Below are 41,115 nucleotides of genomic sequence, written 5' to 3'. Positions count from 1 at the left end.
ACGCCACCCCGGCATACCCGCCGCCCCCCAGCGCACCGACACCAAGAGCGTCCCCCCCCACCCCCCCGCCCGCCCCCCCCCGGCGCCGGGAGCCGGTGTCAGCTGGGACGCGCCTTCGCGGTGCGCCGCAGGACCAGACTGATCACGATCGTCACCGCCATCGAGGCCGCCCCGGCCCAGGCGGCCGCGGTGTATCCGGACTCGGCGGGGAACGTCGCCCTGGAGGCGGTGTGGGCGGCGAGCACCAGACCGCCGAGCGCGCTGCCGATGGAGAAGCCCACGCTGCGCACGACCTGGTTGAAGCTCATCGCGCTGGAGGTCTCCTCGGGCGGCGTGACGGCGAGGATCGCGGCCGGCATGGCGGCGGAGAAGACGCCGACGCCCAGGCCCAGCAGCCCCATCACGGCGAAGGCCAGCCACAACTGGCCGCGGGCCAGAGCGAACACGACCAGCGCGGCCAGCACCATGGCGCCCCCGACGGCCAGCACCGTGGCGGCGTCGAGCCGCTTGCGCAGCGGTGGGGCCAGCTTGCCGCCGGCGAAGCCCAGTGCCGAGAACGGCACGAGGACCAGGCCCGCGACGAAGACGTCGACTCCGAAGCCGTAGCCGACCGCCGCGGGGGTCTGCACATAGCGGGTGACCAGCGTCAGTAGCAGGTACATGCCGACGCCGCCGAGGAGCATGGTCACGTTGGCGCCCGCCACCGCGGGGTGCCGGAGCAGTGTCAGGTCCACCAGCGGGGTGGCGGAGCGGCGTTCGTGGCGCACCCACACCGCCAGCAGCACGACCGCGGCCGCCAGCAGGACCCCGGCCAGTGCCGGGTGCTTCGTCCACAGGGTGGTCTGGCTGATCGCCAGCAGCAGGACCAGCAGACCGGCACCCAGCAGCGTCGCCCCGGGCACGTCGACCGCCATCGTCCGGCCCGGCGGCGGCTGCGGCACCGCCCACCAGGCCGCCGCCAGCGCGATCACGGTGATCAGCAGACCGAGCCCGTACGCCGCCCGCAGCCCGGAGAGGTCCGTGAGGAGACCGGCGAGCGGGTAGCCGACACCGATGCCGACGGTGGACGCCACCGACAGCAGCGCGATGGTCGGCGCGGAGCGCCGCTCCGGCAGGTGGTCGCGGGCCACGCCCATCATCAGCGCGGTCAGGCCGAGACCCGCGCCCTGCGCCACCCGGCCGGCCAGCAGCCAGCCGAACGACGGCGGCACGGTGGTCAGCAGGCTGCCGAGCACCACGGTGACGAGGGTGGCGAGGATGACCTGGCGGCGGCGCGGCCCGGTACCGAGGCGCCCGAGGACCGGGGTGGCGATGGCGCCGACCAGCAGCGGGGCGGTGAGGGTCCACTGCGCCGCGGCCAGCGAGACGTCGAACTTCCCGGCCACCGCGGTGATCAGTGGCGCCCCGAGGCTGCCCACCACCGCGACCACCAGGGCGATGAACATCAGCGCGGGCACCAGCGTGCGCCCGGAGACCTCCGGCTTGGACTCGGTTGCGGTGTCGGTCATCGGTTCGCCTCGCTCGTCAGGTGCTCGAACAGCCCTGTCTGGATACGGGTGGTGGCCTGCGCGGCCCAGTCCGCTTCGAGGTCCGCCAGCCCCAGCGCGGCGCTGGTGTTGAGCAGCATCCCGTAGGCCATGAAGGTCTTGATCTGTACGGCGTCCAGGCCGGTGCGGTCGCTGACGGTCCGCCAGAGCTCGCCGAAGCACTCCCGCACGGCCGCACGCAGCTCCGGGTCGCCGCACGCGGCGAACGCCTGCAGCTGGAGCAGCAGCAGGGTGCGGTCGGACAGGCTGTCGTGGTAACGCTGCCCCATCGCGGCCAGCGCCTGAAGGCCCTTGGCCGATCCGGCGGCCTCGGCGAGGCCGTCGGCCATGGCGGCGAAGGCGCGGCGGACGACTTCGAGGAACAACTGCTTCTTCGTGCCGAAGAGCCGGAAGACGTAGGCGTGGGTGATGCCCGCCCTGCGGGCGATCACCTCGGCGGACACCCCGTGCAGCCCGTGTGCGGCGAACTCCTCCGCGGCGATCTTCAGGACCTGCTCGCGACGGTCCACGCCCGCAAGCCGTCTGGCCCGCTCCATGATCGAGGCCACTCCCCCCGGTAGATACTAGTAAGTCACTTGTAACTTAACAGAACGGCAAGGGAGTTGCTCACCGGGCGGCGGCCCGTACGGCCTGCTCGACCGCCGCGACGAGACCGAGCACGGCCGGGTCGGCGAAGGGCACGACCTGGGTGAACAGCACGGCCGCGCCGGGGCCTTCGGTGCCGCCGTCCACCCAGTAGTAGGAGTTGGCTCCCCCGGCCCAGGCCAGCGTGCCGACCGGGCGTCCCTGCGGCGTCGGCGCCTCGTTGCGCATGCCGAGCAGTGACCAGGTGACCGGTGTGCCGGGGAGCAGCTCGATGTCGTGGGACACGGCCGGGGCGACGGAGACCATCCGCCGCACCGGGCCGGACTGGCTGCGCCGTGCCTCGGCGAGGGTGTCCGCCGCGAGGATCCTCGTGCCGTCCAGGGTGCCGCCGGCCGCGATCATGCGCAGGAACGTCAGATAGTCGCGCGGGCTGCCGTAGAGCCCGCCCCCGGCGGAGACCAGCTCGGGCTCCTGCGGCAGCTCGAAGGGGGCCGCCACCGGTCCCCCGGGCGTGCGGGCGTACAGCCCGGCGAGCCGGCCTCGGTCGGCGATGCGGAAGGCGGTGTCGGTCATGCCGAGCGGGCCGCATATGTGCTCGCGCAGACGGGTCTCCAGGTCGGTGCCGGTGATCCGGGCGATGGCCAGGCCCACCCAGTCGAGCCCCATGCCGTAGCAGAAGTCGGTGCCCGGGTCGTGGACCAGCGGCGAGTCCACCAGCGTGGACAGCCGGCCCTCCCGGGTCGAGGGGATGGCGTTGGCCTCGTGGTAGCGCGCGAGGTCCGGGCACAGGAACGGGTAGCCGAAACCGCCGGTGTGCGACAGCAGCCGCCGCAGTGTGACCGCCGACCGGGCCGGGCGCAGCCGGGGCACGTCACCGTCGTAGCCCTCCAGCACCTGGGGTGCGGCGAGTTCGGGCAGCACGTCCGCCAGCGGGTCGTCGAGGGCGATCGCGCCCTGCTCGACCAGTTGCAGCGCCGCGACGGCCACGACCGACTTGGTCATGGAGGCGATCCAGGCAATGGTGTCCTCGGCCCAGGGCGCGACGCCGTCACGGGTGCCGGCCCCGCCGGAGTAGACGACTCCGTCGCGGTCGGCGGTCATGACGTAGACGCCCGGGGCGACGCCGCGTTCGACGGCCTCGGCCAGCAGGGTGTCGATCCGTGCGGTGTCGACGGCTTTCGCCGGTGTGGTCACAGGAGTGCTCCGATGTACGGCCGTGACGCGGCTCACCAGGCCACGGGCAGGCTGTGGAGTCCGAAGATGGTCATGCTGTGGCGGCAGTCCAGGTCCGCCGGTGACTCGTGCACCAGCCGGAGCCCGGGCAGCCGCCGCAACACGGTGGCCAGGGCGACCTGGAGTTCCAGGCGGGCGAGCGGCTGCCCGATGCACTGGTGGACGCCGAAGCCGAAGGCGACGTGCCCGCGCGCGTTGCGCTCGACGTCCAGCCGGCCCGGGTCCGGGTAGACCCGTGGATCGTGGTTGGCGGCGGCGAGCGAGAGCAGCACCGCGTCCCCGGCCGGGACGGTGGTGCCCCCGATCTCGATGTCCTCGACCGCGACCCGGGGCAGGCCGTTGTGCGCGACGCTGTGCAGGCGCAGCAGTTCCTCCACGGCACCGGGGATGCGCTCGGGCCGCTCCCGCAGCAGTCCCAGCTGTTCGGGGTGGCGCAGCAGGTCGAGCAGGGACAGGGCCGTCATGTTGGCGGTGGTCTCGTGGCCCGCGACGAGCAGCAGCAGGCCGGTGTTGATGACCTCCCGGCGCGTCAGCCGGCCCGCGGCCTCCTGGTGTGTGACCAGACGGCTGATCAGGTCGTCGGTGGGATGGTCGGCCTTCTCCTCCACGAGCCGTGCGAGGTAGTCCGTCAGCTGCTCGCGGCTGGTACGGATCTCCTCGGCCGTGGACTCGCGGTTGAACGCCACGGCGCTGCACCGCTGGAAGAAGTCGTGGTCGGCGTAGGGCACACCGAGCAGCCGGCAGATGACCAGGGAGGGCAGCGGCAGCGCGAAAGCGGTGACGAAGTCGGCCGGGGAGCCCGCCGCGATCATCTCGTCCAGCAGCCGGTCCACGGTCTCCTGGATGCCCGGGCGCATCGACTCCACGTGCTTGACCCGGAACTCCGGGGTGAGCATCCGGCGGTGCCGGTCGTGCTCGGGCGGATCCATGCGGATGAAGCTCCGGAGCATTTCGCGGGTGGCGACCTGTCCCTTGGAGAAGAACGGGTAGGAGGGGTGCCGCACGTCGGCGCTGAGCCGCGGATCGCGCAGCGCCTGACGCACGTCCTCGTGCCGGGTCACCAGCCAGGCGGTCCGGCCGTCCCAGAGCGTCACCCTGCTCACGGGCCGACGCTCGCGGAGGTCGCCCAGCAGCGGCGGCGGGTCGAGCGGGCGGTCGGCGGCCCGGGGTATCGGGTAGGACGGGGCCAGGTCCTCGGTCTCTGCCACGGAAGGAACCTCCTGCGCGCCTGGGGGACTTACAGGTCGAGCTTCAGATCGGGAAGCAGTTCCCCGGCGTTCGCGACGTCGGGGCCGGTGCGGGGGCCGGGGGTGAAGCGAGCGGGCATCTTCACGTAGCCGTTGATCTGCCCGACGGTCGGATAGCGTTCGGCCGCGCCCTCGACCAGCCGGTAGTCGGGCATGCGCCGGAGCACCTCGGTGAGCACCACCTCGAAGTCCGTCTGCGCGATGTGGCGTCCGATGCACCGGTGCATGCCGATGCCGAACGCCGCGTGCTTGCGCGTGTCCCGGTCGAAGTCGATGGTCAGCGGGTCGGGGAACACGTCGGGGTCGAGGTTGGCGGCCGCCCAGGAGATGAGGACCCGTTCGCCGCGGGAGACCGGGAAACCGTCGATCTCGTCGTCGCGCATGACGGTACGGCCGACACAGACCACCGGGGTGAAGTAGCGCAGGAACTCCTCGCACGCCTTGGGCACGGTCTCCGGCTCCTCGATCAGCCGGCGGCGGTCGGCGTGGTTCCGGTCGAGGTAGTCGAAGGCCGAGGCGAACAGCGCGGTGGTGGTGTCCATGCCGCCGGCGATCATGGCGCTGCACACCGCGATGATGTCGGCGTCGCCGATCTTCTCCCCGTCGATCTCCATCTGTGTCAGGAAGCTGATGAGGTCCCCCTTCGGCTCCGCCCGGCGCCGGGGAATCGCCTCCTGAACCTCTTTGAGGAGCATCCCGAAACCGATTTCGACCTGCTTGTACTCCGGGGTGCCGGACGGGGTGTACGCCAGCGAGTGCACCGCCTCGGCGTACAGGCGCCAGTTGTCCATCGGCAGTCCCACCATGTCCAGGGTGAGCAGCGCGGGGACGGCACTGGCCAGGTCGAGGACCAGGTCGGTCTCGCCCTTCTCGATGAACTGGTCGACGCACCAGGTGGCGTAGGCCTGGATGCGGGGGCGCAGTTGCCGGGCGACCGTGGGAGAGAAGAAGCGGTTCAGGGCGCGGCGCCAGTCCAGGAACTCGGGCGGGTCCATCTCCAGCGGCAGCGCGCGGAAGGTGGTGGCCGGGATGATCGTCCCCTGGGGACGGCCGGGCGTGTTCGGCAGTTCGTGGGCGGAGGAGAAGACCTCCGTCCGCCTGGCCACGTCCGCGACCTGCTCGTACCCCGAGACGACGTAGAAGCCGCCGTGGTGCGAACTGTGGGCCACCGGGCAGCGCTTGATCAGTTCGGAGTTGGCGGCCCAGGGGTCACGTCCGTATTCCTCCGAGTGGTGGTCGAAGTCGATCTCCGGCGCTTCTCGCCGTGTCATGGTGTGCTCCTGTCAGCTCGGTGGTGACGGGACCCGGTGTGTCAGGTCCCGGTGCGTGTCAGGGCGAAGCCCTGGTAACCGCCCGCCGCGACCTCGGCGCACGTCTGCGCATAGGCTGGGAAGCCGACGAATGGCATGAACACACGTTTCTTTCCGGGGATGTTCGCGCCCAGGTACCAGGAGTCGCACGAGGGGAACAGGGTCCGGCCGGCGACCTCGTTGACACGCAGCCCCCAGGCCTCCTCCGCCTCCGGGGTGGCCTCGATCGCGGCGATGCCGTGGTCGGCCAGGTACTTCAGGCAGTCACCGATCCACGTCGCGTGCTGATGGATCGCCACCAGCATGTTCGTCAGCACCGACGGGCTGCCGGGGCCCGTCATCGTGAACAGGTTCGGGAAGCCGGGGACGCCGAGGCCCAGGTAGGTCCGCGGACCGTCCGCCCACACGTCCTTCAGCGGCAGCGCGTCACGCCCGCGGATGTCGATGCCGAGCAGCGCGCCCGTCATGGCGTCGAACCCGGTGGCGAAGACGATCGTGTCGAGTCCGTGGGTGCCGGCCGCGGTGCGCATGCCGTCCGGGGTGATCTCCTCGATCGGGGCCGAGGCCACGTCAACGAGACGCACGTGGGGCCGGTTGAAGGTTTCGTAGTAACCGGTGCCCACGCACACGCGCTTGCAGCCGACGGGCTGCTTCGGCGAGAGCAGTTCCGCGACGCCGGGGTCCTTGACGATCCGGCGGATCTTCCCGCGGATGAAGTCGGCGACCAGCTCGTTGGCGGCCGCGTCGGACATCAGGTCGCCGAAGGAGCGCAGCAGCAGTGGCCCGCCGAGTCCCCAGAAGTACTCGAAGGCGGCCTCGCGTTCGGCGGCGGAGACGAGGAAGACCGAGGACGGGTTGGTCGGGTACCGCGACAGGCCGGCCGTCGCCATCGCGTTGTTGCGCGCCCGGAATCCCGCGTAGTCGGCCTTGACGGCGGCCTGCAGCCCGGGATCGAGCGGCTGGTCGCGCGCGGGCAGCGTGTACGCCGCCGTGCGCTGGAAGACGTACAGCTCCTTCGCCTCCTCGGCGATGGCCGGGATCACCTGGACACCGGACGAGCCCGTGCCGACCACGCCGACGCGCTTGCCGGACAGCTCGACCGGCTCGTGCGGCCAGCGGGCGGTGTGCAGGATCTCGCCGGAGAACGTCTCCCTGCCGGGGATGTCCGGCATGTTGACCGAGGACAGGCACCCCGCCGCCAGGACGACGAAGCGGGCCACCACCTCGTCACCGGCCTCGGTGCGCACCGTCCACCGGCAGGCCGGCTCGTCGTACGTCAACGCCGCGACGGGGGTGTCGTACTGGATGTCGCGGTCCAGGTCGAAGCGTTCCACGACGTGGTCGACGTAGCGCAGGATCTCGGGCTGGGAGGCGTAGCGCCGGGTCCACTCCCACTCCTGCTGCAGCTCCTCGGAGAACTGGTAGGAGTATTCGAGGCTCTCCACGTCGCAGCGGGCGCCCGGATAGCGGTTCCAGTACCAGGTGCCGCCCGGCCCGGCGCCGGCCTCGAAGACCCGTACGCTGAGGCCGGCTTCGCGGGCCTGGTGCAGCATCTGCAGGCCCGCCAGGCCGGCGCCCACGACGACCACGTCGAAGCTGACCGTCATGTCAGTGCTCCACCGGGAGGGCGGCGGCAGGGACTTCCCGGTGCCGCCCGGCGCCGGACCGCTCCCAGCGGGTGGCCGCGAGGCTGGCGGTGCAGATCCAGAGAAGGACCAGGAAGAACGGTCCGTACGTGATCAGACCGCCCGGCTCGAGGGGGCCGTCGGGGAAGATGAGCGGCACGCAGCCCAGCACCTGGAGCGCCAGGGCGACCATGCCCAGCGGCTTCAGCCAGGCAGGCCAGCCCGCCGACGGCCGCATGCTCCACGACCCGGCCGTGACCATGACCGCCGCGGGCAGGACGTTGAACATGAAGCCCAGGACGTAGGCGTCCGAGAACGCCCGTAACAGGGCGTGTGTCCCGGGGTCCTCGGCCCACACCGAGAAGATCTGGAAGAGCCCGAGGAACACGGTCGCGAAGGTGGCCCACGCGGTGCCCGCGGCGAGCATGATGACCGGCAGCGGGCTGTGCGGCACCTCGCGGCGTAGCCGGGTGTACGCGTAGCCGAGGAACCACAGCGCCGCGAGCAGGGCCAGCCCCGCCATGAACTGGTAGACGTAGCCACGGGTGGCGTGGGTCGCGTAGAACGTCACGATCTCGTCCTCGGACGAACCGAAGGCGGGGATCGGCGGCAGGACCGGGATCGTGGCGAGGAGAACCAGCAGACTCACGATTCCGGTCGCCGCGTGCGGCGCGTGGGACGGTTGTTTGACCACAGGGGATCCCTCCGGTGTGCGCTGTGGTGCCGGCTCCCGTCGGCGGCGGCGACGTGCGTCGGTTCCGCCGACGGGAGCCGGTGGGAGGCCGGCGTCGGACTACTGAGCCGTTCCGAGGTCGAGCCGGTCGAGGATGCGGGTGGCGAGGGCGGCGAGGCTGGAGTCCTGCCGCATCTGCTTGGGGGTGATGCGCACGTCGAATTCCCTGCTGATGCGCGTGCTCAGCTGGAGCGCCATGAGGGAGTCGAGGCCGTAGTCGGTCAGGGACAGGTCCGGGTCCAGGCCGGCCGGGTTGACCCGGAGGATCTCGGCCGCCCGGTCGGTGAGGTGCCGCTCCAGGAAGATCTGCCGGCCGGCGGGGTCGGTGAGGCGCAGCTCGGCCAGGACGGCCTGCTGGGCGGAGTCCGTGACGGCTTCCGCCGTGCCGGCGGCGGGGATGGCCGCGAAGAACGGTGAGCCCGTCTTCTGCGCGAACATCTTCTGCCAGCCCCCGTCGAGGATGGCCAGATAACCGGCGCGGGCCCGGTCGTGGCGCAGCAGGGTGTCGCAGGCGGTGATGCCTTCGTCGGGGGCGATCATGGCGTGGCCGCTCTCGGCGAAGAAGGTGCCGCGCCCGACCTCGTCCCAGGCTCCCCAGTTGACGCTGAGGGCCGGCAGTCCGTGGCCGCGCCGCCAGACGGTGAGGCCGTCGAGGAGCGCGTTGGCGGCGGCGTACGAGGCCTGACCGGGGAAGCCGAGGAGGCCGGAGGCGGAGGAGAAGCCGAACCACCAGTCGAGCGGGAGGTCCCGGCAAGCCTGCTCCAGCCGCAGGGCGCCGCGTGCCTTGGGCGCCCACACGCGCTCGATCTGGTTCTCGTCGAGGCTCGCGATCGCGGCGTCGGCGATCACCGCGGCACCGTGGACCACCCCGCGCAGCGGCACACCGTCCGCGGTGGCGGCCCGGACGAGGTCGTCCGCGGTGCCGGCGACGGCGATGTCCCCGAGGACGACCTCGACGCCGGTGCCGGCGGCGCGCAGCTCCTGGATGACCGTCTCGGCGTCCTGGGAAGGCGCCGAACGGCCGTTGAGGACGATGCGGCCCGCGCCCGCCCCGGAGAGCCAGCGGGCGAGGAGCAGACCCAGTCCGCCGAGTCCGCCGGTGACGATGTAGGCGCCGTCGCCGCGGACGACGGGTACCTGGTCCGGCCGGACGACGGCCTGGCCCTCACCGTCCCGCGGGAGCGCGAGGACGACCTTGCCGATGTGGTCGCCGGCGGCCAGCGTGCGGAAGGCCGTGGCGGCGTCGTCGAGCGGGTGGACGGTGTGCGGCGGGGCCTGCAGCGCGCCGGTGGCGAGGAGGTCGTGGACCTCGCGCAGGACGCCGCCGAGGTAGTCGTGGTCGAGCACCCCGAGGTCGATGCTGTGCAGCGAGATGTTGCGGCGGAAGGGGTAGAGCCCGATGCGCGAGTCGGCGTAGATGTCCTTCTTGCCGAGTTCGACGAAACGGCCGCCGATGCGCAGCAGGTCCAGGCCGGCCCGCTGGGCGGCGCCGGTGAGCGAGTTGAGCACGACGTCGACGCCCTCGCCGCCGCTGAGCTCGCGGATCTCGTCGGCGAAGCGGGTGGAGCGGGAGTCGAAGACGTGCTTGACGCCGAGGTCGCGCAGATGCCGTCGCTTGGCCTCCGTTCCGGCGGTGGCGAAGATCTCGGCCCCGAAGTGCCTGGCGATGGAGATCGCGGCGAGGCCCACACCGCCGGTGGCGGAGTGGATCAGTATGCGTTCCCCGGCGCCGATCCGGCACAGCCGGTGCAGGGCGTACCAGGTGGTGGCGTACACGCTGGGCCGCGCGGCCGCCTCCTCGAAGGTGACGTCGTCGGGGATCGCCACCGCCTTGACGGCGGGGACGACGGCGAAGGAGTGGAACGCTCCGGGGTGCAGCGCGGCGACCCGGTCGCCGACCCGGTGCGAGGTGACGTCGTCACCGACGGCGGTCACGGTTCCGGCGCAGTCGAACCCGAAGGGCATGGGCTCGCCGTCGATGGTCTTGTACAGGCCCATCGCGTTGAGCACGTCGGCGTAGTTCAGGCCGAACGCCTCGGCCCTGATCTCGATCTCCCCGGGGCCCGGCCGGCGTCGTCCCGTGTCGACGAGTTCGAAGCTGCCCAGGTCGCCCGCGTGCCGAACCGCCAGGGCGTAGCCGTCGTGTCCGTGGCGGATCCGCCGTGTCCTGCGGTCGTCCTCGTGCAGCGGCGCCACCTTGAGCCGGGCGACGTACAGGTCGCCGCCGCGCAGGGCGATCTCGTCGGCGTCCGTGCCGGCGCACAGCGTGGCGGCCAGCTGTCCGCCCGTGGTGTCGGTGTCGATGTCGACGCAGACCACGTCGAGTTCGGGGTGCTCGTGCCCGATCACCCGGCACAGGCCACGCAGCGGGGTCTGTTCCAGGTTCGTTCCGTCGCCGTCGTGCACCGGCTGGGCGTCGCGGGTGACCACCCACAGCCGGGGCGCGCTGGTCTCGGTGCGCTCGGCCAGCAGGCGCACCAGCCGGACCAGCCGGCCCACGCGGCGTTCGGCCCGGTCGACCGCGGCCTCGTCGGCCACGCCGGTGGCGGGCGGGCACAGCAGCACCAGGCCGTGCAGCGGTTCTCCGGACGGCCGGCCGTCCAGCGCGGCCGCGAGGTCCTGATCGTTCTCCGGGCTCGTGCCGACGGCCAGGTGGGCACTGCCGGTGTTGGTGGCCAGGGTCGCGGTGAGTTCGCCGACGAAGGCCTCGGGACCCGCGTCGTCCTCCGTCACCACCAGCCAGCGCCCGGCGGGCTGCTGCGGGGCGGACTCGACGCGCTCCCAGTCGAGGGCCAGCAGCCGTTCGGCGAGCCGGCGGTCCTGGGTGGCCAGGCGCACCCGCTCGATCTCGGCGAGCACGTGGCCGTCCTCGTCGAGGAGCGTCACATCGCCCACGGCGAGGCGCTCGTCGAGGTGACGCAGCCGGGCCAGGCAGTAGCGTCCGTGGTGCGGATCGCCGTACACGCGCACGGCGCCCGCCCCGACCGGGAACGCGTCGCGGAGCAGGGCCGGATGAGCGGCCAGCGCCTGCAGCAGGCCGTCGATCAGCACCGGGTGCATGCCGTAGGAGTTCAGGTGTGCGCGGACCCCGGCGGGGATCCGGAGCTCGGCGAGGACCGACTGGTCGACGCCGGTGTCCTCGGACAGGTGCAGGGCGGTGAGGGCGGCGAACAACTCGTCGTGGTTGACGCCCGCGGCCTGGAACTTGGCGTAGGCGTCGCGCGGTTCGAGGGTCCCGGGGTGGCGTTCGAGGAGTTCGGCCAGGTCGCGGCGGTCCGGCCGGGTCAGGGTCGTACGGCGCAGCGAACCGGTGGCGAGGCTGGTCGGTTCGTCGCCGTCGCGGCGGGTCAGGGCCTCGAAGCGGACCAGGCCCTCGGCGACGGGGCGTACCCGCGTGGACAGCACGGTGTCCTCGTCCACGGGCAGCATCTCGTGGATGGTCAGATCGGTCACCTCGACCGTCTCCGCGCCGTCCGGCTCGGTGCCGAAGACGGTGCGTGCGGCGCTCAGGGCCATCTCGCAGTACGCGGCCCCCGGCATCACCGGCTGGCCATGGACCCGGTGGTCGCCCAGCCAGCGCAGCTCGCGGCCGCCGACGCGGGCCTGCCAGTGGTGCTCGTCGTCGCTGTACACGGGCTGCAGGTGCGCGCCGAGCAGCGGGTGGACGGCCACGCTCGACGCCCCCGGCCGCTGTACGGCCGTGGCGAGCACCCCGAGGTCACGCCCCGCCCACACCGGCAGGGGGACGTCGGCCAGGTGCCCGGTGGGGTACTCGCGTTCCCAGTCGACGGGGACACCGGTGCAGTGCAGGCCGGCCAGCTGGGGCAGGAGCCCTTGCCGGGCGTCCTGGTCCCGGCGGAGGGTGGGTACGGTGACCGCGTCCCGGCCGATGGCGTGGGCGGTCTCGGTGACGGCGTGGGTGAGCAGCGGGTGCGGGGAGACCTCGATGAAGACCCGGTGTCCGTCGGTCACGGCCGCGTTGACGGCGTCGGCGAACCGTACGGGCCGGCGGAGGTTGCTCACCCAGTAGTCCGCGTCGAACGCGGCGGGTTCCCTCGGGTCCAGGACGGTGCCGTAGAACGGGACGGTCGGCGTCCTGGGGGCCAGGTCGGCCAGCCGGGTGCCCAGGTCCTCCAGGATCGGGTCGACGTGCGGGGAGTGCGAGGCGTAGTCCACGGCGATCTGACGGGTGTGCAGGTCACGGGCGTCCCACCCGGCGATGAGCCGGCCGATCCGGTCGGGGTCGCCCGCCACGACCGTGGAGCCCGCCGAGGCCACCACCGCGACGCTGACGTCCTCGATGCCCGCGGCGGCCAGCTCGGCCTCGACCTGCTCGTGCGGGAGCTCGACCGTGGCCATGGCGCCGCCGCCGGCGATCCGGGTGATCAGCGAGGACCGACGGCAGATCACCTTCGCCCCGTCCTCGTAGGACAGCGCGCCGGCAACGACCGCCGCGGCCACTTCGCCGAGGGAGTGCCCGATCACGGCGGCGGGCTCGACACCGCGCGCCCGCCAGGCCGCGGCGAGCGCCACCTGCGTCGCGAAGATGGTGGGCTGGACCCGCTCGATCCCGGTGACGGTGGTGTCGCCGACCAGTTCGGCGCGGACGGAGAAGCCCGCCTCCCGGGCGATGAGCGGCTCGAGTTCGTCGATCGCGGCGGCGAAGGCGGGTTCGCTGTCCAGCAGGTCCCGGCCCATGCCGGCCCACTGGGAGCCCTGTCCGGAGAACAGCCACACCGTGTCGCCGCCGTGGACGCCCACCGAGCCCGACACGATGCCCTCGCCGGCCTGGGACGTGGCGGCCAGCTTGAGCCGGTCGACGAGCTCGTCACGCGTGGAGGCCAGGACGACGAGCCGTTCCTTGCGGTGGTCGCGGCCCCGGGCGAGGGTGTAGCCCACATCGCTCAGCGGCACCGACGCGCCCTCGCCGGACAGCCACTGGTCGACCCGCTCGGCGGTCTCCGCCAGGGACTCCGGGGTGCTCGCCGACAGCACGTACGGCCGTACCCGCTCGTCGTCCAGGGGCTCGGCCCGGGACGCCGCCACGGCGGGCGTCGCGGCAGCCGGGGAACGGCCCGTGGTGTCGGGCGCCTGCTCGACGACGACGTGGACGTTGGTGCCGCTGAAGCCGTAGGAGGAGACCGCGGCCAGTCGCGGCCCGCCGCTCACCGGCCACTCCTGCAGCCCGGTCGGCACGAACAGCCGTGTCCCCTCGGGGGAGATGTCCGGGTTCCACTCGTTGAAGTGCAGGTTCGGCGGTATGTGGCCGTGGCGCAGTGCCATCACGGTCTTGATGAGTCCGGCCACGCCGGAGACCGACTCGGTGTGGCCGATGTTCGTCTTCACCGAGCCGACCGCGCACGGCTGGTCACCGGCGCCGTAGACGGCGGCGAGCGCCTTGAACTCCACCGGATCGCCGGTCGGCGTGCCGGGGCCGTGCGCCTCCACCAGCCCCACCTGGGCGGGGTCCACGCCGGCCGTGCGCAGTGCGCGGCGCTGCACGGCTTCCTGCGCCGTCGCCGAGGGGACGACGATGTTGTCGGAGCGGCCGTCCTGGTTGGCCGCCGAGCCGCGGATGACGGCGAGGACCCGGTGGCCGTCACGTATCGCGTCCTCCAGCCGCTGCAGGGCGACGACCGCGCAGCCCTCGCTGCGCACGAACCCGTCGGCGGCGGCGTCGAACGCGGCGCACCGGCCGTTGGGCGACAGCATGGACCACTGGGAGAACAGCACCCCGACCTCGGGCCCGATCATCAGCATCGCCGCACCGGCCAGGGCCAGGTCGGACTCGCCGGTGCGCAGGCTCTGGCAGGCCAGGTGGACCGAGAGGAGGCCGGAGGAGCACGCGGTGTCCACGGCCACGGAGGGGCCGTGCACGCCGAGCAGGTACGACACCCGGCCCGCGCCGACGGAGTGCGCGTTGCCCGTCATCACGTACGGGTTCTCGATCAGCGCGTCGTCCATCGTGCGCAGCAGGTAGTCGTGGTGGGCGAGGCCCAGGAACACGCCCGTCTGCGACCCCGCCAGGGACGCCGGGGGTATCCCGGCGTGTTCCAGCGCCTCCCAGGACATCTCGACCAGCAGGCGGTGCTGCGGGTCCATCGCCTCTGCCTCGTACGGCGTGATGCCGAAGCTGCCCGTGTCGAAGCCGCCGATCCGGTCGAGGAAGCCGCCCCAGCGGGACACGGACTTGCCCTGCACCCCGGGCTGCGGGTCGTAGAACTCGTCGGCGTTCCACCGCTCCGGCGGAACCTCCTGGACCGCGTTGCCACCGCGTTCGAGCAGGCGCCACAGGGCGTCGGGGGAGTCGACTCCGCCGGCGAACCGGCAGCCTATGCCCACGATGGCGATCGCGTCGGCGGCGGGCAGACGTTCGGTGTTCTGGCTAGACACGGGAAAGACCGCCTCCTTCGTTGGCGACCGCGGTGACGGTCATCGGCAGACTGTTGGGGCGCGGCATGGCCGCCGCCACGCGACGCACGGAATGGCCGGGAGCGGGGGCGAGCCGCCAGCGGCCGAGGATGGTCGCCAGCGCGATCACCGCCTCGGCCTGGGCGTAACCCTCACCGATGCAGCGGCGGTTGCCGGCTCCGAAGGGGATGAAGGCGTCACGCGGAGGCTGGCTGTCCCGGTCCCCCAGCCACCGCTCGGGGTCGAACCGGTCCGGCTCCGGGAACGGGCGGTCGTCACGGTGGAGGTCCAGCTGGCTGAACATCACGTCGGCACCCGCGGGCAGCCGGACCCCGCCGAGGACGACCGGTTGCGTCGCGCGCCGGAACAGCATCAGCAGCGAATACCGCCGCAACGCCTCGTTCACCACGGCATGGGTGTAGGGAAGGGCGGGAAGGTCGTCGTATCCAGCCGGCCGGCCGTCGAGGACCTCCTGCAGCTCGGCCCGCAGCCGCTGTTCGACGGCGGGGTTCCGGGCGAGTTCGTGGCACGTCCACGCCATGGTCGCGGCCGTCGTCTCGGTTCCGGCCATCATGATCGAGACGAGTTCGTCCCGGATGAGCTCGTCGCTCATCCCCTCCCCCGTCTCCGGGTCGCGTGCCGCGCGCAGGTGGGACAGCAGGTTGCTGCCCTCCACACCATCGGGGTGGTCGCTCTGCACCACCGCGTCGACGGCCGACCGGAGCCGTCCCGCCGCGGCCAGGAAACGCTTGTCGAAACCACTCACCCGGCACAGCCAGGAGGGGAGCACCGTCCTGGCGACCATGCCGCGGGTGAAGACCGGCAGCGAGCGGAGGATGTCCGTCACCACGGACCGGGGCAGCTGACCGGAGAACATCGACCGGACCAGCGTCGTCAGCGTCAGCTCGACCATGACCTCGTCGACGGCGACGCGCTGACCGGGGCGCCAGGAATCCGCCAGTTTCTGCGCCTCGCTGCTCATCGTTTCGGAGTAGGCCCTGATCATGTCCTTGTGGAACAGGGGCTGGATGATGCGCCGCTGACGGCGGTGCAGTTCGCGTCCGGATGCCAGCAGTCCATTGCCGCTCAACGGGTGGACGGCCTCGTACACCATTCCCTTGTCGAAGTAACGCGCATTCTCGACCAGGACGCTGTGTGCGAGCCGCGCCGTGGTGAGAACGTAAATCGGGCGCCGGCCAATGTGGATGAGGACGATTTCCCCGCGACGGCGAAGTGACTCGAAGAACGTGAACGGATCCCGCATGAGTGGCCACACGTGTCCCACCATGGGCAGTCGGCCCGGTGCGAGAGGGGCGGGCCGGGGAGGGCTTTCCTGCTCTTGCCCCTTCCTGCTGACAGGACACGTCGGCGCCGGCTTCGCCGGCAATTCGTTGCTCATTCGTACCCCTCCGGCCGGATCAGGCCTTCGTTAGCCGTGACGCCGGTCCAGGTCGGTTCGGAGAACTGGACGTCGCCTTGCTGACTTTCAGGGCTCTCGAGAGTGTCGCCTCGCGCGGCATGCTGAAGAATCACGGCCGAACTCGCCGTGATCGCGCCCCATCAGGGGACCGAAGCAACTCGATGCACGGCAGCACTGGTGACTCATTGAGCGCGCTCTCCGGTCAACGTCGGTGTGCCGTCGGCCTCATTCATGAAATCTCCCTCGGGCTGCCTCGGCACCTACCGTAGGAACTCGTACGACACGGAGTGCGGGTGTGACAGCTAGATGCCATCCCACCGATGGCCGTGGAGGGGATGCGTGACGTCGCCGGGAATTCCCGACAGCGGAGTCCCCAAGATCAGATCACGTACGCTCGGGACATGGTTGAGCATCGAATGGTTGATGTGAACGGCATTCGGCTGCACATCGCCGAACAGGGCAACGGCCCGCTGGTGGTACTCCTGCACGGCTTCCCGGAATCCTGGCACTCCTGGCACCGTCAGTTCGGCCCGTTGGCCGAGGCCGGCTTCCGAGTGGTGGCACCCGACCAGCGGGGGTACGGGCGCAGTGACCGTCCCGGCTCCGTCGACGCGTACAGCATCCTCCATCTGGTCGGTGACGTCGTCGGGCTGATCCAGGCGCTGGGCGAGGAGAAGGCGTACGTCGTCGGGCACGACTGGGGGGCACCGGTCGCCTGGCACACCGCCCTGCTGCGGCCGGACATGGTGCTCGGGGTGGCCGGCCTGAGCGTGCCGCCGCCGTTCCGGGGGACCCGGCCTCCGCTGGCCGTCATGGACGAGATGTTCGGCGGCCGCTTCTACTGGAACTACTTCAACCGTCCCGGTGTCGCCGACGCCGAGTTCGCCCGGGACACGCGCACCGCGCTGCGGAAGTTCTTCTACTGGGCCTCCGGCGACGCTCCCCATGCCGGCGACGTCACGCAGCCGCTGGTCGACCCCGACCGCGGCTGGCTCGCGGACATGCCGGACCCCGGCGTGCTGCCGGAGTGGTTCAGCGAGGACGACCTCGACGCGCTGACCGAGAGTTTCTCCGAGGGCTTCACCGGGGCGCTCAACTGGTACCGCAACCTCGACCGCAACTGGGAACTGACCGCCCCGTGGCACGGCGCCGTGGTCAGCCGGCCCGCGCTGTACGTCTACGGCGACCGCGACGCCGTTCCCGCCTTCCCCGGCACCCCCGAACTCATCGAGAAGCTCCCCGACCTGATGCCCGGTCTGCGACGCAAACCCCTCAAACTCCCGGGCTGCGGCCACTGGACCCAACAGGAACGCCCGAACGAGGTGAACACGGCCCTGACCGACTTCCTGAACTCCTGCACATGACCCCGCCCCCGGACCCGACAGCCCCTTGCCCCGCACCCAACGGCTCCCTGACCCGGCCACCCGCACCCACGGCTCCACGACCTCAGCCACCCGCACCCACGGCTCCATGACCCCAGCCACCAAACCAGGCCCTCGATCCCGGCCCACCGAACCCACGGGCCCATGCCCCCGACCACCGAACCGACGCCTCCTTGCCCCGGCCACCCAGCCCCATGGCTCCATGGCCCCCAGCCGCCAAACCGGGCCCTGACCCCGACCCACCGAACCCACGGGCCCATGACCCCGGCCACCCACCCAACGGCTCCTTGTCCCGAGCCACCAAACCGGGCCCTGATCCCGACCCACCGAGCCCACGGCCCCATGGCCCCGGCCACCCACCCCACGGCTCCATGACCCCAGCCACCCAACCAAGCCCTCGATCCCAGCCCACCGAACCCACGGGCCCGTGACCCCAGCCACCCAACCAAGCCCTCGATCCCAGCCCACCGAATCCACGGGCCCGTGACCCCAGCCACCAAACCAGGCCCTGATCCCGGCCCACCGAACCGACGGGTCCATGACCCCGGCCACCCACCCAACGGCTCCACGACCCCAGCCACCAAACCAAGCCCCCGATCCCCCAGCCCACCGAACCCACGGGCCCATGACCCCGACCACCGAACCCATGGGTCCCTGACCCCGACCACCGACCCGACGGCTCCTTGACCCGGCCACCCACCCGACAGGGACCCACGGAACGGCGGGCGGCTGAGGAGCACCACCGGCCCCCGCACCGCGGGGTCCTCGGTCCGGCCGCCCGGACAGTCCCACGGCCCCGTCGCCTAGCCGGACGAGCCGGCCAGGGCACGGGCCGGCCCCGAGCCCGGCCCACCGGGCGGGGGCGAGTCTCGGCCCCGGCCCGTGGGACAACCACCGGGGCCCGGCCCTGAGCCCAGGCCGCCCGGCCCCGCGCGGACCTGTCTCCGAGCCCGACCGGCCAAACGGCGGGGTCTCCCGGGCCCGCCCCATGGCACAACCGCACGAACCCGCGCCAGAGCCGACAGCCCGCGTCCTCGACACCACCGAGCTGCGCGAACCACTCAAGTCCGCCTGACCCGGCGGGGCCCGGCGGTCCCGGCCGCCGGAGGCGCGAGGCAGGCGGTTTCCGGGTGGCCGGGCGATGCTGGTGAGCGAGTACCCCTGCGAGCAGGCCAGGAGGCCCGGCCAGGTGACAGCCGTCAATCCGATGAACAGCGCCTCGGTGCTGGCCGCCTTCGGCGCGATCGGCGTCCTGGTGGTGGTCTTCGCCGAGTCCGGCCTGCTGGTCGTCGGCTTCTTCCTGCCCGGTGACACCCTGCTGTTCCCGGCCGGCGTGCTGTGTGCCGGCAGTGCGCACCAGACGCCACGGCTGGCGTTGTGGCAGGTGCTGCTGTGCGCGGCCGTCGGCGCGGTGGTCGGCGCACAGGTCGGGTATCTGATCGGCCGGCACGGCGGTCGCGCGCTGCTGGCCCGCACCTCCAGTCACCGGGTGAAGGAGGCGGCCGCCCGGGCCGAGAAGCTGCTCGCCCGGTACGGCCACGGGAAGGCGCTGGTCATCGGCCGGTTCGTGCCGTTGCTGCGGACGGTCCTGCACCCCGTCGCCGGCGTGCTCGGGGTGCCCGTGCGGACGTTCACGCTCTGGCAGACCGTGGGCGGGATCCTGTGGTCGCAGGCGCTCGTCCTCGCCGGCTACAGCCTGGGGGCGTCCGTCCCGCACGTCGACGACTACCTGCTGCCCCTCGTCGCCGTGGTCGTCGTCCTGTCGACGCTGCCCCTGCTGATCGAGGCCCGACGCGCCCGCCGCCGGCGGCGCTCCACCGACTAGAGGCGTGGCGCGGGCGGGTCCTGCCTCCCCCAGTACCCGAAGGGCCCGCCGGCAGGAGGCGCCCACCCCCGCGCGGTGCCTTCCGCCGCTACAGGTCGGCCGCCCGGTACGTGGGCCGCCCCGCCACCACGGTGAGGACGACCGGCACCCCCCCCCCCGCGTCCGCGTCGGCCACCGTCGGCGGATCGTCCGCCGGGTGCCGCGGCTCGGCGGACCGCCCGCGGCCGGACCGTCGCCGGACACCCGCGCCCGGCCGCCGTCCCCGTCGTCGAAGCGGTACGGGCAGGGTAACGACGCCTTCTGGACGGGCCTGCGACGAACCATGAGACTGGGCCGGTCCGATGCCCGCGCGCGCCAGCACTTCAGGACGGTGACCCATGGATGAGGAAGTCCCCCGCGTCGAACTCACCCCCGACGCCGCGGACCTCGTGCGGCGGCTGCACGCCGAGCACGGTCCGCTGATGTTCCACCAGTCCGGAGGCTGCTGCGACGGCAGCGCGCCCATGTGCTATCCGGACGGCGAGTTCCGCACCGGCGACTCGGACGTGCTGCTGGCGGAGCTGACGGTGGACGGTGTGGCCGAACCCGTCACCTTCTGGATGTCCCGGAGCCAGTACGAGGCGTGGAGCCACACCCGGCTGATCGTGGACGTGGTACCCGGACGGGGCAGCGGCTTTTCGCTGGAGGCACCCGAGGGGGTGCGTTTTCTCACTCGTTCTCGCGTAGTCGACGCCTAGTCGGCCCGGCGGTCGCCCCGCTCTGGTCCACTGCCCCTTACAACGCGTACGACAGCCCGTACCACAGGGACAGTTGACGAGACATCAGGGGGCACGGTGACCAGACGTCACAGGCGTTCGGCAGCGGGCAGAACGGCTCTCACGGTTGTCACGGCATTCGGTGTACTGGCCGGTGCGGCCCTCGCGGGGGCCGCACCGGCCGCTGCCGTACCGGCGAGCAGGCGGATCGCGCCGGGTGTCACCTACCAGCAGTTCGACGTGGCGGCGGCCGCGGGCCCGGCGCACGCCCACCTGGTCACGGTCGACCTGGGCAACCCGCACGTCCGCGTGGACCTGCTGTACCCGGGCGCGGTGGCGGCCCGGGCCACCGTGTCCGGGATGGCGAACTCGGCCGGCGCGATCGCGGGGGTCAACGGCGACTTCTTCCACATCAGCGAGACCCAGCATCCGGGCGTGGAGGCCACCGGCGCCAGCGTCGGACCCGCGATCGCGGACGGACAGGTGCTCAAGGCGGCGGTACCGGCAGGCCAGCGGTTCGGGCCGGCGCTGCCGCCGGGGACCGGCACGCGGGACGTCTTCGGTGTGGGCGCCGACCGGCGGGCCCGCCTGGACCGTCTCTCCCTCGCCGGCACCGTGAAGACGCCGGAGGGCACGTTCCCGCTGAAGGGGCTCAACCAGTACGCGCTCGCGGAGAACTCCGTCGGCGCCTTCACCTCGCGGTGGGGCAGCGCCTCCCGGACGCGTGCCGTGTGCGGCACCGACACCCAGCGGTCCGGGCCGTGCAGCACCGACACCTACGAGGTGAAGGTCCGCGGCGGCCGGGTGGTCTCCGCCTCCGACACGCCGGGCAAGGGCGCGATCCCGGCGGGCACCACGGTCCTGGTGGGCCGTGAGGAGGGCGCGCGGCGCCTGCGCAAGCTCTCCGTCGGGGACGCGGTGCGCGTGACGCACAGGCTGGTGGCGGCCTCGTCCGGGGTGCCGTACGCGTTCGCGATCGGCGGCTTCCCGGTCCTCGAGGGCGGCGAGGAGCTGTCCGGTCTCGACGACGTGACCTCGACCGTGCGCACGGCCGTGGGTTTCACCGGCAACGGACGCCGGCTGCTGATCATGGCGTTGGACGGGGGTGCCGCCTACCGGACCGGCATGACGGTCAGGGAAGAGGCCGAGACCATGCGCTCGTTGGGCGTGTCCGACGCGTTCAACCTCGACGGCGGCGGCTCGACGGAGCTGGTCACCCGTGGCGCCGGTGCGGGCGCCGTGACCGTCCGCAACCATCCGAGCGGCGGCGCCGAGCGCCCGGTCGCGAACGGCATCGGGGTGTTCCCGGCCGGCTGAGCTCAGGGACGCATCGTGCTCACCAGGTCGGCGGTCGCGACGAGCCCGCTGTGAATGGTGGGCGCCACGCTCGTGCCGGCCAGGAAGAAGCCGAGCAGGACACACACCATGGCATGGGAGATCTTCAGCGCGCAGTTGCGAATGAAGATCACGGCCAGGATCAGGAGCAACAGCACCGCAGAGATGGGAATGACCACCGGGAAACCTCCTCCGCCACGCCCCCTTGAGTGGCGTTCGGCCGTAAGTGTGGCGTAGCGGAGGGTTTGTCCGGGCGGCTGACGTGTCCCCCAAACGTGTGGTGTTACGCGCCGGGGCGGCCGTCGAGGAAGGCCTCCAGGCCGGCCAGGTCGTCGGTGTTGAGGTAGTCGACGCCGGCGGCGAGCAGTTCCGTCCACAGGGCGTCGCGGGTGGGGCCCGCGGCGTCCGGGGTGGCCCAGAACCGCACCTGCTGCCCGCGCGCGTGTGCCGCGGCGGTGATGCTCCGCAGCTTCTGCCGCTCGGTGTCGGGGAACGCGCCCGTACCCGACCAGCTGAAGTTCTCCGTCCAGTTGTCGCTGATCAGTGAGATGAAGGTGGGGGGTGCGGCGCCGCCGAGGTCGGTGAGCCGGCCGTCGTAGAAGGCGCGTCGCTCCTCCTGTGCCTCCATGGGGACACGGGCGGCTCGGTCGCCGGAGATGACGGCGGTGACGGGCCCGGGGTGCACCCGGCCGTGCGCGTACCGGGTGAACAGGTGCGGATGGCGGCGCAGATGGCGGTTGAGTTCGAGGTACGTCGAGGAGCCCTCGGTCTTGATGTCGATCAGGAGGTGCAGCGGACGGTGCCACCCCCGGTACACCGAGCCGTGGTTGGCCCGGACCCGGGCGGCGAGCGGGTCGAGGTAGAGCGACTCGAGGGTGCGGGCCGGGTCCAGCTCGGAGCTGTCGTGCCCGATGAGCAGCTGGTCGCCGACGAGGAAGATGTCGGCCTCGACGCTGTTGAAGCGGTGGTCGAGCGCGTCGAACAGCGGCCGGGGATGCTCGTAGTCGTTGTGGGCGTGGGCGTTCCACAGCGGGTGCGGACCGCGCCGGGAACCGCCCGCCCGGGCCTGCGAGGCGGGCAGGGCGACCGCGCCGGCGAGGGCGGCGCCGAGGGTGGTGAGGGCTCTGCGACGGGTGGTGAGGGGCATGCGCGTACTCCCTTGAGGTGCCGGAGAGGACCTCAAGGGAGTATGCGTTCGGTCTACGGCCAACCGCCCCCGGGCTCAGGGGAGTTCTCCCTCTGTTCACTTGTGGCCACCGGTGTCAGGGCCCCTGGAGATCCACCAGTCCGGCCAGCGCCTCGCGGTGGGCGCCCGCCGTGCCGTAGGCGATCGAGTCCGCCTTGGCCCGCTTGAGGTGCAGGTGGATCGGATGCTCCCAGGTCATACCGATCCCGGCGTGCAGTTGCAGCGCCTCCTCGGCGGCGTGCACGGCGACGGGGGCGGCGTAGGCCTGGGCCACGGCCACGCTCACGTCGGTGTCGTCGCCGGAGGCCAGCGCATCGGCCGAGGCCCGCGCGGCGGCCCGCAGGTTGACGACCTCCAGCCACAGCTGCGCGAGGCGGTGCTTGAGCGCCTGGAAACCGCCGACCGGCCGGTTGAACTGCTTGCGCTCCTTCAGGTAACGGACCGTCTCGGTCAACGCCTGTTCGGAGACACCGAGTTGTTCGGAGGCCAGCAGTCCGGCGGCGGCGCGCAGGGCGCGTCGCACCGCGGGCCCGGCCTCACCGAGGCGGCGGCCGGAGGCACCCGCCAGCCGCACCGTCGCCAGCGGCCGGGTCAGGTCCAGGGAGACCTGCGGGGTGACCGTCACGGCGTCGGCGGTGACGGCGTACAGACCGCCGTCGTCGGCCGGGACGAGCAGGACGTCGGCCGCGACGGCGTCCGCGATGCCGGTCACCTCGCCGTGCAGGGCGCCGTTTTCCAGCCGTACGGCCTGGAAGGCGGCACCCGGCGCCGTGTGCAGGCCGACCGCGAGGGCGCCGATGGTGCGCCCTGAGGCCAGTCGCTCCAGCAGTTCCTCGTCGCCGCAGGCCAGCAGGGCCTCGGTGGCCACCACCGCGCTGGTGAGATACGGCACGGGAGCGACCGCCCGCCCCAGTTCCTCCAGGACCACGGCGACTTCGCGGTGCGAGGCGCCCTGGCCGCCCTGGGCCTCGGGCACCAGGAGGCCGGCCAGGCCCATGCCGTCGGCGAGCAGCTTCCACAGGGCGAGGTCGTGCGGGGCGTCCGACTCGGTGCGTGCGATGACGTCGGCGGGCGCGCAGTGGTCGGTGAGCACGTCCCGTACGGCGGCCCGCAGCGCCTCTTCCTCCTCCGAGTACAGCAGGTCGAGCTGTGTGCTCATCGGGCCAGGTCCTTCCATGCGACGTCCTTGTCGGTGCGCGGCTCGGCGGGCAGACCGAGGACGCGCTCGGCGACGATGTTCAGCAGGACCTCGCTGGTCCCGCCCTCGATGCTGTTGCCCTTGGCACGCAGGTAGCGGTAGCCGGCGTCACGGCCGGTGAAGTCCACCAGTTCGGGGCGGCGCATGGTCCAGTCGTCGTACAACAGACCCTCCTCGCCCCGGAGTTCGACCTCCAGGCCGCTGATCTCCTGGTTGAGGCGGGCGAAGGCGAGCTTCATCCCGGCGCCCTCGGGGCCGGGCTGGCCGGCGACGAGCTGCTGGCGCAGCCGCTCGGCGGTGAGACGGGAGACCTCGGCCTCGACCCAGAGCTTCAGCAGCCGCTGGTGCAGGTCGTGGGTGCGCAGTGCGGGGCGTTCGCGCCAGGTCTTCGCGACCGGGCCGATCATGCCGCCCTCACGGGGCAGCCGCATGCCGCCGATGGCGACGCGTTCGTTGTTGAGCGTGGTCTGCGCGACCCGCCAGCCGTCGCCGACCTCGCCGAGGCGGCGGGAGTCGGGGATGCGGACGTCGGTGAGGAAGACCTCGTTGAACTCGGCCTCGCCGGTGATCTGGCGCAGCGGCCGGACCTCGACACCCGGGTCGGTCATGTCGCAGAGGAAGTAGGTGATGCCCGCGTGCTTGGGCACGTCCGGGTCGGTGCGGGCGATGAGGATGGCCCAGCGGGAGTTGTGCGCGCCGGAGGTCCACACCTTCTGCCCGTTGACGACCCAGTCGTCGCCTTCTCGTACGGCCCGGGTGCCGAGCGCGGCGAGGTCGGAGCCGGCACCCGGCTCGCTGAACAGCTGGCACCAGACCTCCTCACCGGTCCACAGCGGCCGCAGATAGCGCTGCTTCTGCTCGTCGGTGCCGTACTTCAGGATGGTCGGCGCGGCCATGCCGAGCCCGATGCCGTTGCGGCGCGCGTCGTTGTCGGGGGCGCCCGCGGCCTCCAGCTCGGCGTCCACGGCGGCCTGGAGGTGGCGGGGCGCACCCAGCCCGCCGAGACCCTCGGGGTAGTGCACCCAGGCGAGGCCGGCGTCGAAGCGGGCCCGCAGGAAGTCCAGACGGTCGGTGCTCGCGATCGGGTGCTGGGCCAGCAACTCCCGTGTGCGGCGGATCAGTTCGTCGGCGTCGGTCATGCTGCTTCCTCCATCACCACGGCGATCCGGCCGGTGGACCGGCCGTCCGCCACCTTCTGCACGGCCGCGGCGGCCTCGCCCAGCGGCACCCGCTCACTCACCAGCGGCTTGATCGCGCCGCGGGCGGCCAGGTCGGTCAGTTCCTCGTGGCAGCGCAGGATGAGCTTGGGGTTCTTGGTGGCGTACAGGCCCCAGTGCAGGCCGAGGATCGAGTAGTTCTTCACCAGGGCGTGGTTCAGGGCCGGGCTGGGAATGGTGCCGCCGGCGAAGCCGACGACGACGATCCGGCCCTCGAACGCGACGAGCTTGGCGGACTGGGCGTAGGCCTCGCCGCCGACCGGGTCGTAGATCACGTCGGCGCCGCGTCCGCCGGTGGCGTCCTTCACGGCCGCGACGACGTCCTCGGCCCGGCGGTCGACCACCACGTCACAGCCCAGCTCGCGGGCCACGGCGGTCTTTTCCGCGCCGCCGACGACACCGATCACGGTGGCGCCGGCCGCCTTGCCGAGCTGGACGGCGGCGCTGCCGACGCCTCCGGCGGCGGCGTGCACGAGCAGGGTCTCCCCCGCCTCCAGGTGGGCCCGGCGGTGCAGTCCGAACCAGCCGGTCTGGTAGCCGATGTGCAGCGCGGCGGCTTCCGCGTCGTCCAGCGACTCGGGCGCGGGCAGCAGGGCACGGGCGTCGGCGAGGGCGTACTCCGCGAAGCCGCCGTACGGCAGGGCGGGGTTGGCGATCACCCGGCGGCCGTCCTCGGTCTCACCGCAGATCTCCACGCCGGGCGTGAACGGCAGCGGCGGGCGTACCTGGTACTGCCCCCGGCACAGCAGCGCGTCCGGGAAGTTGATGTTGGCGGCGCGCACGCGCAACAGCACCTGGCCGTCACCGGGCGTGGGCCGCTCCACCTCGGCGAGGCGCATCACCTCGCTCGGCTCGCCGTTCTCGTGCACTTGCCATGCCTGCATGCGGGGCCTCCACGGGACTGCTTCGTCTGACCGGGTCCGACGGCATACTAAGCGGTCGCTTGCCGATCAGGGAACAGCCGGCGCCATACCCGCGGAGTCGGACACGTCACGTGCGCGTCGGCCGGGCCCGTACGTGCATCCGCTCCCCCTGCGGCCCGAACAGACTGAGGAACTCCACCGGCCCCTCGCCGGTCGACCCGAACCAGTGCGGCACCCGCGTGTCGAACTCTGCGGCCTCCCCGGCCGACAGCACCACATCGTGCTCGCCCAGGACCAGCCGCAGCCGGCCGGAGAGCACGTACAGCCACTCGTAGCCCTCGTGGGTGCGGGGCTCCGGTTCGAGATCGCGCTTCGGTTCCAGCACCTTGAAGGCCTGGAGGCCGCCGGGCTGACGCGTCAGCGGCCAGTGGGTGCGCCCGCCCCGCACGATCGGCTTGGAGCGCACCCGCGGGTCCCCCACCGGCGGCGCGCCGACCAGCTCGTCCAGCGGCACCTGATGGGCCTGGGCGATCGGCAGCAGCAGTTCGAGGCTGGGCCTGCGCAGACCCGACTCCAGCCGGGACAGGGTGCTCACGGAGATCCCCGTCGCCTCGGACAGCGCGGCCAGGGTCACCTCCCGCTCCTTGCGGATGCGCCGCAGCCGGGCGCCCACTTCCGCCAGTACGTCGTCCGTGCTCATGACTCCATTGCAGAATCGGCAAATGTGTTTGTCAATCCCGCGGGCGGCGCGCGACCGTCGGCTCATGACCGGGAACAACACGTACGAAGTGGTCGTCGTCGGTGGCGGTGCCGCCGGGCTGTCCGCCGCGCTGGTCCTCGGCCGGGCCCGGCGCCGCACTCTGGTGGTCGACGCCGGCGAGCCGCGCAACGCGCCGGCCGCGCACATGCAGGGGTATCTGTCCCGGGACGGCATGTCTCCGGCCGAGTTCCTGGCCGCCGGGCGCGAGGAGATCGCCCGGTACGGGGTGGACCTGGTCCGGGACCGGGTGGTGGACGCGGACCGGGACGCCGGGGGCTTCACCGCACGGCTCGCCGGCGGGCCGGCGGTACGGGCCCGGCAGCTGGTGATCGCCACCGGCCTCAAGGACGAGCTGCCGCCGCTGCCGGGGCTGGCCGAACGGTTCGGCCGGGACGTGGTGCACTGCCCGTACTGCCACGGCTGGGAGGCCCGCGACCTGCCGACCGGCGTGCTCGCGACCTCGCCGCTGAGCGTGCACCAGGCGCTGATGGTCACCCAGTGGTCGAAGGACGTGCGGCTCTTCCTGCACGAGGTGGGCGAGCCGGAGCTGACGGACGGGGATCTTCGCCGGCTGGCCGCCGCGCGGGTCACGGTCGTGCCCGGGAAGGTCGCGGAACTCGTCGTGACCGAGGACCGGCTCACAGGGGTACGGCTCGCGGACGGCACGGTCCACGCCCGCGAGGTGCTGTACGTGGCCCCGCGCGCCGTGCCCCACAACGACCTGCTGCTGAAGCTGGGCGCCGAGATGCGCGAGACGCCCTTCGGCGCCTTCCCGGTGATCGACGAACGGGGCCTGACGAGCGTGCCCGGGCTGTGGGCGGCGGGCAACGCGAGCGGCTTCGCCGAACAGGTGGTCAACGCGGCGAGCCGCGGTCACCGGGCGGGGGCGGCGATCAACGGGGAGCTCCTGATGACCGACCTCGACGCGGCCGCCCGGGTGTAGACGCCGCTTCAACGGTGCACCCTGATGGCATGCTGCTGACCCGGCTCGCCCAGGTGTCCCGGGAGGTCGCCGCGACGGCGGCCCGGTCCCGCAAGACGGCGCTGCTCGCGGAGCTGTTCCGGGAGGCGGACGCGGACGACGTGCCGATCGTCATCCCGTATCTGGCCGGGCGGCTGCCGCAGGGACGGCTCGGCGTCGGCTGGAAGGTGCTCAGCCGGCACGTGCCGCCGGCCGGCGTGCCCTCCCTCACGGTCCGCGAGGTCGACGCCCTGCTCACCGAGCTGGGCAAGGTGGCCGGGCCGGGCTCGCAGGCGAAGCGGGTGCGGCTCGTCGGAGAGCTGATGGGCGCGGCCACCGAGGACGAGCAGCGTTTCCTGCTCGGGCTGCTCACCGGCGAGGTACGGCAGGGCGCGCTGGACGCCGTCGCCGTGGAGGGCCTCGCCCGGGCGACCGGCGCCGATCCGGCCGCCGTACGCCGGGCGGTGATGCTCTCCGGGTCGCTGCAGACGGTCGCCCAGGCCCTGCTCGCCGAGGGGCCAGAGGCGCTCGACCGGTTCCGGCTCACCGTGGGCCGCCCGGTGCTGCCGATGCTGGCGCACAGCGCGTCCTCGGTCGCCGAGGCGGTGGAAAAGCTCGGCGCCTGCGCGGTGGAGGAGAAGCTGGACGGCATCCGGGTACAGGTCCACCGGGACGGCGACACGGTCCGGGTGCACACCCGCACCCTGGACGACATCACCGACCGGCTGCCCGAAGTGACGGCCGCCGCGCGGGAGTTGCGGGGTGAGCGGTTCATCCTGGACGGCGAGGTGATCTCCTTCGACGCGTCCGGGCGGCCCCGGTCCTTCCAGGAGACGGCGGGCCGGGTCGGCTCGCGGACGGACGTGGCGAGGGCGGCCGGGCAGGTGCCGGTCTCCCCCGTGTTCTTCGACGCCCTGTCGGTCGACGGCACCGATCTGCTGGACCTGCCCTTCGCCGAGCGGCACGCCCGGCTGGCCCGCCTGGCGCCCGGGCCGATGCGGGTGCGCCGGACGGTGGCCTCCGGGCCGGAGGACATCGCGGAGGCGGAACGGTTCCTCGCCGAGACCCTGACCCGCGGCCACGAGGGCGTGGTGGTCAAGGCGCTCGACGCGCCCTACAGCGCGGGCCGGCGCGGTGCCTCCTGGCTGAAGGTCAAGCCCGTCCACACCCTCGACCTGGTCGTGCTGGCCGCCGAGTGGGGCCACGGCAGGCGCACGGGCAAGCTGTCCAACCTCCACCTCGGCGCCCGCGCCGCGGACGGCACCTTCGCCATGCTGGGCAAGACCTTCAAGGGCATGACCGACACGATGCTCGCCTGGCAGACCGGGCGGCTGCGGGAACTGGCGGTCGAGGACGACGGCTGGGTGGTCCGGGTCCGCCCCGAACTCGTCGTGGAGATCGCCTACGACGGCCTGCAGCGCTCCTCCCGCTACCCGGCCGGCGTCACCCTGCGCTTCGCCCGCGTCGTCCGCTACCGCGAGGACAAGCGCCCCGAGGAGGCCGATACGGTGGAGGCCCTGCTGGCGGCCCACCCGGAGGTCATGCCGTGACGGTGCGTGCGACCAGGCGCAGCGCGGGACTGCTGTTGTTCCGGCACACGGCTGAGGGACTCGAGGTCCTGCTCGGCCATATGGGGGGTCCTCTGTGGGCGAAGAAGGACGCCGGGGCGTGGACCGTCCCCAAGGGCGAGTACGGACCCGATGAGCCCGCCTGGGAGGCCGCCCGGCGCGAGTTCCAGGAGGAACTGGGCCTGACGCCGCCCGACGGCAGGGCCGTACCGCTCGGCGAGGTCGCGCAGAAGAACGGGAAGGTCGTCACGGCGTGGGCCGTCGAGGCCGACCCGGACCTGAGCGGCTTCCGCCCCGGCACGTTCACCATGGAGTGGCCGCCGCGGTCCGGCCGGGTGCGGGAGTTCCCGGAGCTGGACCGGGTGGAGTGGCTCGGCCTGGACCGGGCCCGTGGGCTGGTCATCACCGCGCAGGCCGCGTTTCTCGACCGGCTGGCGGAGCACTCGGGCTGAAGCGGACCCCACGCGTTGCGGACGGCCGTACCGCGCGCGAAGGTCGAAGCAAGCCCGCTCCCAGGGAGGTCAGCCATGCCCATCGCGACGGTCAACCCGGCGAACGGCGAGACGCTCAAGACGTACGAGCCCATGGGCGAGGAAGAGCTGGAACGCCGGCTCCAGCTCGCCGAGGCCACGTTCCGCACCTACCGGACGATGTCGTTCGTCGACCGGGGCCGACTGCTGCTGCGGGCCGCCGACCTGCTGGACGAGGACCGGCGGGAGATCGGCCGTGTCATGACCACGGAGATGGGAAAGCCGGTCAAGCAGGCCTGGGCGGAGGCCGCGAAGTGCGCCAGGGCGATGCGCTGGTACGCCGAGCACGCGGAGGCGCTGCTGGCCGACGAGGAGCCGGCCGATGCGGACGTACGGGACTCGGGCGCGTCCCGGGTGCGTGTCCGCTACCGGCCGCTGGGCCCCGTCCTCGCGGTGATGCCGTGGAACTTCCCGCTCTGGCAGGTGATCCGGTTCGCCGCGCCCGCGCTGATGGCCGGCAACGTGGGCCTGCTCAAGCACGCCTCCAACGTCCCCCAGACGGCCCTCTACCTGGAGGACCTGTTCCACCGGGCGGGCTTCACGGAGGGCTGTTTCCAGACGCTGCTGATCGGCTCGGGCGCGGTCGACGACATCCTGCGCGACGAACGGGTGAAGGCGGCGACGCTCACCGGCAGCGAGCCGGCGGGCCGGGCGGTGGCGTCCACCTGCGGCGAGATGATCAAGAAGACGGTGCTGGAGCTGGGCGGCAGCGACCCGTACGTCGTCATGCCCTCCGCCGACCTGGACCGGGCGGCCGAGGTGGCGGTGACCGCGCGCGTGCAGAACAACGGGCAGTCCTGCATCGCCGCCAAGCGGTTCATCGTGCACACCGACGTCTACGACGCCTTCGCGGAGAGGTTCGTCGCCGGCATGACGGCGCTGAAGGTCGGCGACCCGCTGGAGGAGGACACCGAGGTCGGACCGCTCTCCAGCGAGCAGGGCCGCAAGGACCTGGAGGAACTGGTCGACGACGCGAGGCGGAGCGGGGCCGGGGTGCTGTGCGGTGGCGAACGGCCGGACGGTCCGGGCTGGTACTACCCGCCGACCGTGCTGGCCGGCATCACCCGGGAGATGCGCATCCACCGGGAGGAGGCGTTCGGGCCGGTGGCCACGCTGTACCGGGCCGGTGACCTGGACGAGGCGCTGCTCATCGCCAACGACTCGCCGTTCGGACTGAGTTCCAACGTGTGGACGCGGGACGAGGGCGAGGTGGAGCGGTTCACGCGCGATCTGGAGGCGGGATCCGTGTACGTCAACGGGATGACCGCCTCCCATCCGGCGTTCCCGTTCGGCGGGGTCAAGCGGTCCGGGTACGGGCGTGAGCTGTCCGGGCACGGAATCCGGGAGTTCTGCAACATCACCACGGTTTGGCAGGGTGCGTGAGCGCTGCGCGGCTACCATCCCCTTTTGTGAACCGCGAAGTGACCCTGCCTCTGATCGTCGACGACCGCGGTACCTTGCAGGTGGCTGCGGCCGACGTGAGTAAGCTGCTGCGGACCGTGGGCGGGCGGTGGCTGCGGCTCGTCGAGGCCGGGGAGCAGGGGCTGGACGAGGACACGGTCGCTGCTTTGACCATCGAGCTGGCCAAGCTCGCGGATCGCATCGACGTGGCCTGTATCGCGCACAGCAGCGGGGCGCCCTAGGCGGGCAGGCCCAGCGACGCCCAGAACATCCCCTCGTACGCCTGGAGCAGGCTTCCGTAGGTGTGTGCGCTGTCCGTGGTGAGCGTGCCGGTGTCCAGGCCCGCCTGGACCGCTGTCGTCGCCTGCCGATCCAGCTCCGGAGCCGGTGCGGCGAAGAAGTCGAAGAACGCGCAGGACTCGTCCGTGAAGCCGTAGTGCGTGCGCAGGCCCGCCGCGATGCGGGCGCAGTAGCCGCCCCACGCGGAGAAGTTCGCGGTGAGGGCCGGCACGACGTCCACCGGGGAGGCGTTGAGGGCCAGCCAGGAGACGTAGGCGGGGTAGGCCTGACAGCCCGCCAGGGGCACGTACGTCCGCGCGCGCTCGGCGGTGACGCCGCAGGCCCGCGCGAAGGCGGTCAGGTGCCGTGCCGCCAGTTCCTCGCCCGCCGCGAGCGTGGTGAAGAACGCCGCCGAGGCGGGGTCGGCGCGCTGGGCCAGGTGCTGGAAGGACCGGCGGTCGGCGGGGATCACCCACTGCTGTTCCAGGGCGAGGCGGGCGAGCGCCTCGGGAGCCGCCCCGCCGCTCTCCACCAGCGGGACGAAGGCGTTGACCTGCGGTTCCGCGGCCAGTGCCCGGGTGATTCCCAGCAGCAGGTCCCTGGCCGTTGCCGTCATGGTGTGCTCCCTCGCGCGGACGTGCGGCTTCTCGTCCGACCCTGGCACGGGGTCCCCGGTCTGGAGTAGTCCGGCGCGAGATCGTCGCCGGACCGAGTGATCGTGGGTGAACCACCTCCTGAGGTGAACGACGATCCTCTGACCGGCGGGCGCATGCCTGCCGGAAGGCTGAAAGCAGGCACGGTTCATGGCGACTTTGTGCAGACCCTCGGTATCGGTTCCGGAACACGTGATCACGATGGAGGAGACGCTGGAGCTGGCGCGCTCCCGCCACGCGGACCACCCTCAACTGCCGCTCGCACTGCGGCTGATCGCGAACACGGGCGTCAGGACACGGCACATAGTGCAGCCCATCGAGGAGACCCTCAAGCACCCCGGCTTCGAGGAGCGCAACAAGCTCTACGAGGCCGAGGCCAAGGCCCGGGTCCCCGCGGTGATCCAGCGGGCGCTCGACGACGCGGAACTCCTCACCGCCGACATCGACGTGATCGTCTACGTCTCGTGCACGGGCTTCATGATGCCCTCGCTCACGGCGTGGCTGATCAACGAGATGGACTTCGACCCCACCACCCGACAGCTCCCCATAGCCCAGCTGGGCTGTGCGGCCGGCGGCGCGGCGATCAACCGCGCGCACGACTTCTGCACGGCCTATCCCGACGCCAACGCGCTGATCGTGGCCTGCGAGTTCTGCTCGCTGTGCTACCAGCCCACCGACCTCGGCGTCGGATCGCTGCTCTCCAACGGCCTGTTCGGTGACGGCATAGCCGCCGCCGTGGTCCGCGGCAGGGGCGGCACCGGCATCGAGCTCGAACGCAACGGCTCGTACCTGATCCCCAAGACCGAAGAGTGGATCATGTACGACGTCCGCGCGACCGGCTTCCACTTCCTGCTCGACAAGCGGGTGCCGGCCACCATGGAACCGCTGGCCCCGGCCCTGCAGGACCTCGCGGGCACGCATGGCTGGGACGCGTCCGACCTGGACTTCTACATCGTCCACGCCGGCGGGCCCCGCATCCTCGACGACCTGAGCAAGTTCCTCCAGGTCGACCCGCACGCGTTCCGGTTCAGCCGGGCGACCCTCACCGAGTACGGCAACATCGCCTCCGGCGTCGTGCTGGACGCGCTGCGCCGGATGTTCGACGAGGGCGGCGCCCACCACCGGGCGCGCGGGCTCCTCGCCGGGTTCGGACCCGGCATCACCGCGGAAATGGCGCTGGGCCGCTGGCGCGGCCCCGACCGAGAGACGGCATGAGTACGGCATGACCGAAGAGACGCTCACCGAGACCCTGCCCCCGATCCGGCACTGGCCGGCGCTCGACCTGACCGGGACGGACTTCGACCCGGTGCTGAGAGAGCTCATGCGCGAAGGCCCGGTCACCCGCATCCAGCTGCCCAACGGGGAGGGCTGGGCCTGGCTGGTGACCCGGATGGACGACGTGCGGATGGTGACCAACGACCCGCGGTTCAGCCGCGAGGCGGTCATGGAGAAGCCGGTCACCCGGCTGGCCCCGCACTTCATCCCCGATCCGGGCGCCGTCGGCTTCCTCGACCCACCCGACCACACCCGGCTGCGGCGCTCGGTGGCGGCCGCGTTCACCGCGAAGGGTGTGGAGCGGGTGCGGGAGTCGGCGCGCGCCATGCTGGAGGAACTGGTCGACGAACTCCTCCAGGACGGCCCGCCCGCCGATCTCACGGCCACGGTCCTCAGCCCGTTCCCGATCGCGGTGATCTGCGAGATGATGGGCGTCCCGGCCGCCGACCGGCACACCATGCACACCTGGACCCAGCTCATCCTGTCCTCCTCGAACGGCAAGGAGGTCAGCGAGAAGGCCAAACGGGAGATGGCCGCCTACTTCTCCGACCTGATCGGGCTGCGCGAGAACAGCACGGCCGAGGACGTCACCTCCCTGCTCGGCGCCGCGGTGGGCCGGGGCGAGGTGACCCTCGAGGAGGCCGTCGGGCTCGCGGGGCTGCTGCAGATCGGCGGCGAGGCGGTCACGAACAACAGCGGGCAGATGTTCTATCTGCTGCTGACCCGCCCCGACCTGGTGGAGCGGCTGCGCGCGGAACCGGAGATCCGCCCCAGGGCGATCGACGAGCTCCTGCGCTGGATCCCGCACCGCAACGCGGTCGGCCTGTCCCGGATCGCCCTGGAGGACGTGGAGATCCGGGGCGTGCGGATCCGGGCGGGCGACGCGGTGTACAACTCCTACCTGGCCGCCAACCGCGACCCGGAGGTGTTCCCCGACCCTGAGACCATCGACTTCTCCCGCAGTCCCAACCCCCACGTCTCTTTCGGGTTCGGCCCGCACTACTGCCCCGGCGGCCAGCTCGCCCGGCTGGAGGAGGAACTGCTCGTCGACACCCTGCTGGACCGGGTGCCGGGTCTGAGGCTGGCCGTACCGCCGGAGAAGGTGCCGTTCAAGAAGGGCGCGCTGATCCGGGGTCCCGAGGCCCTGCCGGTGACCTGGTGAGCGGCTCATGACCTGGACCGAGGGACTGTACGTGCCGCCGGGCCACGGCCGGGTCGTGGAGACCCCGGCCCAGCGGGTGACGTTCAAGGTCACCGGCATGCACTCGCGGATGGCCTCCACCTTCGAGGTGGAGGTCCCGCCCGGCTTCGACGTGGGCGCCCATGTCCACACCCGCAGCGAGGAGTTGTTCTACGTCCTGGAGGGCGAACTGGACGTGCTCGCCTTCGAGCCGCGCATCCGCACTCCCGACAACTGGAAGAAGTGGGAGTCGAGTTCGGGCAACAGGGTGGTGCGGGCGACTCCGGGAACGGTGATCGTCGTACCGCCGGGGTGCCCGCACGCCTTCGCCAATCCGACGGAGACGCCCGCGAAGATGTTCTTCCAGGCGTCTCCCCCACCGGACCACGAGCGCTATTTCGAGGAGCTGCTGGAGATCCTCGGGAACGGGGGCCCACCGGACCAGGAGGCCATCGAGGCGCTACGGGCGAAGTACGACATCGAGCAGCTGACACCGCTCAGGCACCGTTAACGGATGGGCATCCCCGCGAGGGTGCGGGCGATCACCAGCCGCTGGATCTCGCTCGTGCCCTCGAAGATCGTGTAGATCGCGCTGTCCCGGTGCATCCGCTCGACCGGGTACTCACGGGTGTAGCCGTTGCCGCCGAGGATCTGGATGGCCTGGGCGGTGACCTTCTTCGCGGTCTCACTCGCGAACAGCTTCGACATCGAACCCTCGGCCGCGGTGAACGGCTTGCCGTTCACCGCCATCCAGGACGCCCGCCACACGAGCAGACGGGCCGCGTCGATCTGCGTCCGCATGTCCGCGAGCTGGAAGGCCACGCCCTGGTTGTCGATGATCGGCCGTCCGAACTGCTCCCGGGTCCTCGCGTAGTCGAGGGCGACCTCGTACGCGGCCCGGGCGGTGCCGACCGCCATCGCGCCGACGGCGGGGCGGGACGCCTCGAACGTGGCCATCGCCGCGTTCTTGACGCGCTCACCGCCGGCGGCCTTCGCCTTCTCCCGGGCCCGGGCCAGCCGCTCGTCCAGCTTCTCCTTGCCGCCGAGCAGGCAGGAGCCGGGGACGCGGACGTTGTCGAGGATGACCTCGGCGGTGTGCGAGGCGCGGATGCCGTGCTTCTTGAACTTCTGCCCCTGGGCGAGGCCCGGCGTGCCCGGCGGGACGATGAAGGAGGCGTGGCCCTTGGAGCCCAGCTCCGCGTCGACGCTGGCGACGACGACGTGGACGTTGGCGATGCCGCCGTTGGTCGCCCAGGTCTTCGTGCCGTTGATCACCCACTCGTCCTTGGCCTCGTCGTAGACGGCCCGCGTGCGCAGGGAGGCGACGTCCGAGCCGGCGTCGGGCTCGGAGGAGCAGAACGCGGCGACCTTGACGTCGTTCTGGTCGCCGTACATCTGCGGGATCCAGGTGCCGATCTGTTCCTCGGTGCCGTTGGCGAGCACGCCCACGGCGGCGAGACCGGTGCCCACGATGGACAGGGCGATGCCCGCGTCGCCCCAGAACAGCTCCTCCATCGCCATCGGGATGCCGAGCCCGGTGGGGTCGAAGTACTGCTGCGCGTAGAAGTCGAGGGAGTAGATGCCGACCTTCGCGGCCTCCTGGATCACCGGCCAGGGGGTCTCCTCGCGCTCGTCCCACTCGGCCGCCGCGGGGCGGATCACGTCGGCGGCGAAGCCATGGAGCCAGTCCCGGACTTCCCTCTGTTCGTCGTTCAGCTCCATGGTGAACTCGGCCATGTCCCCTCCAGCGGCGGTGGTGCGATGTTACTAGCGGTAACCCGAGTCTGTTACCGACGGGTAGGAAAAGTCAACCGGTGATGACGTCTCGGCATCCCGTTCGATGTAAGGGGCACAGTCAGTGCTAGTTTGCGCAGGCGTCACCGAATCAGCACGGGTGGGGAGAGCACATGGACACCACACAGCGGACCGATCAGCAGCGGTCCGCCGACCGCCGACGGCGCGAGCTGCTGGAGGCCGCCGACCGGGTGGTGCTCCGCGACGGCCCGCAGGCCTCGATGAACGCGATCGCGGCCGAGGCGGGCATCACGAAGCCGATCCTCTACCGCCACTTCGGCGACAAGGGCGGCCTCTACGCGGCCTTGGCCAAGCGCCATACGGACGCACTGCTCGATTCGCTGCGGGCGGCTCTGGACGCTCCGGCCGACCGGCGGGAGCGGGTCGAGTCGACGCTGGACACGTATCTCGCCGCGATCGAGGCACGGCCCCAGGTGTACCGGTTCCTGATGCATCCGGCGGAGGGCGGCCAGGGCGGCGACCAGGGGTTCGACGTCGGCAAGCATTCGGCTCCGCTGCTTCGGCGTATGGGCGAGGAACTGGCCCAGGTCATCGAGGAGCGGGTGGACCTCGGCCCGGAGAGCCAGCAGCTCGCACGGGTGTGGGGCCACGGGATCGTCGGGATGATGCACGCCGCCGGGGACTGGTGGCTGGGCGAACGCCCCTGCTCCCGGGGGGAGTTGGTGCGATCCCTCGCCGACCTGCTGTGGGGCCGCCTCGCGGCGGCCGGGGACAGGATGGGGGGTCCGGGGTTCTAGGGCGCTTCCGCCCGGCCGCTCCACGACGCCCGGTTGATCCGCCTCGCGAGCCTCCGCTTGCGCCACCCCGTCAGGTGGTCCGCGTACACCCGGCCCTCCAGGTGGTCGCACTCGTGCTGCAGACAGCGCGCGAAGAACCCCGTGCCGTGCACGGTGACCGGTTCGCCGGTCACCGTGAAGCCCTCGACCACCGCATGGTCGTAGCGCTCGGTCCCCGCCTCCAGGCCCGGCAGGGACAGACAGCCCTCGGGCCCCCGGATCACCACGCCGTCGGACTCCACCAGCCGCGGGTTCACCACATGTCCCAGATGCCGCACATCATCGTCATCCGGACAGTCGTAGACGAATACCCGCAAAGGCACCCCGATCTGATTCGCCGCCAGCCCCACCCCCTGTGCCGCGTACATGGTCGCGAACAAGTCCTCCACGAGGTCGGCCACTTCGGGACCAAAGTCGGTGACCTCGCCGCAGGGCTCGTGCAGAACGGTGTCCCCGAGCAGGGAAAGAGGCCGGACGCGCCCGTGGGCGCCCGGGATCGTGCCGTGTCGCATAGCGGCAAGGGTACGGTTCGTATCGCTCATGCCCGCCGCACAGGTCCGGGCCGGGATTCGGGTGTGCGAACGGATCTCGATAGGCTGAGGTCCACACCACGCTGCCGGATGGCCCCAGGCGCGGCGCGTACGCAAGGAGGATCGAGAACTGATGGCAGGCAACTCGGACCCGCTCACGCCGCGGGCCAAGCTGGCCGTGACCGCGGGCAAGGCGGTCGCTGCGGCATCGCGCGCCGCGGGGCGCGGCAGCGGGTCGGTGATCGGTGGCCGGGTCGCGCTGAGACTCGACCCCGACCTGCTCGCCCGGCTCGCGCAGAACCTGGACGTCGTCCTGGTGTCGGCGACCAACGGCAAGACCACGACCACCCGGCTCATCGCCGAGGCACTGCGCGCCGCGGGCCCGGTCGTGTCGAACGCGCTCGGTGCCAACATGCCGGCCGGTATCACCTCCGCGCTCGCGGGCGGCTCGGACGCGAAGTTCGGGGTCATCGAGGTCGACGAGAAGTACCTGGCCGGTGTGGCCCGGGACACCGACCCCAAGTGCATCGCCCTGCTCAACCTCTCCCGCGACCAGCTCGACCGCGCCGCCGAGACCCGGATGCTCGCCGAGAACTGGCGCGAGGGCCTCGCCGGCTCCAAGGCCGTCGTCGTCGCCAACTGCGACGACCCGCTGGTGGTGTGGGCGGCCTCCTCCTCCCCCAACGTGATCTGGGTCGCGGCCGGGCAGATGTGGAAGGACGACGCCTGGTCCTGCCCGTCCTGCGGTGGCGTCATGCAGCGCCCCGGCGACGACTGGTTCTGCGGTGAGTGCGGGTTCCGGCGGCCGACGCCGACCTGGGCGCTGTCCGGGGACCACGTCCTGGATCCGCACGGGTCCGCCTGGCCGATCCACCTCCAGCTGCCGGGCCGCGCCAACAAGGCGAACGCCGCCTCCTCCGCCGCCGTCGCCGCCGTCTTCGGGGTGCCCCCGCAGGTCGCGCTGGAGCGGATGTACCAGGTGCAGGCCGTTGCCGGACGCTATGACGTCGTGCAGTTCCAGAACCGTGACCTGCGACTGCTGCTGGCCAAGAACCCGGCCGGCTGGCTGGAGACGTTCTCCCTGATCGACCCGCCGCCCGCCCCGGTGATCCTGTCCGTGAACGCCCGCGGCGCCGACGGCACCGACACCTCCTGGCTGTGGGACGTCGACTACACCCGGCTGACCGGCCACCCGATCTTCGTGATCGGCGACCGGAAGCTGGACCTCGCCGTCCGTCTGGAGGTCGCCAACCAGCACTTCCAGGTCTGCGAGAACCTCGACCAGGCCGTGCAGATGTGCCCGCCGGGCCGGATCGAGGTCATCGCGAACTACACCGCGTTCCAGGACCTGCGCCGCCGCGTCGGCAACTGATCTTCGAAGGGCGACCACCTCATGAGCGACAACCAACTGCGGCTGGTGTGGATCTACCCGGACCTGCTGAGCACCTACGGCGACCAGGGCAACGCGCTCGTCGTGGAGCGGCGGGCCCGGCAGCGCGGCCTGGACGTGGCCCGGCTCGACGTGCGCAGCGACCAGCCGATCCCGACCTCCGGCGACATCTACCTGATCGGCGGTGGCGAGGACCGTCCGCAGCGGCTCGCGGCCGAGCGGCTGCGCCGCGACGGGCATCTGCAGCGGGCCGTGCAGAACGGCGCGATCGTCTTCTCCGTCTGCGCCGGCTACCAGATCCTCGGCCACGAGTTCATCAACGACCTCGGTCAGCGCGAGCCGGGCCTCGGCCTGCTCGACGTGGTCTCGGTGCGCGGCGAGGGCGAGCGGTGCGTCGGCGACGTGCTGGGCGACATCGACCCGCAGCTCGGGCTGCCGCAGCTGACGGGCTTCGAGAACCACCAGGGCGTCACCCACCTCGGCCCGACCGCCCGCCCGTTCGCCCGCGTGCAGATCGGCAAGGGCAACGGCACCGGGGACGGCACGGAGGGCGCGTACAACGGCACCGTGTTCGGCACGTACATGCACGGGCCGGTCCTCGCCCGCAACCCGCAGATCGCCGACCTGCTGCTGAAGCTGGCGCTCGACGTCAACGCGCTGCCGCCGGTCGACGACCGCTGGTACGAGGCGCTCCGCAACGAGCGCATCACGGCTGCGCAGCAGCCCGCGTAAGTCCCGCCGCACCGGCATTCCAGCGTGCTCCGGCAGGCTCGTGGCGGGCCCGCCTGACAGACCGTCCGCTCACATGTGCGGGCGCGTCCAGCAGGCGGACGCCCGCTACGGAGCCACCCCCTCACGCCGGTAGGGTGGCCGGGAATCCGCCGGACAACGTGGTCCGGTTTACCCGGCCCACGTTGAGAAGGTATTTCGGGCTATGCGCATTGGTGTCCTCACGTCCGGCGGCGACTGCCCCGGCCTGAACGCCGTCATCCGGTCCGTCGTGCACCGTGCCGTCGCCGACCACGGCGACGAGGTCATCGGCTTCCGGGACGGCTGGAAGGGCCTCCTGGAGTGCGACTACCTCAAGCTCGACCTCGACGCCGTGGGCGGCATCCTGGCACGCGGCGGCACCATCCTCGGTTCCTCCCGGGTCCGCCCGGAGCATCTGCGGGACGGCGTCGAGCGGGCCAAGGGGCACGTCGCGGAACTCGGCCTCGACGCGATCATCCCGATCGGCGGTGAGGGCACGCTGAAGGCGGCCCGGCTGCTGTCGGACAACGGGCTGCCGATCGTCGGCGTGCCCAAGACCATCGACAACGACATCGCTGTCACGGACGTCACCTTCGGCTTCGACACGGCCGTCACCGTGGCGACGGAGGCCCTGGACCGGCTGAAGACCACCGCCGAGTCGCACCAGCGCGTGCTCATCGTGGAGGTCATGGGCCGGCACACCGGCTGGATCGCGCTGCACTCCGGCATGGCGGCCGGCGCCCACGCCATCGTCGTCCCGGAACGCCCCTTCGACATCGAGGAGTTGACGGCGAAGGTCGGCGAGCGGTTCGAGGCGGGCAAGCGGTTCGCGATCGTGGTCGCGGCGGAGGGCGCCAAGCCGAAGGCCGGCACGATGGACTTCGACGAGGGCGGCAAGGACATCTACGGCCACGAGCGCTTCGCCGGGATCGCCCGGCAGCTGTCGGTCGAACTGGAGCACCGGCTCGGCAAGGAGGCGCGGCCGGTGATCCTCGGGCACGTGCAGCGGGGTGGCACGCCGACGGCCTACGACCGGGTGCTCGCCACGCGGTTCGGGTGGCACGCGGTGGAGGCCGTGCACCGCGGTGAGTTCGGGAGGATGACGGCGCTGCGGGGCACGGACATCGTGATGGTGTCGCTGGCCGAGGCGGTCGAGACCCTGAAGACCGTGCCGGTGGAGCGGTACGACGAGGCCGAGTGCGTCCTGTAGTTCAGTAGTTCAGGCGGGAACAAGCCGCCCCCGGTCACAGCCGTGACCGGGGGCGGTTCTACTCTTGGTGCGGACACAGACACCTGTGGACAGACACCGCACAACCCCCACGTATCAGGAGCCGCCGGATGGATCACAGCGGGCACGGCATGATGATGGATCTGC

35 protein-coding genes (1 of these 35 cut by a window edge) are annotated in these 41,115 nt (G+C 71.9%); 17 read left to right on the top strand and 18 right to left on the bottom strand.

Annotated elements, in window-relative coordinates; genetic code table 11:
* Positions 1-98: 98 nt before the first annotated feature.
* The 9 genes from AB0D93_RS23630 to AB0D93_RS23590 all read right to left on the bottom strand — a co-directional run bounded on the left by AB0D93_RS23630 (position 99) and on the right by AB0D93_RS23590 (position 15,955).
* Positions 99-1,508 (bottom strand): MFS transporter, encoded by a 1,410-nt coding sequence (locus AB0D93_RS23630; protein WP_362122339.1) that lies wholly within the window; start codon positions 1,506-1,508, stop codon positions 99-101.
* Positions 1,505-2,083, bottom strand: coding sequence for a TetR/AcrR family transcriptional regulator (locus AB0D93_RS23625; RefSeq protein WP_362122337.1), 579 nt, complete (start codon positions 2,081-2,083; stop codon positions 1,505-1,507). The genes AB0D93_RS23630 and AB0D93_RS23625 overlap by 4 nt, the downstream gene beginning before the upstream one ends.
* 70 nt (positions 2,084-2,153) lie before the next feature.
* A complete protein-coding gene (locus tag AB0D93_RS23620) occupies positions 2,154-3,326 on the bottom strand; it encodes a serine hydrolase domain-containing protein (RefSeq protein WP_362122335.1) in 1,173 nt (390 codons plus the stop codon).
* A 32-nt stretch (positions 3,327-3,358) separates the two neighbouring features.
* Positions 3,359-4,573: a cytochrome P450 gene (locus AB0D93_RS23615; protein WP_362122333.1), complete on the bottom strand. Its 1,215-nt coding sequence runs from the start codon at positions 4,571-4,573 to the stop codon at positions 3,359-3,361.
* A gap of 29 nt (positions 4,574-4,602) precedes the next feature.
* Positions 4,603-5,883: a cytochrome P450 gene (locus tag AB0D93_RS23610; RefSeq protein ID WP_362122331.1), complete on the bottom strand. Its 1,281-nt coding sequence runs from the start codon at positions 5,881-5,883 to the stop codon at positions 4,603-4,605.
* Positions 5,884-5,924: 41 nt separating this feature from the next.
* Positions 5,925-7,529 carry an NAD(P)/FAD-dependent oxidoreductase gene (locus AB0D93_RS23605; RefSeq protein WP_362122329.1) on the bottom strand — a complete coding sequence of 535 codons (1,605 nt, stop codon included), beginning with the start codon at positions 7,527-7,529 and terminating at the stop codon, positions 5,925-5,927.
* Between the two features lies 1 nt (position 7,530).
* Positions 7,531-8,196 (bottom strand): hypothetical protein, encoded by a 666-nt coding sequence (locus tag AB0D93_RS23600; RefSeq protein ID WP_362122327.1) that lies wholly within the window; start codon positions 8,194-8,196, stop codon positions 7,531-7,533.
* Between the two features lie 144 nt (positions 8,197-8,340).
* Entirely contained in the window at positions 8,341-14,673 is a 6,333-nt protein-coding gene (locus AB0D93_RS23595; protein ID WP_362122325.1) for an SDR family NAD(P)-dependent oxidoreductase, read from the bottom strand.
* Positions 14,666-15,955: a cytochrome P450 gene (locus tag AB0D93_RS23590; RefSeq protein WP_362122323.1), complete on the bottom strand. Its 1,290-nt coding sequence runs from the start codon at positions 15,953-15,955 to the stop codon at positions 14,666-14,668. Before AB0D93_RS23590 ends, AB0D93_RS23595 begins: the two co-directional genes overlap by 8 nt.
* 557 nt (positions 15,956-16,512) lie before the next feature.
* Here AB0D93_RS23590 and AB0D93_RS23585 point away from each other — a divergent pair.
* The 4 genes from AB0D93_RS23585 (at position 16,513) to AB0D93_RS23570 (ending at position 21,390) form a co-directional block, all read left to right on the top strand.
* Positions 16,513-17,475, top strand: coding sequence for an alpha/beta hydrolase (locus AB0D93_RS23585; RefSeq protein WP_362122321.1), 963 nt, complete (start codon positions 16,513-16,515; stop codon positions 17,473-17,475).
* Between the two features lie 1,207 nt (positions 17,476-18,682).
* Positions 18,683-19,318: a DedA family protein gene (locus AB0D93_RS23580; RefSeq protein WP_362122319.1), complete on the top strand. Its 636-nt coding sequence runs from the start codon at positions 18,683-18,685 to the stop codon at positions 19,316-19,318.
* Between the two features lie 377 nt (positions 19,319-19,695).
* Positions 19,696-20,055 (top strand): DUF779 domain-containing protein, encoded by a 360-nt coding sequence (locus tag AB0D93_RS23575; RefSeq protein WP_362122317.1) that lies wholly within the window; start codon positions 19,696-19,698, stop codon positions 20,053-20,055.
* Between the two features lie 96 nt (positions 20,056-20,151).
* Positions 20,152-21,390: a phosphodiester glycosidase family protein gene (locus tag AB0D93_RS23570; protein ID WP_362122315.1), complete on the top strand. Its 1,239-nt coding sequence runs from the start codon at positions 20,152-20,154 to the stop codon at positions 21,388-21,390.
* Between the two features lie 2 nt (positions 21,391-21,392).
* On the opposite strand, the gene AB0D93_RS23565 is transcribed toward AB0D93_RS23570, so the two are convergent.
* The 6 genes from AB0D93_RS23565 to AB0D93_RS23540 form a co-directional block, all read right to left on the bottom strand.
* Positions 21,393-21,587 carry a hypothetical protein gene (locus AB0D93_RS23565; RefSeq protein WP_362122313.1) on the bottom strand — a complete coding sequence of 65 codons (195 nt, stop codon included), beginning with the start codon at positions 21,585-21,587 and terminating at the stop codon, positions 21,393-21,395.
* A gap of 104 nt (positions 21,588-21,691) precedes the next feature.
* Complete coding sequence (locus tag AB0D93_RS23560) at positions 21,692-22,555, bottom strand: phosphatidylinositol-specific phospholipase C/glycerophosphodiester phosphodiesterase family protein (RefSeq protein WP_362122311.1); 864 nt, start codon at positions 22,553-22,555, stop codon at positions 21,692-21,694.
* Between the two features lie 115 nt (positions 22,556-22,670).
* On the bottom strand, positions 22,671-23,753 hold the full coding sequence (locus AB0D93_RS23555; RefSeq protein ID WP_362122309.1) for an acyl-CoA dehydrogenase family protein: 1,083 nt from the start codon (positions 23,751-23,753) through the stop codon (positions 22,671-22,673).
* Positions 23,750-24,931 carry an acyl-CoA dehydrogenase family protein gene (locus AB0D93_RS23550; RefSeq protein ID WP_362122307.1) on the bottom strand — a complete coding sequence of 394 codons (1,182 nt, stop codon included), beginning with the start codon at positions 24,929-24,931 and terminating at the stop codon, positions 23,750-23,752. Before AB0D93_RS23550 ends, AB0D93_RS23555 begins: the two co-directional genes overlap by 4 nt.
* Positions 24,928-25,893 (bottom strand): NADPH:quinone oxidoreductase family protein, encoded by a 966-nt coding sequence (locus AB0D93_RS23545; protein WP_362122305.1) that lies wholly within the window; start codon positions 25,891-25,893, stop codon positions 24,928-24,930. The genes AB0D93_RS23550 and AB0D93_RS23545 overlap by 4 nt, the downstream gene beginning before the upstream one ends.
* Before the next feature lie 106 nt (positions 25,894-25,999).
* The gene (locus AB0D93_RS23540) at positions 26,000-26,572 is read right to left on the bottom strand and encodes an XRE family transcriptional regulator (RefSeq protein ID WP_362122303.1); all 573 of its coding nucleotides are present in this window, start codon (positions 26,570-26,572) and stop codon (positions 26,000-26,002) included.
* Positions 26,573-26,636: 64 nt separating this feature from the next.
* Between AB0D93_RS23540 and AB0D93_RS23535 the strand changes: the two genes are divergently transcribed.
* From AB0D93_RS23535 to AB0D93_RS23515, 5 genes are all read left to right on the top strand, one after another.
* Positions 26,637-27,575 carry an NAD(P)/FAD-dependent oxidoreductase gene (locus AB0D93_RS23535; RefSeq protein ID WP_362122300.1) on the top strand — a complete coding sequence of 313 codons (939 nt, stop codon included), beginning with the start codon at positions 26,637-26,639 and terminating at the stop codon, positions 27,573-27,575.
* A 29-nt stretch (positions 27,576-27,604) separates the two neighbouring features.
* Positions 27,605-29,143 carry an ATP-dependent DNA ligase gene (locus AB0D93_RS23530; protein WP_362122298.1) on the top strand — a complete coding sequence of 513 codons (1,539 nt, stop codon included), beginning with the start codon at positions 27,605-27,607 and terminating at the stop codon, positions 29,141-29,143.
* A complete protein-coding gene (locus AB0D93_RS23525; protein ID WP_362122296.1) occupies positions 29,140-29,613 on the top strand; it encodes an NUDIX domain-containing protein in 474 nt (157 codons plus the stop codon). The genes AB0D93_RS23530 and AB0D93_RS23525 overlap by 4 nt, the downstream gene beginning before the upstream one ends.
* Positions 29,614-29,688: 75 nt before the next feature.
* Complete coding sequence (locus AB0D93_RS23520; protein ID WP_362122294.1) at positions 29,689-31,074, top strand: NADP-dependent succinic semialdehyde dehydrogenase; 1,386 nt, start codon at positions 29,689-29,691, stop codon at positions 31,072-31,074.
* A 26-nt stretch (positions 31,075-31,100) separates the two neighbouring features.
* Entirely contained in the window at positions 31,101-31,334 is a 234-nt protein-coding gene (locus AB0D93_RS23515; protein WP_079048970.1) for a DUF6213 family protein, read from the top strand.
* Here AB0D93_RS23515 and AB0D93_RS23510 read toward each other — a convergent pair.
* The gene (locus AB0D93_RS23510; RefSeq protein ID WP_362122292.1) at positions 31,331-31,987 is read right to left on the bottom strand and encodes a transcriptional regulator; all 657 of its coding nucleotides are present in this window, start codon (positions 31,985-31,987) and stop codon (positions 31,331-31,333) included. The genes AB0D93_RS23515 and AB0D93_RS23510 overlap by 4 nt on opposite strands.
* 187 nt (positions 31,988-32,174) lie before the next feature.
* On the opposite strand from AB0D93_RS23510, the gene AB0D93_RS23505 reads away from it, so the two are divergent.
* From AB0D93_RS23505 to AB0D93_RS23495, 3 genes are read left to right on the top strand one after another with little or no spacing between them, the layout of a single operon-like run.
* Positions 32,175-33,239 carry a type III polyketide synthase gene (locus AB0D93_RS23505; protein ID WP_362122290.1) on the top strand — a complete coding sequence of 355 codons (1,065 nt, stop codon included), beginning with the start codon at positions 32,175-32,177 and terminating at the stop codon, positions 33,237-33,239.
* Positions 33,240-33,246: 7 nt separating this feature from the next.
* Positions 33,247-34,461 carry a cytochrome P450 gene (locus tag AB0D93_RS23500; RefSeq protein WP_362122288.1) on the top strand — a complete coding sequence of 405 codons (1,215 nt, stop codon included), beginning with the start codon at positions 33,247-33,249 and terminating at the stop codon, positions 34,459-34,461.
* 7 nt (positions 34,462-34,468) lie between these two features.
* Positions 34,469-34,990, top strand: coding sequence for a cupin domain-containing protein (locus tag AB0D93_RS23495; RefSeq protein ID WP_362122285.1), 522 nt, complete (start codon positions 34,469-34,471; stop codon positions 34,988-34,990).
* On the opposite strand, the gene AB0D93_RS23490 is transcribed toward AB0D93_RS23495, so the two are convergent.
* Entirely contained in the window at positions 34,987-36,216 is a 1,230-nt protein-coding gene (locus tag AB0D93_RS23490; protein WP_362122283.1) for an acyl-CoA dehydrogenase family protein, read from the bottom strand. The two genes, AB0D93_RS23495 and AB0D93_RS23490, sit on opposite strands and share 4 nt — an antisense overlap.
* A 170-nt stretch (positions 36,217-36,386) precedes the next feature.
* On the opposite strand from AB0D93_RS23490, the gene AB0D93_RS23485 reads away from it, so the two are divergent.
* Positions 36,387-37,031 (top strand): TetR family transcriptional regulator, encoded by a 645-nt coding sequence (locus tag AB0D93_RS23485; RefSeq protein WP_362122281.1) that lies wholly within the window; start codon positions 36,387-36,389, stop codon positions 37,029-37,031.
* Here the strand turns inward: AB0D93_RS23485 and def are convergent.
* Positions 37,028-37,582: a peptide deformylase gene (gene def / locus AB0D93_RS23480; RefSeq protein WP_362122279.1), complete on the bottom strand. Its 555-nt coding sequence runs from the start codon at positions 37,580-37,582 to the stop codon at positions 37,028-37,030. The genes AB0D93_RS23485 and def overlap by 4 nt on opposite strands.
* Positions 37,583-37,733: 151 nt before the next feature.
* Here def and AB0D93_RS23475 point away from each other — a divergent pair, with 151 nt between their 5' ends.
* From AB0D93_RS23475 to AB0D93_RS23460, 4 genes are all read left to right on the top strand, one after another.
* Positions 37,734-38,972, top strand: a complete 1,239-nt coding sequence (locus AB0D93_RS23475) for a MurT ligase domain-containing protein (RefSeq protein WP_362122277.1) — start codon at positions 37,734-37,736, stop codon at positions 38,970-38,972.
* 21 nt (positions 38,973-38,993) lie between these two features.
* Positions 38,994-39,722: a glutamine amidotransferase gene (locus AB0D93_RS23470; RefSeq protein WP_362122275.1), complete on the top strand. Its 729-nt coding sequence runs from the start codon at positions 38,994-38,996 to the stop codon at positions 39,720-39,722.
* A gap of 202 nt (positions 39,723-39,924) precedes the next feature.
* The gene (locus AB0D93_RS23465) at positions 39,925-40,950 is read left to right on the top strand and encodes a 6-phosphofructokinase (protein ID WP_362122273.1); all 1,026 of its coding nucleotides are present in this window, start codon (positions 39,925-39,927) and stop codon (positions 40,948-40,950) included.
* A 128-nt stretch (positions 40,951-41,078) separates the two neighbouring features.
* Positions 41,079-41,115, top strand: the 5' end (the start) of a protein-coding gene (locus tag AB0D93_RS23460; protein ID WP_362122271.1) for a cytochrome c oxidase assembly protein. The gene runs 914 nt beyond the window's last position; the window shows 37 of its 951 coding nt (coding positions 1-37); it begins with the start codon at positions 41,079-41,081; the stop codon falls past the right edge of the window.

Source organism: Streptomyces sp. NPDC048191, assembly GCF_040652655.1.
Classification (GTDB): Bacteria; Actinomycetota; Actinomycetes; order Streptomycetales; family Streptomycetaceae; genus Streptomyces.
The sequence above is the reverse complement of the archived record's forward strand: the minus strand, read 5'-3'. Positions and strand labels throughout refer to the sequence as shown.

Coding starts and splice junctions, on each gene's coding strand:
- AB0D93_RS23485 (WP_362122281.1), top strand. CDS start 36,387: ATGGACACCACACAGCGGACCGATCAGCAGCGGTCCGCCGACCGCCGA.
- AB0D93_RS23610 (WP_362122331.1), bottom strand. CDS start 5,883: ATGACACGGCGAGAAGCGCCGGAGATCGACTTCGACCACCACTCGGAG.
- AB0D93_RS23470 (WP_362122275.1), top strand. CDS start 38,994: ATGAGCGACAACCAACTGCGGCTGGTGTGGATCTACCCGGACCTGCTG.
- AB0D93_RS23590 (WP_362122323.1), bottom strand. CDS start 15,955: ATGCGGGATCCGTTCACGTTCTTCGAGTCACTTCGCCGTCGCGGGGAA.
- AB0D93_RS23530 (WP_362122298.1), top strand. CDS start 27,605: ATGCTGCTGACCCGGCTCGCCCAGGTGTCCCGGGAGGTCGCCGCGACG.
- AB0D93_RS23475 (WP_362122277.1), top strand. CDS start 37,734: ATGGCAGGCAACTCGGACCCGCTCACGCCGCGGGCCAAGCTGGCCGTG.
- AB0D93_RS23490 (WP_362122283.1), bottom strand. CDS start 36,216: ATGGCCGAGTTCACCATGGAGCTGAACGACGAACAGAGGGAAGTCCGG.
- AB0D93_RS23550 (WP_362122307.1), bottom strand. CDS start 24,931: ATGACCGACGCCGACGAACTGATCCGCCGCACACGGGAGTTGCTGGCC.
- AB0D93_RS23535 (WP_362122300.1), top strand. CDS start 26,637: ATGACCGGGAACAACACGTACGAAGTGGTCGTCGTCGGTGGCGGTGCC.
- AB0D93_RS23630 (WP_362122339.1), bottom strand. CDS start 1,508: ATGACCGACACCGCAACCGAGTCCAAGCCGGAGGTCTCCGGGCGCACG.
- AB0D93_RS23545 (WP_362122305.1), bottom strand. CDS start 25,893: ATGCAGGCATGGCAAGTGCACGAGAACGGCGAGCCGAGCGAGGTGATG.
- AB0D93_RS23495 (WP_362122285.1), top strand. CDS start 34,469: ATGACCTGGACCGAGGGACTGTACGTGCCGCCGGGCCACGGCCGGGTC.
- AB0D93_RS23465 (WP_362122273.1), top strand. CDS start 39,925: ATGCGCATTGGTGTCCTCACGTCCGGCGGCGACTGCCCCGGCCTGAAC.
- AB0D93_RS23505 (WP_362122290.1), top strand. CDS start 32,175: ATGGCGACTTTGTGCAGACCCTCGGTATCGGTTCCGGAACACGTGATC.
- AB0D93_RS23540 (WP_362122303.1), bottom strand. CDS start 26,572: ATGAGCACGGACGACGTACTGGCGGAAGTGGGCGCCCGGCTGCGGCGC.
- AB0D93_RS23520 (WP_362122294.1), top strand. CDS start 29,689: ATGCCCATCGCGACGGTCAACCCGGCGAACGGCGAGACGCTCAAGACG.
- def (WP_362122279.1), bottom strand. CDS start 37,582: ATGCGACACGGCACGATCCCGGGCGCCCACGGGCGCGTCCGGCCTCTT.
- AB0D93_RS23555 (WP_362122309.1), bottom strand. CDS start 23,753: ATGAGCACACAGCTCGACCTGCTGTACTCGGAGGAGGAAGAGGCGCTG.
- AB0D93_RS23575 (WP_362122317.1), top strand. CDS start 19,696: ATGGATGAGGAAGTCCCCCGCGTCGAACTCACCCCCGACGCCGCGGAC.
- AB0D93_RS23560 (WP_362122311.1), bottom strand. CDS start 22,555: ATGCCCCTCACCACCCGTCGCAGAGCCCTCACCACCCTCGGCGCCGCC.
- AB0D93_RS23500 (WP_362122288.1), top strand. CDS start 33,247: ATGACCGAAGAGACGCTCACCGAGACCCTGCCCCCGATCCGGCACTGG.
- AB0D93_RS23510 (WP_362122292.1), bottom strand. CDS start 31,987: ATGACGGCAACGGCCAGGGACCTGCTGCTGGGAATCACCCGGGCACTG.
- AB0D93_RS23605 (WP_362122329.1), bottom strand. CDS start 7,529: ATGACGGTCAGCTTCGACGTGGTCGTCGTGGGCGCCGGCCTGGCGGGC.
- AB0D93_RS23585 (WP_362122321.1), top strand. CDS start 16,513: ATGGTTGAGCATCGAATGGTTGATGTGAACGGCATTCGGCTGCACATC.
- AB0D93_RS23625 (WP_362122337.1), bottom strand. CDS start 2,083: ATGGAGCGGGCCAGACGGCTTGCGGGCGTGGACCGTCGCGAGCAGGTC.